Here is a 56,499-nt window from a genome sequence, read left to right as displayed (position 1 = left end):
GCGTCAAAATCCGGAAGCAGCACGGGGGCGTGCTCGGCGATGGCCGCGCGCAACGCCTTCGGTGTCCGCTCCGGCATCGGCGGGATGACCTGGTCGTTCTCCGTGGCGTGAGCGGTCATGACCGATGCCTTCCTTCGACGCTTCAGGTCTACGACCATCGTCGCCCCGCACTCCGTGGATCAGTCGTTCGTGTCGTGGTCACGGGATCCAGCGTGTGGGCGGCAACGCCTCGAACATCAGGGCCTCGGGCATATGTCACCCGAATGTGCGCAGGCCGGCCTCTCCCTTGACTCCGGCCACGAACCCGGACCAGACCACGGCCGAGAAGACGAGGGAGCCGGCGGCCGGGAGCTTGCTGTCCCGGACGGGGACTATGCCGGGGTGGCCGTCGGCGACCTCGACGCAGTTGTTGTCTCCCCCGTCGCTGTAACTCGACTTGCGCCACACGGCGGTACTGAGGTCGGGGGTGCGGCTCATGATCCGTGCTCCTCCAGTAGGCCCCTGATGAAGGCGAGCGAGTCCGGCGGGGACAGTGCCAGGTCGCGGAGCCGATCGTAGGACAGTCGTTCCCGCAGGATGTCGTCCGGATCTTCGAACAGCCAACCCTTGCTGTTGCCTTCCGTGTAGGCGACAGCGCTTCCGTCCCGCTGCCAGAGCAGCGTCAGCGACCCGCTCATATGGTGGTGCGCGCCCGCGGAGAAGGGGAGTACCTGGAGCGTCACGTTGGGCCACTGCGCGGCAACCTCAAGATGACGCAGCTGGTCCTGCCAGGTCTGGCCTTGCGCGGCGGGGCGGCGGAAGGCGAACTCGTCCACGATGACGCGTACTTCGGGCTGCGGCTTCTGGCTCAGGAGGTACTGCCTGCCCAGGCGTGCCGCCACCTGCTCCTCGATCGACTCGTCTCCGTCCGTCGTTGCCAGCGCCCCGGACAACACCTCACGGGCGAAGTCCTCGGTCTGGAGCAGTCCGGGAATGCCCGGCGAGAACTTCCACATGACCCGGGCCGTCGCCTCCAGCCCCATGAACTCCTTGTACTGGTCCTTGAACGCGTCCAGTCGCGCCACTCTCCAGTGGCTGACCAGCAGATCACCGGTGCCGTAGTACCCGTCCAGGTCCTCCATCACCGTCACCTTGGACAGCCGCTCCCCGGACTCCAGCCGGCTCAGGTAGCTCTTGTCGTACCCGGTCTCTGCGGCCAGTTGCCCCAGCGACTTCCCGGCCTTGTCCCGCAGCACCTTCAACGTCTGCCCCAGCACGGCCCGCCCGGAAACCGGTCCCGCGTCCGCCTGTTCGCCCACGTCACCCCTCCCGTTGCCGGGAGCCGTCGTCAACTCCGGCCCCCTTCCGCAGCGTACGACCCATCAGTGACGATCAGGGCACGAACAGTGATCCCCCCACCCCAAAGGACCCCGGCATGCGCCTCCTCCCCTGGACCAACCTCGACGGCCACCCCTGCTACCTCAGCGCCGACGACCACCGAAGCAGCCTCTCCCTCCTCGCGGACAGTGTCGAGGTGGCTCAACTCGCCTCGGGCAAGGACGTACTGGCCGGGGCCCGGGCCGTTCTCGCCGACGAGAAGGCGGGTGAGTTTGCCGTACGGTCCGCCCTGACACGGGCGACCGAGTCCTTGGAGGACGTGATCCGTATCGCGGTCAGCCGGGGCGGGCGCCTGCTGGAGCACGACTGACGCCCCAAGAGCGATCACACCGGGTTTCTCCGGGCGCGCATCTTCTCAGCTGCCACCGCGTAGAGGTTGGCCAGCACATCCGACCTCTGATCGAACTCCTCGTCGGTCAAAGAGCAAGCCATCCGCTCCCGTAGGACCTTGCGGGTGGCCGCCACTCGCTCGGCGATCTGATCAGTGGTGAGCTGTTGTGCCGCCAGGTCCTCAACGAGCTGTCCCACGGTCACACCTCGTTCCTCGGCGAGCTGGGCGAGGTGGTCCCGGACCTGTCGGGACACTTGGATGGTCGTGTCGTCTGCCATAAGCACACCGTGGTCCCGTCGTGGGGCCGTCCGGCCCGCCATCAGGGGTCTCCACTCGTTCGTGGCATTTACGACCTTACTGGCCTTCCACGCCTGCCGTAGGACCTCGTCCAGGTCGGGTCGGTTCGAGAACTCTGGCGCGACAGCAGTCAAGGTGACACCTTCTGCGCAAGGGTTGGCTGATCACGGTAGGTAAAACGCCACGGTGACCAGGGCAATCAGCCCCAGATCACCCGTTCGAGCGATGACGGAACGGTCCGCCGGCCCCCAGCCCGAACCGCTTCCAGAGATCACAGAGGGCCGCCTTATCCTCTCCCCAGTCGCGCACCCGTTCGGTGCGTATGGGGAGGGGTTCGGATCGTGGGCGAGGGTGGAGTCGAGCGGGAGTACCGGAAGCGGCGGAAGCAGCCCCGGACGCAGCTTCTGCTTCTGGGGCTGCTGCTGGTGAACGCGTTCGTCCAGACCAACCGGGTCTCCGCCGACGGGGGCAGCGGTAGGGACTGGTGGGGGCCGCCGGTCTTCGCGCTGGTGATAGTCCTGGCGATCACGCGGATCGCACTGGAGCAGTTCCGGGCGCGCACCAGGGTCACGGCCGCCGGCATCACCGCGCAGGGACCGGTGCGTGCGCGGACCTGGGCCTGGTCGGAGGTGTACGACATCCGGGTCGAGCAGGCGCCGCGCGGTTCCGGGCGGGCGGCCCCCCAGTGGCTCACCTACCTGTACGACTTCCGGGGCCGCCGCTTCCTGCTGTGGCACCTCAACGACTGGCAGGTGGACGACCCCTACGCCGAGGTCGCGGAGCTGTGCCTGGCCGCCGCCCCGCTGCGCAGCCTCACCTGGGAGCGCCGCCCGGACGTCGAGGAGCGGATCCTGCGCGGGGCCGTGCGGCGCAAGGCGGGGACGTGGGGGACGTACGGCGCGCTCGCGGTCTTCTTCCTCTCGTTCATGGTCGACATCTGGTGGGTCGCCACGGGGCGCCCGGACCACCCCTTCCTGCTCATGGTGTGCGTCCCCCTGGCCTCGGGCGTCGCCCTGGCCGCCGTACTCGACCGGTACTGGAGCACCCGGCCGCCGCGCTCCCCGGCCCGGCAGCCGTAGCCCATCCACATCCCACCCCCAGCCCCGCCACAGCCGCTCGTCACACTTTTGTCAGATGGCTGAGATGGCTCAGATGGCGAGGAAGATCCTGCTGGCCGACGACGACGCGGCCGTACGGGACGGGATCGGGCGGCTGCTCAGGTTCGAGGGGTACGAGACGGTCCTCGCCGGGGACGGCAGAGTGGCCCTCGATCTGGTCGGGGCTCCGGAGAGCGAGCCCGACCTGGTGCTGATGGACGTCGAGATGCCGGGTCTTGACGGGCTGGCGGCCACCCGGCGGATCCGGGCGTCCGGGTCCACCGTGCCGATTCTCATGATCACCGGGCGGAACGCCGTCGGGGATCGCATCGTCGCCCTCGACAACGGGGCCGACGGGTATCTGGCCAAGCCGTTCGCCGCCGAGGAACTCCTCGCCCGGGTGCGGGCGTTGCTGCGGCGCAGTCCGCGGCGAGAGGGGGCGACGGGGACGGGTCCGGGCGGGGACCGGTTCCTCGGGTTCGACGACGTCTCGATGGATCTGCGCGCCCGGACCGTGCACCGCGGGGAGCAGGCCATCGACCTGACCAAGACGGAGTACGCGCTGCTGGAGTTCCTGCTGCGTCATCCGGGGCGGGTGCTCAGCCGGGAGCGGATCCTGCGGGACGTGTGGGGCTTCGAGTTCGCGCCGGCCTCCAACACGCTGGACGTCTACATCATGTACCTGCGGCGGAAACTGGAGAGCCGCGGCGAACCGCGGCTCATCCACACCGTGCGCGGACTGGGGTACACGCTCCGGAGCGTCGCTACCACCTGAGGATCATCGTCTCGTCCGGGACCGGCGCCGCCGACTCCGCCGCGATCGCCTCGGGGAGCGGGTGGGCCAGGGTGGCGTAGGCGCCGCCCAGGGCGAGGAGTTCGGCGTGGGTGCCCGACTCCACCAGGCGGCCGCGGTCGACGACCAGGATGCGGTCGGCGTCGGGGGCGAGGGTGAGGTCGTGCGTGATCATGATGGTCGTACGGCCTGCCATGAGCTTGCGCAGGGGGGCCACGACCTGGCGGGCGGCGATCGCGTCCAGGCCCGCCGTCGGCTCGTCGAGGACGAGGACCGGGGCGGCGCGGAGCATCGCGCGGGCGATGGCGATGCGCTGCAGCTGGCCCCCGGAGAGGGCGGCCGTGCCGGGGGCGATGTGGGTGTCGTAGCCCTCGGGGAGGGCGGCGACGAAGTCGTGGGCGGCGGCGTCGCGAGCCGCCTGTTCGATCTCGGAGTCCGTCGCGCCGGGGCGGCCGCATCCGATGTTCTCGCGGACCGTGCCGTTGAGGATCAGGGTCTGCTGCGGGAGCAGGGCGACGTTCTCGCGGAGGAACTCCAGGGGTACGTCGGTGAGCGGGACGCCGTCCAGGCAGATCACGCCGGCCGAGGGGTCGTAGAAGCGGGTGAGGAGCTTGGAGAGGGTGGACTTGCCGGCGCCGCTCTTGCCCGTGACCAGGACCAGTTCGCCGGGTCCTGCCGCGAAGTCGACGTCGCGGAGGGAGGCGCGGGGGGACTCGGGGTAGCGGAAGGAGACGTTGTGGAAGCTGACCCAGCCGCGGACCGGCCAGGAGCCGACGGGCCGGGCGGGGTCGGTGACGGCGGGCTCGGCGTCCAGGATCTCGCCGATGCGCTCGGCGCCCGCGGTGGCCGCGGTGAGGGTGAGGCCGAGCTGGCCGAGGTTGCGGATCGGCGGGTAGAGGTAGCCGAGGAAGGCGGCGAACGCGAGGAGCTGGCCGAGGGTCATGCGGTCGGCGGAGATCTCCCAGACGCCCAGGCCGATGACGGCGAGCACGCAGAGGGTCTCGACGACCTCGACGAACTGGGCGTACATCTCGCTGAGCCGGGCGCCGCGCACGCTCGCCCGCATCCAGGCGCGGGCCTCGACGTCGAGGCGCTTCTCCTCGTCCCGGCGGCGGTTGTACGCCTGGGTGAGGACGACGTTGCCGAGGGACTCCTCGACCACGGAGGTGATCGCGCCGTCGGCGACCCGCTCGTCCTGGGAGGCCGTCCTGATCCGGCCGGAGAAGCGGCGGGCGGCGAACAGGAAGAGGGGCGCGAGGACGAAGGTGGCCAGGGCCAGGTCCCAGCGCAGCCAGAAGGCGGCGGTGGCGTAGAAGACGGCGGAGAAGGCGGCGGCGACGGTGCCGACCACGCCGGAGACGACCATCTGTTCGATGGCTTCGACGTCACCGGTGAGGCGTTCCACCAGGTCGCCCTGGCGGTGCTTCTGGAAGAAGTGCGGGGGGAGGTCCTGGACGTGCCGGAACACCTTGGCGCGCAGCCGCAGGACGAATCTCTCGGCGGTCCAGGTGGCCAGCGAGTTGCCGAGGTAGCCGACGAACGCGCCCACCGCGGCGACCAGCAGCCAGGCACCGGCCGGGCCCCAGAAGGCGGAGAGCGAGCCGGCCTGCAGGGCGTTGTCGGTGAGGTCGGCGAAGAGCAGGATCGCGGCGGTCTCGGCGAGTGCGGACACCACGACACACGCGATGATCATCCACAGCCATCTGCGGTCGCCACGGGTCAGCGGCCAGAAGCGGCGGAAGGCCTTGCGGGCTTCTCTCATGGTCGGCAACTCCCTTCAGGGGTCGGTCGGGGGGCGGACATGGCCGAGGCGGGGCCACCGGTGCGACCACGCGTAACCGGTGACCCCGCCTCGCTGCGTACGTCAGTGCTGGTCGCCGACGGGGCGCTTCGGAGCCGGCTTCTTCGGCGCGGGCTTCTTCGGGGCCGGGGCCGGCTTGCGGTGCTTCTTGACGGGGACGATCTTGTGGAAGCTCATGGTGCTGTTCCTCTCTCTGACGACTTGTGTCGTGGTTCTGCAACAGTTTTTCTACTGACCCGTCGCAACAACCTGTGAATTGATTTGAATTACTTCTGTAAATGCTTTGTCAGCGCTCGTCGCCGACGGGGCGGCGCTTCGGAGCCGGCTTCTTCGGCGCGGGCTTCTTCGGGGCCGGAGCGGGCTTGTGGCTCTTCTTGACGGGGACGATCTTGTGGAAGCTCATGGAAATTCCCTCCTCTGGGCCGGCGAGTTAGCGGTTGCCCACAGGGCGCTTGGGCTGGGACTTCTTGCAGTCCTTCTTCTTCGGAGCCGGCTTCGGGGCGGGCTTCTCGGCCTTCTTCACCGGGACGATCTTGTGGAAGCTCATGATCTTCTCCTTCGTTCTGTCGTCCGCGCCGTTCGCTTTCGACATGGAAAACATTACGCGGTCCGAGAGCCCAAGAAAGCCATTTTCAGTTAGACCTCGATGAATTGCGGCTGAGATGAATTTTCAGGAGCAACCGGGAACCGTTCACTGCCTCACATAGGTTTTATCCAGCAGATCCGGCAGGTCCGACGGAAAGGGCCCGGTACGCACGGGTGTGCGTACCGGGCCGGGGGTGGGGCGGAGGGGGTGGCTACTGGACGATCGTGATCCGGTCCGTGGCCGGGTGGTGAGGCCCGCACACCTTGTCGGAGTGCGCGTTGGCGGGCAGCACGGCGGCAGACACGAGCAGTGTGTACGTACGACGTTCGGACGGACGGTACGGTCACGGTCTGGGCTTCGCTTGCGTGACTCCACCCGCGACTGAAGTCGCGGGCTTCCTGCGTCGGCGGCTAAGCGCTGTCGCAGAGGGCCAGCCCGGCCCTGTGCAGGACGTTCAGCGCGCCCACGCGGTCGGCGTTCTCCACCAGGCCGCACTTGACGCATTCGAACTTCGCTTGGCTGACGCGGTTCTCCTTGGCGACGTGCCCGCATCCGCCGATTGCGGGCGGGCACGTGCGGGAGGTGTTGCGGGCGTCCACCGGGATCACACAGCGAGTGGCACTCTCAGCCTTCTGCGCCAGGATTCCGAGGAACTGTCCCCAACCCGCATCCAGGATGCTCTTGTTCAGCCCAGCCTTCGCGGCGGCGCCGTTCGGGAGGAACGCGCCGGCCTGCTCGGGGTCGGGCTTGGGAACGGGCGCTTTGGTCATGCCCGCCGTGTTCAGGACCTCGTGCCCGATGACGTCGTGTTCGCGAACCAGAGCGAGGGCCTGCTTGTGGTGGTGGTCGAGCCGCTGACGCCGGATCTTCGCATGCAGCTTCGCGACCTTCCGGGCTGCGGCCCCGTGCTTCTTCGTGCGCTTCTCGGCGCGCTTGGGGAATGTCGAAAGGTGCTGCTGGGCGGCGGTCAGTTTGTCGGCCATCGTGTCGAGGAACTTCGGGTTCTCGACATGCATGCCGCCCGAGTCGGTGAAGAAGTGCACGGTGCCCATGTCGATGCCGACGACGCTGCCGGTCGCGGGCAGGGGCTCGGCTGGTACCTCGTCGCAGGCGAGGACGACGTACCAGCGACGGCCTTCCCGCTTCACCGAGATCGTCTTGACCCGGCCGCGCACGGGCCGGTGCTGGTGCACACGGATATGTCCGACGCCTTGGAGGCGTACGCGGGTCTGCCGGTCGTGCGGGGTGGAGTCCCAGCGGCAGCCGTCGCCGTCCTTGGGGAAGGTCACGGTGTCGAAGTGCCCGATGCCCTTGAAGCGAGGGTATCCGGGTGTGAGACCGGCCTTCACGCGCTTGAAGAACGCGGCGAACGCATTGTCAAGGCGGCGCAGCGTGGCCTGCTGTGAGCTGAACGACCAGCGCCCTTGACGCTCAGGGTCGAAGGCGCGGACCGCCTTGAGCTGCGCGGACTGATCGCCGTACATGATGCTCGTCTTCGAGCTATGCCGGTAGGCTTCCCGGCGCTCCTGGAGCGCGCCGTTGTAGAGCGAGCAGTGGTCAGCCAGCATCGCCCGCAACGCGGCTTCCTGACTGATCGTGGGGCGAAGGAGGAACTTGTACGTCCGTTTCATGACGCGTCCCCCTTCCTCTTCCTCCACGGGCACCCCCGCTCCCCACCCCGTCCGCGGTTCGGCGTCAGGGAAATCCGTCATCATGCCCAACGACCGCCACCGACGAAGGCCACGCATTCGAGACGAGAACTTTCGTTTCGTTCCTTGTTCGGGCTCGCCCCGACCCGGCCTAGGGTCAACGCGCGTAGCTCAACAGGGGTTTCATGACTAAATCTCGATTACCCCTTGACCTCTTCTTTGCCGTATCCCATGCCCCCACTCTGTCCGTCCGGCCCCGTACCCTCGTACGCATGACCAGCGACGACACCGCAGGGCCGCCCATGTACTCCCGCTCCATCGACACCTACTCCGCGCTCACCCCGGATCAGGCCGAGGCCGTACGGGAACTGCTGGCGGCGGCCGCTCAGGCCGACGGCCAGCAGCCGGTGTCCGAGCAGGGCCGGCTCCAGCTGAGCGGCGGCGCCCGGACGGGCGTCTCCCACCTGCTCCTCTCCGTCGGCGACGAACTCGTCGGCTACGCCCAGCTGGAGGACACCGACCCGGTGGAGGCACCGGCCGCGGAGCTGGTCGTCCACCCGGCCCACCGGGGCCACGGCCACGGCCGCGCGCTGGGCTCCGCCCTGCTGGCCGCGTCCGGCAAGCGGCTGCGCATCTGGGCGCACGGCGGCCACTCGGCGGCCCGCCACCTCGCGCAGGTCCTCGGCCTCACGCTGTTCCGCGAACTGCGCCAGATGCGCCGCCCGTTGACCGACCTGGACCTGCCGGACCCGAAGCTGCCCGAGGGCGTCACCGTCCGCACCTTCGTCCCCGGCCAGGACGACACGGCCTGGCTCGCCCTCAACGCGGCCGCCTTCGCCCACCACCCGGAACAGGGCTCGCTCACCCAGCGCGACCTCGACGACCGCAGGGCCCAGCCCTGGTTCGACCCGGCCGGCTTCTTCCTCGCCGAGCGCGGTGGCGAACTCCTCGGCTTCCACTGGACGAAGGTCCACGACGCGGAACGCCTCGGCGAGGTCTACGTCCTCGGCGTCTCCCCCACCGCCCAGGGCGGCGGCCTCGGCAAGTCCCTCACGACCATCGGGCTGCGGTACCTGGCGGAACGGGGCCTGCCGACGGCGATGCTGTACGTCGACGCCGACAACACGGCGGCGGTCGCGGTCTACGAGCGGCTGGGCTTCGTGACCCACGAGACGGACCTGATGTACCGGACGGAGACCTGAGGGTCCCTCACCGGTTCGGTGGCCGCCTGCGGTTGACCAGGTAGGCGGACCTGCCGAGCACGGCGACCGCGACCGCCGCGGCGAGCGCCTTGACCAGGGGCCCGGCACCGCCGGCCAGGGTGGCCGCGGCGAGGACGAGGACGACGAGGGCCGAGAGCCAGGGCATCGCCCGTTCGGCCGGTCCTCCGTCCCGGAAGGGGTTGTCCACGTCCGTCTCCTCGTCCGCCCGGCACCGGCCGTCTGACACCGGTCGCCCGTCGCCTGACACCGGTCGCCCGTCGCCCGTCGCCCGTCGCCCGTCGCCTCCATCATGCCCGGATCAGGCCGCCGGGCGGTCGCCGTCAGCCCGTCTGGCAGTCGTCCGGGCCCTTCGGTACCCGTACGCCGAGCAGGCGGGCCGCCTCGGCGGTCGTCGTGTGCGGTGAGACCAGCTGCTGCCAGTGGGACCTCACCCGGGCCGCCACCGTGTCGTGCGGCTCGCGGAACAGTTCCCGTACGACCTGCGTCTGCTGGGCCGAGACGGACATGCTGCCGCCGTCCGGGGTGAGGACCGAGGCCGAGCCCGCGAGGCTGTCGTCGATGCGGAGGTGGCGGAAGGTGTCCTCGGGGGCGGGGCCGGTGGCCAGGGCCAGCCACATCGTGGTGACCGGGCGGGCGTCGCACATCTCGACGGACGCCAGCTCGTTGCCCGCGACCAGGACCCGGGCGACCCCGACCGCGAACTCGGGGACCCGGTTGCCGCCCCACTGGGTGCCGACGGTGACCGTGCCCGGGGTGGAGCTGGTCGGGAGGGTGGCGTCCGTGGTCAGGTCGGTGATCTCCTGGATGCGCTGGCGGACGGTGAGACGGGTCGTGGCCTGCTCGCCGCCCGCCTCGGACTGGACGCGACGGACGACCGAGGCCCAGTCGACGGTCCAGCCCTTCCAGTCCGGGTACGCGCAGTACCGGGAGCCGGCCCGCTCGACGCACGTCTGGAACTTCGCAGGGTGGTCCGCCTCGGCCTTCCGCTCGGCCTGCAGGCCCGGGGAGTCCCCCGGCGTCTGCCCGGCCACGCCGGCCACCGCCGCCGCCAGGGCCACGGCCGCCGCCGCCTTCAGGAGACGCGCCCGGCCGCCGGCCACCAGCATCGCCGCGCACACCGCCAGCACCGTGAGGCCCAGCAGGTACAGCGCGTGCCAGCCCGCCGGGCGGCCCAGCAGTTCGCCCGGGACCGGGGTGCCGCCGTTCTGCAGCACCGCCGGCCACAGCCAGTCCACACCGTGCGTGCCCGAACCGGCGGGCAGCAGGCTGGTGACGAACCCGATCACGAGCAGGAAGAGCAGCGGGGCCGCCGGATGGGGCAGGACCCGGGCCAGCAGGACGCCGACCGCACCGGCGAGCAGGACGGCCAGCGGGGCCACCGCCAGTTCGAAGACCGAGCCGTGGCCGACCGCGCCCGGCCGCAGCGACGCCCAGGCGAACTGGACGTCGACCACCGCGGCCACGCCCACCGCGAAGGGCACGACGGACAGGGCGTGGGCGAGCGTACGGCGGGCGGGCGCCATCGCCAGCACCCCGAACTGCTCCTCCAGGCCGCGCCGCCGGTCGAGCAGCGCCGCCCGGTGCACGCACACCAGCAGGGCCACGGCGAACAACTCGGGGCCGCCCTGGGTGGCGCGGTCCACGTCGTGCAGGACGGGATACGCGTCCATGCCCTCGTCCCGCCCGAACAGGCCGTACCCGACGTAGGCGAGATACAGCAGGCCGAAGAAGATCAGCGGGATCTGGAGGAGGAGCTGGCGGGCCTCGAACACGGCCAGGGCGACGACGGACGCGGACGCGGTGCCGCGCTCCTCGTGCTCGCGCCCGGCGGCCGGCGGCTCCTTCACGAGTACGGTCGTCATGCCGCCACTCCCGTGGTCTCGTCGTCGAGGACCAGCAGGTAGCCGTCCTCCAGGGTCGGGTCGAGCAGGTCGGCGCCGGCGGGCGGGTCGCCGACGTTGCGGAAGGCGCCGGTGCCGGTGCGCCAGCCCGCCCGCGCGCCCGGGGCGCGTTCCGTGCTGCTCCACACGCGTCCGGCCGCGCGGCCCGTCAGCCCGGCCGGCGTGCCGTCGAACCGGACCCGGCCGCCGGCCAGCACGATCACCCGGTTGCAGAGCATCGCCACGTCCTCGGTCTGGTGGGTGGAGAGCAGCACCGTGCGGCCCTCGCCGGCCTCCGCGATCAGCTCCCGGAACCGCATGCGCTGTTCGGGGTCGAGTCCGACCGTCGGCTCGTCCAGGACCAGGAACCGGGGCCCGCCGACGAGCGCGGCGGCCAGCGCGACCCGCTGCCGCATCCCGCCGGAGAGCCGCTTGATCCGCCGGCCGCGTACGTCGGCAAGGCCGACCAGGTCCAGGACGCGCCGGACCTCGCGGTGGCGGCCGCCGCGGTCGGTGAGCTCCTTGAGGATGGCGACGTAGTCGACGAACTCGAAGGCCGTGAAGTCCGGGTGGAAGCCGGGGGTCTGCGGGAGGTAGCCGAGCGTGCGGCGGACCGCGAGCCGGCCGGCGGGGGTGGCCGGGTCCTCGCCGTGCACCGTGAAGGTGCCGCCGTCGGGCGGCACGGCGGTGGCGAGGACCTTCAACAGGGTGGTCTTCCCGGCGCCGTTGGGTCCGAGCAGGCCGGTGACGCCGTCCGTCAGGGACAGGGTGACGCCGTCGAGCGCCGGGGTGCCGCCGTAGCGCAGGGTGAGGCCGGCGGCGGAGACGGTGGTGTTCAACTCAGGACTCCAGCGGTCAGTAGGGCTTGGCGTCGAAGCGGTCGCGCACCTGGTGGAGCAGGAGCGTCGCCAGTGCGGCGAGCGCGGCGGCCGCCGACTGCCCGGCCGTGGTGAAGGCGACCGACGTGTGCGTCGGGTGCACCGCCGCCACCGCCATCAGGGCGGTCCACGCCCCGCCGACCAGTCCGGGCCCGAGCAGCGGACCCAGCCGGACGGAGAGGGCGAGGCCGGCCGCGGTGAGCGCGAGGGCGGGCAGCAGCCAGCCGAAGGCGAGCAGGCCGTAGCCGGGCAGGGCCAGCGCGGCCAGGCAGTTGAGGCCGAGCGAGGCGGTCAGCGCGGCCACGGTGCGGATCATCAGCAGCCGGAAGCCGTGTGTCGGGGCGACCGCGGCGATCTCGTACGTCGGGTCGAGGACCGGTCCGTACGACAGGGCCACCGCGGCGAGCGGGAGCAGCGGGGCGAGGGCCAGGAACAGGGCCGGGGCGTCCACCGCGTGGACCACCAGGACCGTCGCCGCCAGCACGAACGCCACCGAGGCCAGCCAGGAGCGGCGCAGCACCGGGGTCGCGGTGAGCAGCTGTGCGGTGTGGTCGGCGACCCCGAGGCGGACCAGGAGCCGTTGGCCCGCCCCGGGCCGCGGGGCGTCCAGTTCGGCGTCCAGGCGGTCCCAGCCGGCGTCCAGCGCGACCGGGTCCGACACGGACGCCAGTACCGCCCTGCACTCGGCGCAGGAGCCGACGTGGGTGTCGGCCGACCACAGCAGCGGCGGCGCCAACTCGCCGTGCGCGTACGCCCGTAGATCTTCTTCAGCCACATGCCAGGTCATGCCAGCTCCTCCCGCAGCTGCTTGCGCGCCCGCATCGCGCGGGTCTTGACCGTCCCCGGCGGGATGCCGAGCAGGACCGCGGCCTCCCGGGTGGTCAGTCCGTCGATCACCGTCGCCTGGAGCACCGCCCGCAGTTCGGGCGAGAGCCGGACCAGGGCCCCGGCGAGGTCCCCGTGCTCCACCCCCGCGAGCACGCGTTCCTCCGCCGAGGCCTCGTCCCGGTGCCGGAGCCGGGCCAGCGCCTGCCGCAGCCGGCCGCGGGCCCCGTCGCCGCGCAGCGCGTCGACCAGCCGCCGCGACCCGATCCGCCACAGCCACCCGGCGGCGTCGGCGTTCACACCGTTCTCGGTGGTCTCGCGGTAGCGGGCGGTCCCCCGCCACACCGCGAGGAACGTCTCCTGCACGACGTCGTCGACGACGGCCGGGTCCGCGCACCGGCCGCGCAGCCGCGCGGTCAGCCACGGCGCGTACCGCCGGTACAGCTCCTCGAAGGCGCGCCGGTCCGAGTCCGCGGCTATGGCCCGCAGCAGCTCACCGTCGCTTCTCGTTCCGCTCACGTCTCCTCATCGCACGAGCCCCGGCGATCGGTTCACCGATCCCGGGTTGACTTTCCGGCAATGTTTCCACCACCCTTTCACTACTCAATTAGTGAAAGGGTGGTTGTACGGGTGGTCGAGTACCGCATCGACCGGCGCTCCGGCGTCGCCACCTACGTCCAGATCGTCCAGCAGACCAAGCAGGCCCTGCGCCTGGGTCACCTCCAGCCGGGAGACAAGCTGCCCGCCGCCCGTGAGGTGGTCGAGGCCACCGCCATCAACCCCAACACCGTCCTCAAGGCCTACCGGGAGCTGGAGCGCGAGGGCCTGGTCGAGGCCCGGCGCGGCCTCGGCACCTTCGTGAAGCGCTCGCTCGGTTCCGCCCCGGCCGCCGAGTCCCCCCTGCACGGGGAGCTGGCGGACTGGGCGGACCGGGCCCGTGCGGCCGGCCTGGACCGCGACGACGTGGCCGCACTCTTCACCGCCGTACTCGAGACCCACTTCGAGAAGCACCTCCAAGGAGAGAGTTCATGACCGACACCGCGACAGCGGCGTCCGCGCTCGGCAAGCAGTTCGGCCGGCGCGGGGGCTGGGCGCTGCGCGACTGCACCTTCCGGCTCCCCGCCGGACGGGTCTGCGCCGTCGTCGGCCCCAACGGAGCGGGCAAGTCCACGCTCCTCGCCCTCGCCGCCGGTCTGCTGGGCCCGACCGAGGGCGAACTGACCGTCCTCGGCACCACCCCGGCCGAGGCACGCGGCCGGGTCGGTTACGTCGCCCAGGACAAGCCGCTGTATCCGCAGCTGACGATCGCCGAGACGCTGGCGATGGGCGCCGACCTCAACCCCGGGCGCTGGGACGCGGCCGCCGCCCACGAGGTCGTGGCCGCCGGCGACCTGGACCCGAGGTCCCGGGTCCGCACCCTCTCCGGCGGCCAGCGCACCCGGGTCGCGCTCGCCCTCGCCCTCGGCAAGCGGCCCGAACTGCTGCTCCTCGACGAGCCGATGGCCGACCTCGACCCGCTGGCCCGGCACGAGCTGATGGGCGTGCTGATGGTGCAGGCCGCCCAGCACGGCACCACGATCGCGATGTCCTCGCACGTGGTCGCCGAACTGGAGGACTCCTGCGACCACCTGCTGCTGATCGGCGGCGGCCGGGTCCGGCTGGCCGGCGAGATCGACGACCTGCTGGCCGCCCACGCCCGGGTCGCCGCCCCCGCCGACGCCGACCTCGCCCCGCACACCGTCGTGGACTCCCGGACCACCGGACGGCAGCTCAGCGCCCTGGTCCGCCCGGCGGGCCCGCTGCCCGAGCACTGGCGCACCGGCGCCCCCTCCCTGGAAGAGCTGGTCCTCGCCCATCTCCGCAACCCCGAGGCCCCGGCCCTGACCGCGGTGGAGGCCACCGTATGACCACCCTGACCGCACCCGCGCCGGCCCCCCGGGCCCACCTCACCCGCTGGCTGCTGCGCCTGCACCGCCCCGCGCTGTACGTCTGGACGGGCCTGGTCCTGGCCCTCGCCGCCCTGCTCCTCCTCCTGCACGGCCCGCTGACCGACGCCGCGGCCGACGCCTGGCGCCAGTACGACGCCTGCACGGACTGGGAGCGGTGCAAGTACAACCAGAACGCGATCCTGCGCTACAAGGACTGGTACAACTACGCCACCCTGTCCCTGGCCGCGGTGCCCTTCCTGGTGGCCGCCTGGGCCGGTGGCGCGTTCGGCAAGGAGCTGGAGTCCGGCACCGCCCGGCTCGCCTGGACCCAGTCCAGCACCCCGGTGCGCTGGCTGACCGTCCGGCTCGCGGTACCGGCCGCGGCCGTCGCCGCCGGGACCGCCCTGCTGGTCTGGCTGCACCACCTGGCCTGGGCCGCGGGCAACGGCCGCATCGACACCGCCAAGCAGTGGTACGACGTCCCGACCTTCCACACCAACGGCCCCACCCTCGTCGCGCTGGCCCTGTGCGCAGTGGCGGCGGGCGCGCTGACGGGCCTGCTGTCCCGCCGCACCCTGCCCGCCCTGGGCCTCGGTCTGCTCCTCACCGGCGCGGTCTGGACCGCCGTCCAGCTGCTCCTGCCCCGCCTGTGGCCGACCCGCACCAGCACCGGAGATGCCCTCTTCGCCCTCCCCAACAGCTCCTGGACCTGGCGGCTGGGCAAGCTCGCCGACGACGTCCAGTACGGCGACTACCACCCGGCTTCGCACTCCTGGCCGCTCCAGCTGACCAGCACCGCCCTGCTCCTCGCCGTGACCGCCCTGCTGACCGTGGGCTGCTTCCTCGCACTGCGCCGGCTGACCGGAAGGACGACCGCCCGATGACCGCCCTGCCCGCCGCCCCCGGCTCCGGCTCAGCTCCCGGCTCCGGCTCCGGCTCCGCTCCCGGTCCCGCTCCCGCTCCCGGTCCCGCGGCCGCCTACCGCTCGCTGCACAGGCTGCACCGCCCCGCGCTGCTCGTCTGGGCCGCGTTCGTGCTGCTCGTGACGGGCTGGCTGCTCTGGGTGCACTTCGCCGAGGTACCCGCCGAGCGGGCCTGCCACGGCTTTCACTACGTGACCCCGGCCGGCGACCTCCCCAGCTGCGACTACTCGGCGTTCACCGACGCCACCAACGTCGTCAACTTCGTCGGCGAGGCCCTCACCTACTCCTGCGTCGCCGTCGCCGCCTGGGCGGGCGGGGCGCTGATCGGCCGCGAGCTGGAGTCCGGTACCGCCGGGCTCGCCTGGACCCAGTCCGTGTCCCCGGCCCGCTGGCTGGCCGGCAAACTGACCGCGGCCGCCCTGCCGGTGGCCGCCGGGGGCGGGCTGCTCGCCGCGGTCTTCGGCTGGGTGTGGGGCTCCGACCAGTCGCAGCTGGTCAGCAGTTGGACCTACGACCGGGTCTTCATCCCGCACGGCCCGCTGCTGCCGGCCCTGCTGCTGCTCGGGCTCGCCGCCGGCGCCCTAGCCGGGCTCGCGCTGCGCCGCACCCTCCCGGCGCTCGGCACGGCCGCCGCCGCGACCCTGGTGGTCAGGCTGTACCTCCGCGAGGCGTGGAAGCCGCTGCGCGGCCCGCTGCACGGCTTCTGGGCCCTGCAGCTCGCCGCCACCGCCATGGTGCTCGCCCTGGCCGCCGCGGCCACCGTCGGCGCATTCTGGCTCTTGCGCCGCCGGACCCGCTGAGAGACCGTCGGTCCCACGCGTCCCCCGGACGGGCGAAGGACGCACCGGGCCGGTGGGAAGGTCGTACAGGATCGTCACTTTCGTGATCCCGAAGGCCTCCTCAGGCTGATCACAGACGTCCGCGAGCCTCCCTCCGCTATCCCATACGCCATGTCTTCGTAACCATTGGTTCAGACGGACTTGCGACGCTCAGCCAATGAAGCCCGCCGTGCCAGAGCCTTCGCCGCCCCCCGAGGGGTTCGCGGGAAACGGGGTGGTCCAGCTCCCGCCCGCGCGCTCCGACGCGCCTGTCACGGCCCGGGCGCGGAAGAATGGGGTCATGAGTCAGCAGAACGCCCAGGCAGCCGAGGTCCACCACGCCCAGCCCTCCGTGGGCTCCATAGCAGCACACCGCCCGCACACCGTGGCCGCCGTGGTCTCCGACCTGGAACCCGACCTCGACGCCGACCTCGACACGTACGAGGACTCGCAGGTCGACGGGGTCCAGCTGCCCCAGGGGCGCTTCCTCGACCGGGAGCGCAGCTGGCTCGCGTTCAACGAGCGGGTCCTCGAACTGGCCGAGGACCCGAACACGCCCCTGCTGGAGCGGGCGAACTTCCTGGCGATCTTCGCGAGCAACCTGGACGAGTTCTTCATGGTCCGGGTGGCGGGTCTGAAGCGCCGGATCGCCACCGGGGTGGCCACCCGCTCCGCCTCCGGGCTGCAGCCCCGCGAGGTGCTGGAGATGATCTGGGCCCGCTCCCGCGAGCTCATGGCCCGGCACTCCGCCTGCTACCACGAGGACGTCGCCCCCGCGCTCGCGGAGGAGGGCATCCACCTGGTCCGCTGGGCCGAGCTGACCGAGAAGGAGCAGGCGCGGCTCTTCACGCTCTTCCGGCACCAGATCTTCCCGGTCCTGACCCCGCTGGCGGTCGACCCGGCGCACCCCTTCCCGTACATCTCGGGCCTCTCCCTGAACCTGGCCGTGGTCGTCCGCAACCCGGTCAGCGGTCACAAGCACTTCGCCCGTGTGAAGGTGCCGCCGTCGCTGTCCCGCTTCCTGGAGAGCTCCCCGGGCCGCTACGTCCCGATCGAGGACGTCATCGCCGCCCACCTGGAGGAGCTGTTCCCGGGCATGGAGGTCGTGGAGCACCACGCCTTCCGGCTCACCCGGAACGAGGACCTGGAGGTCGAGGAGGACGACGCGGAGAACCTGCTCCAGGCCCTGGAGAAGGAGCTCATGCGGCGCCGCTTCGGGCCGCCGGTGCGCCTGGAGGTCGAGGAGTCCATCGACCGCGAGGTGCTCGACCTGCTGGTGCGCGAGCTGAAGATCTCCGAGGCCGAGGTCTACCCGCTGCCAGGACCGCTCGACCTCACCGGCCTGTTCCGCTTCGCGAGCCTGGACCGGCCGGAGCTGAAGTACCGCAAGTTCATCGCGGGCACCCACCGCGACCTCGCCGAGGTCGAGTCGGCGTCCGCGCCCGACATCTTCGCGGCCCTGCGCGAGCGGGACGTGCTGCTGCACCACCCGTACGACAGCTTCTCCACCTCCGTGCAGGCCTTCGTCGAGCAGGCCGCCGAGGACCCGGACGTCCTCGCGATCAAGCAGACCCTGTACCGGACCTCCGGCGACTCCCCGATCGTCAACGCGCTCATCGACGCCGCCGAGGCCGGCAAGCAGGTCCTCGTCCTGGTCGAGATCAAGGCCCGCTTCGACGAGCACGCCAACATCAAGTGGGCGCGCAAGCTGGAGGAGGCCGGCTGTCACGTCGTCTACGGCCTGGTCGGTCTGAAGACCCACTGCAAGCTGTCCCTGGTGGTCCGCCAGGAGGGCGAGACGCTCCGCCGCTACAGCCACGTGGGCACCGGCAACTACCACCCGAAGACGGCGAGACTGTACGAGGACCTCGGGCTGCTCACCGCCGACCCGCAGGTCGGCGCGGACCTGTCCGACCTGTTCAACCGGCTCTCCGGCTACTCCCGCCGGGAGACCTACCGCCGCCTGCTGGTGGCCCCCAAGTCGCTGCGCGACGGACTGATCGCGCGCATCGAGAAGGAAATACAGCACCACCGGGCCGGCCGCCCCGCGTTCATCCGCATCAAGGTCAACTCGATGGTGGACGAGGCGATCATCGACGCCCTCTACCGCGCGTCCATGGCGGGCGTGCCAGTCGACATCTGGGTGCGCGGCATCTGCGCGATCCGCCCGGGTGTCGCGGGCCTGTCGGAGACCGTCCGGGTCCGCTCGATCCTCGGCCGCTTCCTGGAGCACTCCCGGGTCTTCACCTTCGGCAACGGCGGCGAGCCCGAGGTGTGGATAGGCAGCGCCGACATGATGCACCGCAACCTCGACCGCCGGATAGAGGCGCTGGTCCGGGTCACCGACCCGGCTCACCGGGCCGCGCTCAACCGGTTCCTCGAATCAGGCATGTCCGACTCCACCTCCTCCTGGCACCTGGGCCCGGACGGCGAGTGGACCCGGCACGCGACCGACGCGGACGGCCAACCCCTGCGCAACATCCAGGAGATGCTCATAGACGCCCGGAGGCGCCGGCGTGGCACAGCAACACCTTGAACCGACGGACCCGACGGCCCGGGTGACGACCGGGGACGCCCTCGCGGGCTACCTGCGCGCCCAGGCCACGGAGTTCCTCCGCGCGCTGCGCCTGCACCGGGAGACCGGGACGGCGAGCGCGACGACGGAGTCCGTCGACGCGGCCCGCGCCCTGCGCCGCTCGGCCCGGCGCATCAGCGGCAGCCTGCACACCTTCCGACCGCTCCTGGAGGCCAACTGGTCCGAGGAGATCCGCCCCGAACTCGCCTGGCTGTCCGGCACCTTGGGCCTTGAGCACGCCTACGAGGCCCGGCTGGAGCGCCTGTTGCTGGCGCTGCACCGCCTCTCCGGCTCGACGAGCCTGCCGAACCAGGCCACTTCGGAGGCGGTGGCCGAGCGCGGCAACCTCACGGTGGGTGCGGCCAAGGCGGGCGCCCTCCTCGACCGCCAGCTCACCCTCGCCCGCACCCGGGCCCACTCCACGGCCCTCCAGGCGCTCGGCTCCTCCCGCTTCCACGCGGTCGCCGACAAGGTCGCGGTGCTGGCCAGCGAGGTCCCGCTGACGGCCGCGGCGCCTTCGACCGACCTGCGCCCGCTGGCGTCGGCGGCCGCGGAACGGCTCACCGACGCCATCACGGCACTCCCGCTGGTCACCGCGGGCCATCCCTACAACGCGGAGGCCCTGGTCCACGGCCTGTCCCCGGACCCGGCCCCGCATCCCCAGGACGGCCCCTGGCACCAGGTCCGCCTCCTGCTGCGCCTGCACCGCTACGCCCGCGAGGTGCTGTGCGGCGAGGACGCGCCCGTGGACGTACGGCTGCTCGCGGCCGGCCAGGCCCTGAACCGGCACCGGGACGCCTCGGAAGCCGCGGCCGCGGCCGCGGCGGCGGCCCGCACCCCGCGCATCGCCCCCGCGACCGCGTACGCCCTCGGTGTGCTCCACGCCGACCAGCGGCACGAGGTGGAGGCGGCCAGGTTCGAGTTCCAGCAGGCGTGGCAGAAGCAGCGGGTGGAGGCCGTGTGACCGACACCCCGGTGCTGGCGGCGGGCTGCGTCCTGTGGCGCCGCTCGCCGGTCGACGGCGGCCTGGAGGTCTGCCTCGTCCACCGCCCCAAGTACGACGACTGGTCGCACCCGAAGGGCAAGCTCAAACGCGGCGAGGACGCGGTCACGGGCGCGTTGCGCGAGGTGGCGGAGGAGACCGGCTACGCGGCCGCCCTCGGCAGCGAGCTCTCCACCGCCCACTACTACGCCAACGGCCGCCCCAAGGATGTCCGTTACTGGGCTGGCGAGGCGGGCGAGGGGCACTTCACCCCGAACCACGAGGTGGACCGCATCCTGTGGCTCCGCCCCGCGGAGGCCCGGCAGCGCCTGACCCAGCCGCGCGACGCCGAGCTGGTGGACGAACTGCTGGCTTCGCTGCACAACACCCCTTAGCGGGCGCGGCGGAACCGGGGTTCCAAACGGAAACCGGGGCCCGAATGGAAACCGGGGTCCGAGCGGAAACCGGGGTCCGACTGGGGTCCGGCCCTGGGGAGTCGGGCGGCGGCCGGTGCTTGGCTTCGGGCATGACCGAACACCTGCCCGTATCCGCGCGGGCCCTGCGCCGGGTTCCGCTCGTCGGCCGTCGCGAGGAACTGCGGCTGCTCGCCGGTCATGTGACGGGTGCTCGGGCCCGGGACGGGCAGGGCGGCGCGGTACTGCTGACCGGTGAGCCGGGCATCGGCAAGACCCGGCTGCTGGACCGGCTGGCCGGGACCTGCCCGGAGCACCGGGTCGTCGGGATCGCCGGGGTGCGCTCGGAGGCGCAGCTCGGCTTCACGGCCCTGCACCGTCTGCTCCGTCCCTTCCTGGGCGGCCTGGACACACTGCCGCCGCCCCAGCGCGAGGCACTCCGGGCCGCGTTCGGCCTGGCGCCCGGGGCCGCCGACCGCTACCTGGCCGGCCTGGCGGCCCTCACGCTGCTCACCGGCGCCGCCTCGGTCCGCCCGTTGCTGGCTCTGGTCGACGACGTGCAGTGGCTGGACCCCGAGTCGGCCGACGTCCTGGCCTTCGTCGGCCGGTGCCTGCACGGGGACGCCGTCGCCCTGGTGCTCGCCGGCCGCGACGACCACGACGCGCCGGGTCCGTTCGACGGGATTCCCGTCCTGTCCCTGACGGGACTGCCCCCGGCCGACGCCCGCGACCTGCTCGCGGCGAACAGCGCCGGACGGCTCGATCCGGCGGTGGCCGACCGGATCGCCGCCGAGACCGGCGGCAACCCGCTGGCCCTGCTCCGGCTCACCCGCACACTGACCGCCGAGCAGCTCTCCGGCACCGCGCCGCTGCCCGCGGCGCTGCCGGTCCCCGGCCCGCTCCGGGCGCACCTGCTGCGCCGGTTCCGCGCCCTGCCCGCCGAGACCCGGACGCTGCTGCTGGTCATGGCGGCGGCCGCACCGCAGGAGTCGGCGGAGCGCTGGCGGGCGGCCGGGTATCTCGGCATACCGGCGCACGCCGCGGACGCGGCGATGTCCGCGGGCATCCTCACCCGTGAGCACGCGACCGGGTTCCGGCACCCGGTGGCCCGGTCGGCCGTCTACTGGGGCGCCGAGGCAGCGGACCGCCGGCTCGTGCACGCGGCGCTCGCCGCGGTCACCGACCCGGTGCGAGCCCCCGACCGCCGGGCCTGGCATCGCGCCGAGGCGACGGTCGGACCCGACGCGGAGGTCGCCGGCGAACTCGAAGCGGCCGCACGGCACGCACGGGCCGGCGCCGGACCCGCCGCACAGGCGGCGTTCCTCTTCCGCGCGGCCGAACTGTCCCCCACCGAGAGGGTCCCGCGCTTCCTCGCCGCCGCCCGCGCCCACCTCGTGCTCGGGAACCCGGCGTCCGCACAGGCCGCCCTGGACCGGGCCGAGACCGAACTGGGCCCCGGCGACGCCCTGCTGCGCGCCCGCGTCCGGCAGACGAGGACACGGGTGGACCTGTATCTCGCACGGCTGACGGGCCTGCCGGCCCGCCTGCTGGACGCGGCCCGCTCCGTCGCCGAGTCCGACGCCCCGCTGGCCCGCCGGCTGCTGATCGAGGGGCTCGCGGCAGCAGTGGTGGGCCATGGCGGCACCGACACCACCACGCCCTACGAGTTCGCCGCCGCGGTACTGGCGTCCCCGGCGCTGCGGCCGACGGCTACCGCACCCGCCGATCTCCTGCTCCGGGGCCTCGCCGCACGACTCCACGACGACTACCCGTCGGCCGTACCGCTGCTGCGGCGGGCGCTCCAGGCGTTCGGGAACGCGGAGTTCGGAAGCGAGTCGTCCGGGACCGACACGTTCGGAAGCACGGAGTCCGAGAGCAAGGAGTCCGGGAGCGAGCCGTCCGGGACCGGCGCGTTCGGAAGCACGGAGTCCGGGGGTGAGGCGTTCGGGTGCGAGGAGGAGCCGGGCGGGGACGGGGTTCCGCTGGCGGTGCTCGCCCTGTTCGCGGCCGAGGACGTGTGGGACGACGTGGGCGGGCGGGCGGCCTGTACCCGGTTGACCGGCCACGGCCGGGACACCGGCGCGCTGGGCGCCCTCCAGACCGCTCTCATGGTCCAGGCCCTGTGGGACGTGCGGGCGGGCCGGTTCGGCGCGGCCCGAGCCGGTTTCGAGGAGGCCGCGGAGCTGGCCGCCGCCATGGACCTGCCCCCGCACGGGCCCGCCCAGCAGATCGAGCTGCTGGCCTGGAGCGGCCGGGAGGCCGAGACACGGGCGGCCGCGGCCGAGATCACGCAGGTCTGGGTGAAGCAGCACGGCAACGACGACTTCGGCGACCGGGCCCGGTCCTGTCTCGCGGTGCTGGAGACCAGCCTCGGACGCCATCCGCAGGCGTTGGCCTGCGCACGCGAGGCGATGGAGAAGGACCGCCCCGGCACGGGGACCCGGGTGCTCCACGAGGTGGTCGAGGCCGGCGTGCGCGTCGGCGACCACCGCGCCGCGAAGCAGGCCCTGGCCCGCCTGGAGGAGCGCGCGGCGGTGAGCGGCACTCCCTGGGCCAGGGGTTTGCTGGCCCGTTGCCGGGCGCTGATGGCCGACGACGACCACGCGGAGGCGTACTACGCGGAGTCCGTGGAGCTGCTGGACCGTACCGGGATCGTCACCGAGGCGGCCAGGTCCCGTCTGCTGTTCGGCGAGTGGCTGTGGCGGCGCAGGCGGCGCGGCCTCGCCCGGGACCACCTGCGCACGGCCCACCGGATGTTCGCCGGCATGGGAGCCGTGGCCTTCGCCGAGCGGGCCCGCGCCGAGCTCGCGGCCACCGGGGAACAGGCCCCCACCGGCACCGCGCAGGCCGACCGCGCGCTGACGCCCCGGGAACGGGAGGTGGCCCGTCTCGCGGCCGGCGGGGTGATGAACGCAGACATCGCGGTCCGGCTGTTCATCAGCGTCTCGACCGTCGAGTACCACCTCAGCAAGGTCTTCCGGAAGCTCGGCATCACGTCACGGCGTCAGCTGACGTCCGCGCTGGACGCCGAGGCCCGGCTGCCCTGAGCGGTGCTACTCGGTGGGCGGTGGTCCCGCGACCCGTACCCGGTACGCCTCCGCCGAGGCGATGATCGCGGCGATGTCGAAGGCGGCCGGGGCCTCGTCGACGCCGGCCACCGGCGTGCCGTTGGCCACGAACCAGTCCTCGACGCTGGCCGGCGAGAAGACGGTGGCCAGTCGGGCGGACTTGCTGCGCACGAGGTAGCTGTGCGCGACGCCGCGCGGGCCGTGCGCGGCCTGGCCGGGTTCGAGGTCGAACTTCTGGTCGCCGACGAAGAAGGTCACCTTCCCGTCCAGGACGATCCAGACCTCCTCCTCGTCGTCGTGTACGTGCAGCGGGGGTGCGTGGCCCGCGGTGTCGGTGAACTCCATGACACTGATCGACCCGCCGGTGGCCCGGCTGGGCACGAGCACGCGGGCCTGCCCGCCGAGGAACCAGAACGGCTCCGCGGCCGTGTGTGGAGCGGTCATGACCGTCCCTTCAGGAAGGTGAGCAGGATGCGGGTCATCTCCGCCGGGCGCTCCTCGTAGAGCCAGTGCCCGGAGTCGGGGACGACGACCCCGGTGACGTGGGTCGCGTACTTCTTGACCTGCTTGGGCACGGCGTCGCCGAGGCTGCCCTCGGCGCCGATCGCGAGCACGGGCATGGTGAGCTTCTTCTTCTGGTAGACGGCGTCGTTCTCGATGTCCTGCGGGAGCGTCCGGAACCAGGCGAGGCTCGCCTTGAGATGGGCCGGGTCCTTCAGGTGGCCGGCGAAGACGGAGACGTCGTCGGGGGTGACCGCGCCCTTGCGGACCTCCAGGTCGTCGATGAACCGGTCCGTCCACACCTCCTCACGGCCCTGTATGAGATCCTCCGGCAGGCCGTTGCCGAGGGCGAAGAACCCGAAGTGCCAGGCGCCGGGGCCGTCCGCCGTCAGCGACGGGAAGGTGTAGATGCCCGGGTCCGGGATCGGGGCCTCGCTGAGCACGAGCTTGCGCACGTCGGCGGGGTGCGCGGCGGCGTAGGAGTAGGCGACCATCGTGCCGATGTCGTGCCCGACGAGCCGGATGTCCTTGTCGTGGCCGATCTTGGCGAGCAGGCCGTGGATGTCCGCGGCCATGCTCTTCTTGTCGTAACCGCTCGCCGGGGCGTCGCTGCGGCCGGCGCCGGGCAGGTCGGGGGCGATGACCGTGTAGTGCTCGGCGAGCGCGGGCATGACGTACCGCCACTCGTACCAGGTCTGCGGGTAGCCGTGCAGGAGGACCAGGGTCGGGCCGTGGCCGCCGATCACGTAGTTGAGGCCGAGCGTGCCGACCTGCGTCCGGTGCTGGGTGAAGCCGGCCGGCAGGTCCTCCTGCACGGCGGCGGCCCGGGTGGCGGGTGCGGCCCTCGCGTACGGCGTGGCGCCGACGGCGGTCAGGCCGAGCGCCGCCGCCGTTGCCAGCAGGGTCAGGGCTCTCGGGGTGGAGACAGCGGACAGGTGTCGCACGGGGAACTCCAAGGAGGGAACGGTGCGGGCTTGCCTCGGCTCAGGACACCATCCGGGCCGTGCCGTTCGAATCGGGGTGGAGCCACAGTCCTGGGGACGCACGCCGGCCACTGGGGACGGGGACGGCCCGCCGCTCCGCCGCGGGCGCTGAACTGCACCTGCTTGCCGATGACTTGACGATCTTTGTGCCCTGGGCTGCCATCTCCCGGCGTTATCCTGCGGGTTGCGGCAGGCCCGGCCCCCGGAGGTTCGTGTTGGAGCGCGCTGGTTCGGAGGGGCTGTTCGTGGGCCGCCTCGGCGAGTCGGCCCGGTTGGCGGAGTGCGCCGACCGGGTGCGGGCCGGGGAGTCGTGGCTCGCGGTGGTCGAGGGAGAGGCCGGGATCGGCAAGAGCGCCCTGCTGCGCCGGTTCGCCGCCTCGCTGGACGACCACACCGTCCTGTGGGCCACCGCCGACGCCTCGGAGACGGGCTTCTCGGGCGGGGTCGTCGGCCAGCTCACCCGGCGGGTGGACCGCGAACTGCTCGCGCAGTTCCCGCTGCTGGCCGGGGAGCCGTCCGCCGGAGCGACCCCGCACGCGGTCGGCGGGCAGCTGCTGCTCCTGCTGGGGGCGCTCCAGGAGGCCGGACGGCCGGTCGCCGTGGTGGTGGACGACCTGCAGTGGGCGGACCGGCTGTCGATCCAGGTCCTGGGCTTCGTGCTGCGGCGCCTGTGGGCGGACCGGGTCCTGACCGTGGTGGCCACCCGCCCGGACGCGGAGGCCACGGCGGAGCCCCTGGACCGGCTGCTGCGGTCCCTGGACCGGACGGTCAAGCTGGAGCTGCGCGGTCTCGGCGACGGCGAGGTGGCCCAGCTGGCCCAGGGGCTGGTGGAGGGCCGGCTGGCGGCGGGTCTGATCGAGCGGCTGTACGCCTACACCCAGGGACATCCGCTGTACGTCCGCATGGTGCTGGCCGAGGTGCCCGCCGCGGCGCTCCACGACGGCGTGCTGGAGCGCTGGCCGGTGCCGCCCTCGCTGCGGGTCGGGATCCGGGCCCAGCTCAACCGTCTCCCCAAGGGCGCGCGTGACCTGCTCGCGGCGCTGGCGGTGCTGGACGCGCGGGTGCCGCTGGCGACGGCCGGCCGGCTGGCCGGGGTCGCCGATCCGGTCCGCGCCCTCGGCCCCGCCCTGGCGTCGGGGCTCGCGCAGTGGTGGCCGATGGAACACCAGAGCCCCGTCGCCCTGGTGCACGCCCTGCACCGCGACGCCGTGTACGAGACGCTCACCCCCGAACGGCGCCGGGCCCTGCACGCCGGTGCGGCCACCGTCGTCAGCACGGCCGCGGGCTGGGCACACCGGGTCGCCGCGGCCGGCGGACCCGACGCCCGGCTCGCCGACGAGCTGGAGGAGTCCGGCATGAGGGAGGCGGCGCACGGCCGCAACGCCCTGGCCGCCACCCGGCTGCTGTGGGCCGCCTCGCTGTCGGAGCACCGCGACGAGCACGAGCGACGGCTCCTGACCGCCTGCGCCCAGTCGCTGCTCACCATGCTGCCCGGCTGGTCCGCGAAGCTGCGGCCCGAGGTCGAGGAGTGCGCTCCGGGTCCGCTGCGCAGTTGCGTGCTGGGCGTGATGGACATGATGGCGGGCCAGTTCGCCGCCGCCGAGGCGCACCTCGAACGGGCCTGGCAGGACGCGTTGGCACAGCCTGCCGCCGACTGGGTCGCCGTGCTGGCGGGCACCTTCCTCGCCAACATCACCCTGTGGCACGGCCGCGGCGCCCAGACGGTGGAGGTGGCCCGCCGGACCCTTGCGATCGGCGACCTGGACCCGGCCACCACGGACTTCACCCGGGCCGCCCTGGCCACCGGACGGCTCTGGCACCAGGGTCCCCGCGCCGCCCTCAAGGACCTCACGCACCTGCCGGACGACGGCTCCGCGGTCCCCGACCACAGCCTCGACACCCTCGCCACCCGGGGAGTCCTGCGGCTCTTCCTCGGCGAACTCGCCCCCGCCCGTGCCGATCTGCAGACCGCGGCGGCGCGCGACCGGCAGGGCGCCGGGGCCAAGATGGGCCCGCTCACGCTCGCCCTGCTGTCCGTCGTCCACTACCTCGCGGGCGACTGGAACGAGAGCGAGTCGGTCGCGGACCGGGCGCTCGCGGTGGCGGCGGCCCACGACCAGCTGCTCGGCGACGCGGCGGCCCGCTTCTCGGCCGTCTGCGTGCTGGCCGGCCGGGGCGAGTGGGACGCCGCCCTGGACCACGTCGACAACCTCGAACGCCTCGCGAAGACCCTCGGCGCGTCGACGGAGATCGTCTACTGGTCGCTCGCCGGGGCCACGGTGGCGCAGGCCCGTGCCGACCACCCGGCGATGCTGCGCGCCCTCACGCCGTTGCTCGACGGCACGCCGGGCTCCGCGGGCGGCCCGGTCCGGCTCCGGTACCGGCCGTTCGGGCTCTGGCAGCAGTCGCTGCTCGTCGAGGCGCTGACCGGCTGCGGACAGCCGGAAGCCGCCGCGGCCGCGCTGGAGGAGATGCGGCAGGCGTTCGACGGCACCGGCTACCTCCGGGTGGTGGTGGCCAGACTCGCGGGCCTCGTCGCCGAGGCCCGCGGCCGCCCGCACGACGCGCTGGAGATCTACGAGCAGGCGGTCGCCGGGGCGGCCGACCCCGCCGACGCGTCCCCGCTCCACCGCGCGCTGCTGGAACAGGACTACGGCAGACTCCTGCTGGCCACCAGGGCCGCCTCACGGCGCACGGCCGCGATGTGGCTGCACACGGCGCACGGCCGGTTCAGCGCGCTGCGGGCCACCCCGTTCGTCCAGCGCTGCGAAGCCCGGCTGGCGGCCGGCGGGCTCACCGCGCCCCCGCAGGCCCCGAGCCGGCTGCTGGCCCTCACCGAGCGCGAACTGTCCGTGGCGTACGTGGTGGCCGGCGGCCGGACCAACCAGGAAGCGGCGGCCGAGCTCTACGTCAGCCAGAAGACCGTCGAGTACCACCTGTCGCACATCTACGCCAAGCTCGGCATCTCGTCGCGCCGTCAACTCGGCGAGGCGCTGCGGGCTTTGGAGAGCTGAGCGCTCCACCCGGGGGGGGTGCCGCCGCCGTCCGCCCGCGGCGCCGCCGCCGTGCCGCGCACCCCTGCGGGGCGCCTCACACCTGGGCTCTGTGCCCCTCGCCGTCCGTCCGGGCGAGGCTTCTCGCCCGTCGCGCCGGTCCCCGCCATCCGCATGTGCAGCGGGCGAAGCAGAACCGCCCCTGTTCGACCATGCTCATGTGGTGTTCCTGTCCCTGCAAGGCCCGCTCGGAACCGTCCTCCTGCGCCACACCGACAACGTTACCCACGCTCGGTAAAGCACTGGTATGCGTGACGGCCCCACCGACCCCTCGTTAAGCGGAACGACGCGGGACCCGTGACGGACGTACCGGCTGGGGGTAGGCAGGCAATGGATCGGCGGCAGCACTGGCGCGCTGGGAAGACGGCCGTCACCGTAGGGCTCGTGGTCGGCCTCGGCGCCTGCGCCACCGGCTGTGGCGGCGCCACGGCCGAGGGCGTCGGCGGCTCCCCCGGCGACAACCCGGTTGCTCTCCTGAAGCACGCGGCGGACACCCTGCGGGCCACCCGCACCTCCCGGGCCACGACCTCGATGGAGATGGCCACCGGCGGCACCCGGGTCACCATCCGCGGCAAGGGCGTCTACGACTACGACCGGCAGCTCGGCAGGCTCACGGTCGTCCTCCCGCAGGACCCCGCCGGCGCCTCCGAGCACCGTCCGATCACCGAACTCCTCGCCCCGGGCGCGCTGTTCATGAAGAACCGGGGCGCCGGGGTGCCCGCCGACAAGTGGGTCCGCGTGGAGACCGCGAGCCTCTCCGACGGCAACCTGGTCACCGGCGGCGCGACCGACCCGTTCGCGGCGGCCGAGCTGCTGCGCGGCACCCGTACCGCCACGTACGTGGGAGAGACCGAGCTCGCCGGGACCGAGGTACGGCACTACCGGGGCACCGCCGACCTCGCGGCCGCCGCCCGCTCGGCGTCGCCCGGCGGCCGGGCCGCCCTCGCCGCCGCGGCGAAAGGGTTCGCCACCCCCGAGGTCCCGTTCGACGTGTACCTCGACGACCAGGGCCGGATCCGGAAACTGCGGCAGCGGTTCAGCTTCGTCAACGACAGCGGCAAGGGCACGGTGGCGGTCGCCTCGACGACCCTGCTGTACGGTTTCGGCACTCCGGTCGACGTGAAGCTGCCACGCTCCGAGGACATCTACGCGGGCCGGATCGCCGAAAACCAGCCGACGCACTAGTCAGGGAACGGCACTGTACAACCTGTGAACTAGCCCGTCCGTGCCATGCGCGTTGTGTAGACCGCTGCCTACTCTAGAGAGCCGGTGACGGCAGAGAAGAGGTGATGCACGTGGCTCCGGTCGGCGGTACGGCAGTTCAGGACCACGTGGCCCTCGCCGAGATCGAGCTGTGCGGAGAGCTGATCATCGCGGCGTCGGCCGCCGAGGACCGGCTCAGCCTGGAGAGTATCGACGAGGTACTGCGCGTGGCCGAGGAGCGCGAGGCCTACTGATTCAGGCCAGCAGCCGGTCTGGTCCGCCCGGCTCCGCTCAGGTCCGCAGCAGGCGGGCGATGGCCTGGGTGGCCTCCTCGACCTTCGCGTCGATCTCCGACCCGCCCTTGACGGCCGCGTCGGCGACGCAGTGCCGCAGGTGCTCCTCCAGCAATTGAAGCGCGAAGGACTGCAGCGCCTTGGTGGAGGCGGAGACCTGCGTGAGTATGTCGATGCAGTAGGTGTCCTCGTCGACCATGCGCTGCAGGCCCCGGATCTGGCCCTCGATCCGGCGCAGCCGTTTGAGGTGCTCGTCCTTCTGCTTGTGGTAACCGTGCGTGGTCGCCGGCGCTCCGCTTCCGGAGGGCGTCGTGGCGCCGGCCTCGGTGGTCGTCATCGCGTCCTCCGCATCGTCGATTCATATACCCCTGATGGGTATATGGTAACGAACTTTGCTGGGTATAGGGCCCTCGGGACGCCCCCTTCATGATCACCGAGCCCGATGGGCGAAACTGGAGGGCGGCCCATTAGCCGTGGCCGGATGATGCGCTTAGCATCAGCCTGACCGAAACCCATGCATACCGAGGACCCCAAGTGCGCTTTCGTCTGACCCCCAGGGAGACGAGCTTCTACGACATGTTCGCCGCATCCGCGGACAACATCGTCACGGGCTCGAAACTCCTGATGGAACTGCTCGGGGCGGACGCGTCTGCCCGGGCCGAGATCGCAGAGCGTATGCGGGCAGCGGAACACGCAGGTGACGACGCCACGCACGCGATCTTCCACCAGCTGAACTCCTCGTTCATCACGCCCTTCGACCGCGAGGACATCTACTCCCTCGCGTCGTCCCTCGACGACATCATGGACTTCATGGAGGAGGCCGTCGACCTGGTCGTCCTCTACAACATCGAGGAACTGCCGAAGGGCGTCGAGCAGCAGATCGAGGTGCTGGCCCGGGCCGCCGACCTGACGGCCGAGGCGATGCCGCACCTGCGCACGCTGGAGAACCTCACCGAGTACTGGATCGAGGTGAACCGCCTGGAGAACCAGGCGGACCAGATCCATCGCAAGCTGCTCGCCCATCTCTTCAACGGCAAGTACGACGCGATCGAGGTGCTGAAGCTCAAGCAGATCGTGGACGTCCTGGAAGAGGCGGCGGACGCGTTCGAGCACGTGGCGAACACGGTGGAGACCATCGCCGTCAAGGAGTCCTGAGCCGTCGATGGACACCTTCGCGCTCGTCGTGACCATCCTGGTCGCGCTCTTCTTCACGTACACGAACGGCTTTCACGACTCGGCGAACGCGATCGCGACCTCGGTCTCCACCCGGGCGCTGACGCCCCGCGCGGCCCTCGCGATGGCGGCCGTGATGAACCTCGCGGGCGCCTTCCTGGGCTCCGGGGTCGCCAAGACGGTCAGCGAGGGCCTGATCGAGACGCCCAAGGGCTCCACGGGCATGGGCATCCTCTTCGCGGCGCTGGTCGGCGCGATCGTCTGGAACCTCGTCACCTGGTACTTCGGCCTGCCCTCGTCCTCCTCGCACGCGCTGTTCGGCGGCCTGGTGGGCGCGGCGCTGGCCGGCGGCACGACCGTCCTGTGGAACGGCGTCGTGGACAAGGTCATCATCCCGATGTTCCTGTCCCCGGTCGTCGGCCTGATCCTCGGCTACCTGGTCATGACGGCCATCATGTGGCTGTTCCGCCGCTCCAACCCGCACAAGGCGAAGCGGGGCTTCCGGATAGCGCAGACCGTCTCCGCGGCCGGCATGGCCCTCGGCCACGGCCTCCAGGACGCCCAGAAGACGATGGGCGTCGTCGTCATGGCACTGGTGATTTCCGGCCACGAGACGTACGGCGACCCGATCCCGGTCTGGGTCAAGATCGTCTGTGCCGTGATGCTCTCCCTGGGCACCTACGCGGGCGGCTGGCGCATCATGCGCACCCTCGGCCGCAAGATCATCGAACTCGACCCCCCGCAGGGCTTCGCCGCCGAGGCCACCGGCGCGTCGATCATGTTCACCACCGCGTTCCTCTTCAAGGCCCCCATCTCCACGACCCACGTCATCACCTCGGCCATCATGGGCGTCGGCGCGACCAAGCGCGTGAACGCGGTCCGTTGGGGCGTCGCCAAGAACATCGTCCTGGGCTGGTTCATCACCATGCCGGCAGCGGCCCTGGTAGCAGCAGCAGCCTTCGGCCTCATCGACCTGACGCTCCTGTAACTCCCCGCCCCACCCACCCACCCGACTCGGTCGGCAACAGGGCGAGGCCGAAAAGCCTTTCCCACCCACCCACCCGTCTCGGTTGACAGAGAGGGCGCGGTCGAGGGAGGAAGGCGGGGCTTTCGAGCACCGGCCGGGACAGCGCCCCGCAAGGAGCGCGAGGAACTGCGCGACCAGCCACGACGCACCCGCAGCCACCGTGCCACAGCGCCACCCACCCACTGGACCCGGTTCACCGAAAAGCGAGGTGGAAGGGCAAGGGCCGGGTGTGACCTTTCGACACACGCTCCGGCCGGCGCCCCGCAAGGAGCGCGAGGAACTGCGCGACCAGCCACGACGCACCCGCAGCCACCGTGCCACAGCGCCACCCACCCACTGCGCCCAACCGCGATCCGCAAGCCGCCGACCCGCGGTCACCCCCGCCCTCCTCCCCCGACCTCGCCCTTCTCGGAGAACCGAGTCGGGTGGGCGGGTAGGGGGAGAACGCAGGCGGGCCCGCCCCCGGGAGCCAGGGGCGGGCCCTTTTGCATCCTCGCGGTGGCACCGCCATGCAGCACCGCGAGGGGTCAGTTCCGGCTCAGCCGAACCGCCCGGAGATGTAGTCCTCGGTGGCCTGGACCGACGGGTTGGAGAAGATCCGCTCCGTGTCGTCGATCTCGATCAGCTTGCCGGGCTGGCCGACAGCGGCCAGGTTGAAGAACGCCGTGCGGTCCGAGACACGCGCCGCCTGCTGCATGTTGTGCGTCACGATGACGATCGTGAAACGCTCCTTCAGCTCCCCGATCAGGTCCTCGATGGCGAGGGTGGAGATCGGGTCGAGGGCGGAGCAGGGCTCGTCCATGAGCAGCACCTTCGGCTCGACCGCGATCGCGCGGGCGATGCACAGACGCTGCTGCTGACCACCGGAGAGCCCGGAGCCCGGCTTGTTCAGGCGGTCCTTCACCTCGTTCCAGAGGTTCGCGCCCTTGAGCGACTTCTCGACGATGTCGCCGAGCTGGCTCTTCTTGAAGTTGCCGTTCAGCTTCAGACCCGCGGCCACGTTGTCGAAGATCGACATCGTGGGGAAGGGGTTCGGACGCTGGAACACCATGCCGATCTCACGGCGCACCGCGACCGGGTCGATGTTGGCGGCGTACAGGTTCTCGTCGTCGAGGAGGACCTTGCCCTCGACGCGGCCGCCGGGGGTGACCTCGTGCATGCGGTTCAGCGTGCGCAGGAACGTCGACTTGCCGCAGCCGGAGGGGCCGATGAACGCCGTGACGGTGCGCGGCTCGATGTTCATCGAGATGTCTTCGATGGCCTTGTGGGAGCCGTAGTAGGCGGTGAGCCCGCTTACGTCGATTCGCTTGGACATTACTTCTTCACTTCCAGACAGTCGGTCGCTGTAAGGCCGCGTCAGCGACCGGTCTTGGGGGACTTCCAGCGGGCGATACCGCGGGCCACCAGGTTCAGGATCATCACGAAGGCGATCAGCGTGAGCGAGGCCGCCCAGGCACGGTCGTAGGCCGCGTTCGCACCGGCGCTGTTCGCGTACTGCTGGTAGATGAACAGCGGCAGCGACGACTGCGCACCCTCGAAGGGGTTGTTGTTGATGAACGGGTTGCCGAACACCAGCAGCAGCACCGGCGCCGTCTCACCCGCGATACGGGCGATGGCCAGCATGACACCGGTCGTGATACCGCCGATGGAGGTCGGCAGGACCACCTTCAGGATGGTGCGCCACTTGGGCACGCCGAGCGCCAGGGACGCCTCGCGCAGCTCGTTCGGGACGAGCTTGAGCATCTCCTCGGTGGAGCGCACGACCACCGGCATCATCAGGATGGCCAGGGCCAGCGATCCGGCGAAGCCGAAGGGCTGCATGTCGAAGATCAGCATGAGGCTGAGGATGAACAGACCCGCGACGATCGACGGGATACCGGTCATCACGTCCACGAAGAAGGTGACGGCCTTCGCGAGGCGGCCGCGCCCGTACTCCACGAGGTAGACCGCGGTGAGGATGCCGATCGGGGCACCGATCAGGGTGGCGAGGCCGACCTGCTCCAGCGAGCCGATGATGGCCGCGTAGGCGCCACCGCCCGGCTGGGAGTCGGCGACGACGCCCATGGAGTGGGAGAGGAAGTAGGGGTCGAGGACCTTCACGCCGCGGGAGACGGTCACCCAGATCAGGGAGACCAGCGGAACCACGGCGACGACGAAGGCGACCCAGACCAGCGAGGTCGCGACCCGGTCCTTGGCCTGTCGGCGGCCCTCGACGCGGGCGGCGATGACATAGGTGCCGAGGACGTAGAGGAGGCCGGCGATCAGACCCCACTGGACCTTGCTGTCCAGGCCGCCGACGAGGCCGATGAGCACGCCGAGGACGATGGACCCGCCGACGATGGCGTAGGGGGACCACTTGGGGAGGCTGGCACCGCGCAGGGTGCTCGCGCGCCTGTCGACTGCTGCGGTGCTCATGCGTTGGCCCCCGAGTACTCTGCGCGGCGCTGGATGATGATGCGGGCCGCGCCGTTGACCAGCAGGGTGATGACGAAGAGGACCAGACCGGAGGCGATGAGTGCGTCACGGCCGTCGGAGGTGGCCTCGCCGAACTTGCTGGCGATGTTCTGGGCGAAGGTGCCGCCGCCCGGGTTGAGCAGGCTGGCGTGGATGTCGAAGTCCGGGGAGAGCACGGTGGCGACGGCCATCGTCTCGCCGAGCGCGCGGCCGAGGCCGAGCATCGAGGCGGAGATCACGCCGGAGCGCCCGAAGGGCAGCACCGACATGCGGATGACCTCCCAGCGGGTGGCGCCGAGGGCCAGGGCGGCCTCTTCGTGCATCTGCGGGACCTGACGGAAGACCTCACGGCTCACGTTGGTGATGATCGGCAGGATCATGATCGCGAGCAGGATCGAGACGGTCAGGATCGAGCGCGGAGCACCGCCGTCCCAGGAGAAGATCCCGGTCCAGCCGAAGTAGCTGTTCAGCCAGCCGAACAGACCGGTCATGTGCGGCACGAGGATCAGCGCGCCCCACAGGCCGTACACGATGGACGGCACGGCGGCGAGCAGGTCGACCACGAACGCGACGGGGCCGGCCAGGCGGCGCGGCGCGTAGTGCGTGATGAACAGCGCGATCGCGACCGCGATCGGGACCGCGACGGCCATGGCGATGATCGAGGAGACGATCGTGCCGAAGGCGAGGACCGCGATGCCGAAGCTCGGCGGGATGAGGTTGGTGTTCCACTCGAAGGTGGTGAGGAAGTTGCTGTGGTCGCGGTTGATCGCGAGGGCGGCCCGGTAGGTGAGGAAGACCGCGATCGCGGCCATGATCACCAGGAGCAGGACGCCGGAACCGCGGGAGAGACCGAGGAAGACTCGGTCACCCACCCGGGTGGCGCCGCGCGCGTTGCGCTTCTGCTGAGCCGCGGAGGGCTGTGGGGGCGTCGGGGGAGATGCGTCTGCTGTCTGCGTAGATATGTCCATCGGGTTCTCCGGTCTGCGGAGTCGCCCTGTGGGGCGGCTCGGAGGAGCCGTACGTCCCACACGTAGGGGCGTACGGCTCCGGGCGGCGGTGCACCGGACGGTGCGGCCGGGTTCCTTCCGGAACTCGGCCGCACTCTCGGATCTTTAGCTCAGGCCCTCGATGGTGGAGCGGACCTTGGTGATGATCTCGTCGGGGACGGGAGCGTAGTCGATCGTGGAGAGCAGCTTCTGGCCGTCCTCGGAGGCGATGTAGTTCAGGAACGCCTTGGTCGCCGGGAGGGTGTCGGCCTTGTTGCCCTTGTCGCAGACGATCTCGTAGGTGACCAGGGTCATCGGGTACGCGCCCTCGGCCTTGGTCTTGTAGTCGAGCTGCAGCGCCAGGTCCTTGCCGGTGCCGACGACCTTGGCGGCCGCGATGTCGGCGGTGGCGGACTCGGTGGACGGAGCGACCGGCTTGCTGGCACCCGTGTCGATCGAGACGGCCTTGATGCCGTCCGAGACGTAGGAGAGCTCGAAGTAGCCGATGGCGCCGGAGGTCTGCTTGACCTGCTGGGCCACACCCGCGGACTGCGGAGCGGACTGGCCGCCCTTGGCCTGCCAGGCCTTACCGCCGGAGTACTTCCAGTTGGACGGGGTGGCGGCGATGAGGTACTTGGTGAAGTTGTCCGTCGTACCCGACTCGTCCGAGCGGTGGAACGCCTGGATCTTCAGGTCGGGGAGCGTGGCGGACGGGTTCAGCTTCTTGATCGCCGCGTCGTTCCACTTGGTGATCTTGCTGTCGAAGATCTTCGCGATCGTCGGCGCGTCCAGAACCAGGTTGTCGACACCCGGGACGTTGTAGCCGAGGGCGATCGGGCCGCCGACCATCGGGAGGTCGATGCCCTGGCCGCCGGAGCAGACCTTCTTGGAGGCGGTGACCTCTTCGGGCTTGAGGGCGGAGTCGGAACCGGCGAAGGCGACCTGGCCCTGCGTGAAGGCGGTCACACCGGCGCCGGAGCCGGAGCCCTTGTAGTTGATCTGCACACCACAGGCCTGGGAGAAGTTCTTCACCCAGGCGTCGATCGCGTTCTTCTGCGCGGAGGAGCCGTCGGCGAGCAGCTGGCCCTTGGCGTCGTCACACTTGATGGAGCTGGCGTTCGAGGAGGCCGAGGCGGTGCTCGAACCGCTGCCGCCACCGTTGTCGTCCGAGCCGCACGCCGTCAGGGCCAGGGCGCCGGAGACAGCGACAGCACCGAGAGACAGGGCGCGCAGCCGGTTCTTGCGCTGAAGCTTCACTTTCGGGAGTTCCTTCCAGAGGCGCCACCTTCGGCGGCGTGCGAAGTAGATGGTGAGTGAGGGCCTCCTGACTGGGCATTTACGACCGCTCACCGCACCCGGTACGGCCGAAATTAGGCAGAACAGGTGAAGCGGCCGATGGCCATAGGTGAACGGAGGGTGAACCCCTGCCGTCGACCCGGTTAGGTCACGGAATGCTTACGGTGAGGGCACGTGCCGGTTCCAACGGGCGGGTTACGCGAACATTTCTTCGCTGTTCGCCATCGCAGTCGTTACGACGTCACAGCGTTCGTTACACCGCACGGGAACCCGTGTGCGACGGACGCCGTCTCGTCCCACGACAGCCGACGCGAAAGGCACGGGCATGGAACGGCGTTCCTTCATATCGGGCGGGGCGGTCGCCCTTGCGGCGACCGCACTGACGGGGTGCAGCTCCGGCGGCGCCACGGCCTCCCACACGACCGGCGCGCCACTCGCGACCACATCCTCTCGTACGGCGCTGAAGACCACCAGCGCAGCGGCCGCGGCCAACTGGACCGCCCTCGCCCACGCCCTGGACGGCACCCTGCTCCGCCCCGGCGACGCCTCCTGGACCACCGCCCACCAGCTCTACAACACCCGCTTCGACGGCCTGAAGCCGGCGGCGGTCGCCTACGTGGCCCACGCCGACGACATCCGCACCACCCTGTCGTACGCCCAGGCCCACGCCCTGAAGGTCTCGATCCGCAACGGCGGCCACTCCTACGCGGGCTACTCCTCCGGCGACGGCCGCCTCATCCTGGACGTCTCCAAGCTGAACCGCATCCGCGTCAGCGGCGGTACGGCGGTCGTCGGCGCCGGCTCCAAGCTGATCGACGTATACCGGGCCCTCGCGGCCAAGGGCGTGACCATACCCGCGGGCTCCTGCCCCACGGTCGGCGTCTCCGGCCTGGTGCTCGGCGGCGGCCACGGGGTCGCGTCCCGCGCATACGGCCTGACCTGCGACAGCCTCACCCAGGCGACGCTGATCACGGCGGACGGCACGCAGGTGGTGGCCAACGCGACGACGAACAAGGACCTCTTCTGGGCGCTGCGCGGCGCCGGTAACGGCAACTTCGGCGTCGTCACGGAGCTGCAGTTCCGGACCCACCCGACCCCGCAGGGGGTGACGGCGTACCTGACCTGGCCGTGGGCGAAGGCGGCGCAGGTGTTCAAGGCCTGGCAGGAGTGGGGCCCGTCCCAGCCGGACGAGATCTGGTCCTCCCTCCACCTGGAGAACTCGGGCAGCAGCCCCCGCGTCTCGGTCGCCTGCTTCTCGATGGGCACCTACGGCGAACTCCAGAACGCGGTGGACGCCCTCGCCCACAAGGCAGGCGCCAACGCCTCCTCCGTCTCGCTGCGCCGCCACGGCTACGAGGAGGCGATGGAGATCTACGCCGGCTGCTCCTCCTTCGCCACCGAGCCCCAGTGCCACCTGCCCGGTTCCACGCCCGGCCGCTCCCCCCAGGGCAAGCTCGGCCGCGAGACGTACACGGCCCGCTCCGACTTCTTCGACCGCTCGCTCTCCGCGGCCGGTATCCAGACGGCCCTGCGGCAGATCTCCGGCGTGCGGGGCGGCGCGGGCAGCATCGCGTTCACGGCGCTGGGCGGGGCGGTGAACAGGGTCTCGCCGACGGCGACGGCGTTCGTGCACCGCCGGTCGCGGATGCTGGCGCAGTACATCGTGTCCTGGGGTGCGGGGGCCTCCGGCAGCACCGGCCAGTCCTGGCTGAACGCGGCGCACACCGCCATGAAGCCGTACGCCTCCGGCGCGGCCTACCAGAACTACACGGACCCGACGCTCACGGACTGGAAGAAGGCGTACTACGGCGACGCCGTGACGAAGCTGACCAAGGTCAAGAAGCAGTACGACCCGAACCGGTTCTTCTCTTCCCCGCAGGGGTTGTAGAGGGGCGTCTTCGCCTGCGGGCGCGTGGGGGTTGCTCGCGCAGTTCCCCGCGCCCCTGAAAAACCCGGCTGCGGGCAGGCGCACGGGTGGGCGCAGCGGCACCCCGCCAACGCGGGCGAGTGAAACCCCCAGCCCTCAGCCCCGCCTACGCCGCCAGGTCACGTTCCTCGGACTCCACCGCCGTACGGCCCCCGGGCACCAGCCCCACCCCCGCGGACCGCCCCCGCACGACCCACCTCACCCGCGACGACCCCTCCACCGCCTTCATCACCGGCGTCAGCAGAGCCGTGGCCAGCGGCGAAAGGAGAAGCACGACCGCCGTACCCAGCGCGAACCCCCCGACCACGTCCGTCGGGTAGTGCACCCCCATGTACACCCGGCAGAACCCCTCCACCAGCGCCAGCCCTATCCCCGCCGCCCCGAACCTCCGGTTCGCGACGAACAGCCCGACCCCCAGCGCCATCGTGATGGTCGCGTGGTCGCTCACGAAGGAGTAGTCGGTCTTGCCGGAGACGAGGACGTCGATGCCCTGGTGGGTGAGGAACGGCCGGGGCCGCTCGACGAAACCGCGGATGGGAACGTTCACGAGGACGGCGATCGCGGCGGCGAGCGGTGCCCACACCAGCGCGGCCATGGTGGACGGCACGTCCTCGTCCCCCCGGCGCCGCACGGACCACCAGCACCACCCCACCAGCAGCACCATCGCGACCAGCAGCCCGTACTCCCCGACGAACTCCATGGCCCGGTCGAACCAGTGCGGCGCGTCCTTGGCCAGGCCGTTGATGTCGTAGAGCAGGTCGACGTCAGGGTTCGACCCGGATTCGGCGATTACAGCCATCGCGCTGCGGCCCCTTCGTCGTCGTTCCGGGACGCACCTGGTGTGCGTCGCTCGCTGCCACCCCCGTGGTCGGCTACGTCAACAGGAACGCACGGCCCACACCACTACGTTCCAGGTTCCACCGAATGATCACGCAGACGTTATCGAAGAGAGACACAAAGCCCCAGCTCAGGGGGTGGGTTATACGCTCCGTTCACACCGTGGTGGGGAGTGCTTTCGCGCCGTCCTCGGTGACCCGGGTGGCCCCGAAGTAGTCGGCCGAGTCGATGGGGTCGAACCGGATCACGGCCCCGGTGTAGGGCGCGTCGATCATGTATCCGCCGCCGACGTAGATCCCCACGTGGTGGATGGCGCGGGAGTTCGAGAGGTCGGTGGAGAAGAAGACGAGGTCGCCGGGGAGCAGCTCGTTGCGGGAGGGATGCGGTCCCGCGTTGTACTGGTCGTTGGCGACCCGGGGCAGCGTGATCCCGACACTGGCGTACGCCGCCTTGGTCAGCCCGGAGCAGTCGAAGCGGCCGTTGTCCGCCGCGGTGCCGTTGCCGCCCCAGAGGTAGGGGGTGCCGAGCTTGTTCTGCGCGTAGTTGATGGCCCCTGCGGCCTGCTTGGTCGGGGAGAGCCGGCTGACCGGCGCGGCGAAGCTGTCCTCCAGGGTGGTGATGGTCTTGACGTAGTTCTGGGTCTCCTTGTACGGCGGCACGCCCTTGTACTTGATGACCGCGTACGCCCCCGCGTTGTAGGCGGCGAGCATGTTCTCGGAGATGTTGCCGGGCACGTCCTTGACGTACGAGGCGAGCTCGCAGTCGTAGGAGGCGGCCGACGGAATCGCGTCGTCCGGGTCCCAGACGTCGCGGACCCCGTCCCCGTTCCCGTCGATGCCGTGGGTGGCCCAGGTCCCCGGGATGAACTGAGCTATCCCCTGCGCGGCCGCCGCGCTCTGCGCCCTCGGGTTGAACCCGCTCTCCTGGTAGAGCTGTGCGGCGAGCAGGGCGGGGTTGATGGCGGAGCAGAGGTTGCCCCACTTCTGCACGAGGGTGGAGTACGCGGCCGGCACGGCTCCCTTGGCCAGGGTCTTGCCGGCGCCGCCGACCCCGTTGAGGAGGTTGCCGGCGACGACGTACACACCGACGACGAGCAGCATGACGAAGCTCACGCCGAGCGCCGTCACCGCGCCACCGATCACCCATACTTTCCGCACGCCCCAACCCTCCCCCATGTCAGGGCTGTTCAACGCCATTTCGGCGGAGAGTGGCGCTATTTCACAGGAAGACGGCGCACATGACGCGCCCTCAGCCGGCCGGCTCAGTCACCCGTGGCGTCCTTGTACAGCTCGGCGGACTCCCGGCCGAGCGCCACGCTGTAGGAGACGTCGGGGGTCGACCCGCCCTGCTCGTGCCCGCCCAGCACCCCGACCACCTCGTGGTCCCCGTTCACCCAGGGGCTCCCACTGGTACCGCCCGTGAACTCCGGGCAGTCGATGCGCTGTTGGGTCGCGCTGTCCGGGACGGGCTTGTTGGTGCAGCTGACGGGCACCTCACGGGAGTCGGGGTACCCGGTGACGGTGACGGCGGTGGCGCCGGTGGCCACCCCGGCGGCGAACCGGTTGCTCCCGGTCACGTCCTCGACCCGCTTCCCGTCCCGCTCCGCCACGACGGCGAAGGCGACGTCACTGTCCTCGCTCTGCCCGTGGGCCCACCCGTCGGGCAGGTACCGCTTCCCGATCTTCCACACCCCGTACGGCGCCTGCCCGTCCCGGTACCCCGGCACGAACACCAGCCCGGTGGCCTCCCCCACCCCGTCGACGCAGTGCGCGGCGGTGACGATCAGGTCCCGCTGCGGGCTGTGCACGACGGAGGCGGTGCAGAAGTGGTTGCCGGACAGGCTCCCGGCCTTGTCGGCGCCGAACAGCGCCCCGACCCGCGCACTCGCCGGCGAGGCCCCCACCACCGCGGTCACCCCGAACGGCCCCGCCGCCTCGTCGGCGGCCGCGACGGAGGCCGAGGTGGCGGCCAGCACGACGACGACGCAGAGCGCGACGCGTCGCGAGGTGGCGTAGATGCGTGAGGTGCGCTTCATCGCGCCCACTGTCTCCCACAAAGGTGAGAAACGGTTCCCGACTTCACTGAGATTTTCCTGGGAACCGCCCTTGCGGCCGACCTTCACCGGGGTGGTATGACTCCGGTACGATGCCGGTATGACCACGAAGATCACCGTGTCGCTGTCCGACGTCTCCGCGGGCTACGTTCGTGCTCATGCCCCCGAGGGCAACGTCTCCGCGTACATAGACCGGCTCATCCGGCGCGAGATCACCCTGGACGCGGCGAAGCAGCTCGCCACCGCCGGTTACCGCCCGGATCTGGACGGCCAGGGCGACGCGTGGTGAACAAGGGGGACATCTGGCAGGTCAAGGGCGCCCAAGGCGACCGTGCCGTGTGCGTGGTCAGTCTCGACGGGCTCGACGAGACGTTCGGCGCCTGTCTCGCCATCGTCCTGCATCCGCCCGGGGCCTACCCGGACACCATCATGTCCGTGCACCTGAGCGCCCCCGTGGAGGCCGTCGCCGTGGCGCTCAACCTGACCCAGCTCAACACCGCACGCTTCGACGACGGTACGTACCTGGGAAACATCGGACCCGACGCCGTCGCACGCGTCGACGGAGCCCTTCGCGCGGTCCTCGATCTCTGAGGGCGCGCGGGCCCGCTCAGAACGTCGTCGTCATCCCCCCGTCCACCGCGATCGTCTGCCCCGTGATGAACGACGCCGCGTCGCTCGCCAGGAAGACGACGATGCCCGCGATCTCGGCCGGGCGGCCCCAGCGCCCCAGTGCGGTGCGGGTCCGCAGCCACCTGCCCCACTCCGGGTCCTCGGCCGGCTCCGCGTTGACGTCCGTGGCGAAGGTGCCCGGGGCCACCGAGTTGACCGTGGTGCCGCTGGGGCCCAGGTCGGCGGCGAGGGCCCGGGTCAGGCCGTCGAGGCCCGCCTTCGCCGTGGCGTAGGCGACGTCGCCGATGCGGCCGAGCTGGCCGACGACGGACGAGACGTTGATGATGCGGCCCGCGGTGCCCCGGGCGGCGAGCCCCCGGGCGACCGTCTGGCTCAGCGCGTACGCCGACGTCAGGTGGACGTCCAGCAGCGCGGACAGCTCGTCCGGCGCCATCTCCTCGACGCCCCTGCGGTCCCGGTGGCCCACGTTGTTGACAAGGATGTCGATCGCGCCGAGGGCGGTCACCGCCTCCTCGGCCGCCTCGCGGTCGGTGACGTCGAAGGCGGCGCCGGTGACGTCCAGGCCGCCGTCCTCGCGCAGGCCCGCCGCCACCTCCTCCAGCGTGGCCGCGTCCCGGCCGTTGAGGACCACCCGCGCACCGGCGCCCGCCAGTCCCCGCGCCATCTCCAGGCCCAGCCCCCGCACGGAGCCGGTCACCAGGGCCGTCCGCCCGCCGAGCGAGAAGTCCACGGCGCCGCCGCTCATCCGGCCACCTCCCGGAGAACCGTCGTACCCGTCGTATCCGTCGTGTCCGCTCACCGTATCCGGGTGCCGTGGCGGGCCGGCCGGGTGTCCGGCAACTGGGCGGTCACCGGGCCGGACCGGCGGTCACGCGGCCTCGACGCCGAGCGGCCACCGCACCCCCGTGAGCTCCTCCGACAGCGTCCACAGCCTGCGGGCCGCCGCCGGATCGCTCGCCGCCGCGCTGCGGGCGACCAGGGCCGGCGCGCCCCGCATCTCGCCCAGGCCGTCGGGGCCGACGTAACTGGCGCCCGGCAGGTCCTGGGTCGCCGCGTACAGCGTGGGGAGGGTGCCCGCGCGGTCGTCCTGGGCGAAGACGCGGTTGCCGAGCCGCATGCCCAGGCGGGCCAGCGGGCTGGCGTGGTGGCTCTGGAGGTTGGTGGCCGCGTAGCCGGGGTGGGCCGCGAGGGCGCGGACGTGCGAGCCGGCCTCCGTCAGGCGGCGCTGGAGTTCCAGCACGAACAACAGGTTCGCCAGCTTGGACTGGGCGTAGGCGCGGGTCGGGCTGTACGCGCCCTCCAGGTTCACGTTCTCGAAGTGGATCACTCCGTCGCCGCCCCGGTGCAGGCCCGAGGAGACGGTGACCACGCGGTCCGTGACGTGCGGCAGCAGCAGGTTCGTCAGCGCGAAGTGGCCCAGGTGGTTGGTGCCGAACTGCATCTCGAAGCCGTCCTTGGTGCGCAACTCCGGGAGCATCATCACGCCCGCGTTGTTGACCAGGAGGTCCAGCGACCGGTCCCAGCCCGCGGCGAACTCGCGTACCGAGGACAGGTCGGCCAGGTCCAGGCGGCGGACCTCGGTGCTGCCGTTCATCCGCGCCGCGGCCGCCCGCCCGCGCTCCGGGTCCCGTACCGCCAGCACCACATGCGCACCCGCCCGGGCCAGCGCGTCGGCGGCCGTGAAGCCGAGGCCGCTGTTGGCACCGGTGACCACGGCCGTACGGCCGGCGAGTCCGGGAAGGTCGGAAGCGTTCCATTTGTGATTCTTCTCAGCCATGGCCGTCAATGTAGGCGACGACAACAATGATGTCAACGTCAACAAAGATGGCGCCGACAACAAAGATGTCACCGCCTACAAAGCTGGCAACGACTACATCGGGTTACGATGGCGCTCATGCCGCCAAGCCGCCCCTACCACCACGGAGACCTGCGCGCCGCCCTGCTCACGAGCGCCGAGCGCACCCTGCGCGAGAAGGGCACCGCCGCACTGTCCCTGCGCGAACTGGCCCGCGACATCGGGGTGAGCCACGCCGCCCCCGGCCGGCACTTCAGGGACAAGCAGGCCCTGCTGGACGCGCTCACCCTCAACGGGTACGAGCGGCTGAACCAGACCCTGGCCGCGGCGGACCTCCCGGACGCCGCCCTCGAACCGCGCATGACCGCGCTCGCCCGCGCCTACGTGGACTTCGCCGTCGGCCACCCCGAGCTGCTGGAGCTGATGTACTCCCGCAAGCACGCCCCGGACGTCGGCACCGACCTGGCGGCCGCCGCGGAGCTCTCCCTGGGCTCCTTCGTCGCGCTGGTGGCCGACGCCCAGCGGCGCGGCGAGATCGTCGAGGGCGACCCGGAGACCGTCACCCTCACGGCCGCGGCCTGCATCCACGGCCTGGCCGCACTGGCCACCAACGGCACCCTCGCGCCGGACGCGGTGCTGGCCGGCCTGGACCAGCACGTGCACCTCATCCTGCACGGCCTCAAGCCCCGCTGATCCCGGGCCACTTGAGAGCTTCCGACGGCTCGGTACGCCCCGATCAACGCGCATTGAGCCCCGCCCGGAACAGGCTTCAGGTCAACCGAACCCCAACTTCCGGCCATCCGGGCCCCAATGATCAGTAAGTCCTTCCCGCGCTTCAGTAACGCGGAAGTCAGGATTCCGAAACCCATCTTGTTGTCGCGTACTCAACAAGGGGATGGTTCGTCGCGGGCCGCCGCCCCCACCGGCAACCACGCCGGTGGTCCCCCACCCGCAGGCCTCTGTCCCACCTCTCCCAGGAGGCTGTACGTTGCGTACGCCCACCCCCAACTCCCCCCACATACGCGGTAGATGGCGCCAGTTCGGTTCGGCAGCCGCCGCCACCGCCGCGCTCCTCGTGGCCGGCTTCGGCACCGCGGCCCACGCCAGCGCCGCCACCGCGACCGCCACCGCCACCGCGACCCACAAGGCCAGCGCCAAGGCCGTCGCCGCCCAGGTCGCCAAGGCCCACGTCCAGTACGAGAAGGCCGGCTGCGGCGCCACCCCGAAGACGGGCTTCGCCGCCTGCAACGCCCTCCGGGTCACCGGCGGCACCACCGCCTTCATGGAGAAGCAGGCCGCCCTCAAGGGCGTCACGCCGAAGACCGTCAAGCCGCACGCCGCCTCCGACTCCCCCACCGGATACGGCCCGAGCGACATCCAGTCCGCCTACGGCCTGACGGACGCCGCCGCCTCCAACGGCTCGGGCGAGACCGTCGCCATCGTCGACGCCTACGACGACCCGAACGCCGAGGAGGACCTCGCGACCTACCGGTCGTACTACGGCCTGTCGGACTGCACCACCGACAACGGCTGCTTCAAGAAGGTCTCCCAGACCGGCTCCACCACCTCCCTGCCCTCCGCCGACAGCGGCTGGGCCGGTGAGGAGTCGCTCGACCTCGACATGGTCAGCGCGACCTGCCCGAACTGCAACATCCTGCTCGTCGAGGCGAAGTCGGCCTCCGACGCCAACCTGGGCACCGCGGTGAACGAGGCCGTCAAGCTGGGCGCCAAGTTCGTGTCGAACAGCTACGGCGGCTCCGAGTCGTCCTCGGACACGTCGTACGACACCTCGTACTACAAGCACGCGGGCGTGGCCATCACCGCGAGCGCGGGTGACGAGGGCTACGGCGCCGAGTACCCGGCCGCCTCCCGGTACGTGACCGCCGTCGGCGGCACCGCCCTGAAGACCTCCTCCAACAGCCGCGGCTGGACCGAGTCGGTCTGGAAGACGTCGAGCACCGAGGGCACCGGTTCCGGCTGCTCCGCCTACGACGCCAAGCCCACCTGGCAGACCGACGCGAGCTGCTCCAAGCGCATGATCGCCGACGTCTCCGCGGTCGCCGACCCGGCCACCGGCGTCTCCGTCTACGACAGCTACGGCTCCGACGGCACCGGCTGGAACACCTACGGCGGCACCAGCGCCTCCTCGCCGCTGATCGCCTCGGTCTACGCCCTGGCCGGCACCCCGGGCAGCAGCGACTACCCGGCCGAGTACCCCTACGCCGCGGCCGGCACCTCCGCCCTCAACGACGTGACGAGCGGCAACAACGGCACCTGCTCCACCTCGTACTTCTGCACCGCCAAGTCGGGCTACGACGGCCCGACCGGCTGGGGCACCCCCGAGGGGACCGACGCCTTCACCGGCTGAGCCCTTCACCGCTTGACCTCCCCGTCGGGTCACGGGGAGCCGCCACCGTGAGGGGGACGTGGGGTCCCCTCGGCGGCAGGGAAAGAGAGACGGGCCACGGCATCCGGCCGTGGCCCGTTTTTCATGTCCCCGACGACCCCGGTTTCACGCCCTTTGCAACTCCCGTGTATCTCCTGTGCGTTGAGTCAAGCACCCGTCACCCGCAATCCAACGGGCAGCCATCGAAGGGTCACGCGAAGGCCCCGTTCGGCAATGCGGAAGTCAGGATTCCAGCAGCCTCTTGTTGTCGCGTACTCAACAAAGGATTCTCGTCGCGGGCCGCCGCCCTGCCGCCGGGGAACCCGTACCGACGGCAAACGCACCAGATCGCACCCGCACCGCCCCTGTTCCCACCCCAGTTCCGGAACTCAGGAGGCTGCACGTATGCGTTCCACTCCCCCCAACAGACCGTCCACCCGCGGTAACTTGCGCCGGATCGGCGCCGCAGCAACGGCCACGGCCGCGCTGGTCTTCACCGGCCTCGGCACCGCCGTCCAGGCCGACGCGGCACCCACCGCGTCCAGCACGGTGACCTACGTCTCGACCCCCTGTGCCACCCCCAAGCACACGGGCGACCTCACCTGCAAGTCCTACCGCGTCACCGGAGGCCTCACCGCCTTCCAGAAGCAGCAGGCCGCAAGGACCGGCATCACCCCCAAGGCCGCCGACGCCTCCACCCCCTCCGGCTACAGCCCGACCAACCTCCGGTCGGCCTACGGCCTGACCTCCGCCGCCGCCTCCAACGGCTCCGGCGAGACCATCGCGATCGTCGACGCGTACAACGACCCGAACGCCGAGTCCGACCTCGCCACCTACCGCTCGTACTACGGCCTCTCGGCCTGCACGACGGCCAACGGCTGCTTCAAGAAGGTCAGCCAGACCGGCTCGACGACCTCGCTGCCCTCCTCCGACGCCGGCTGGTCCGAGGAGATCTCCCTCGACCTCGACATGGCCTCCGCGATCTGCCCGCTGTGCAACATCACCCTCGTCGAGGCCACCAGCGCCAGCTACGCCAACCTCGGCACCGCGGAGAACGAGGCCGTCGCCCTCGGCGCCAAGTTCGTCTCCAACAGCTACGGCGGCTCCGAGTCCTCCTCCCAGACCACGTACGACACCTCGTACTACAACCACGCCGGTGTCGCCATCACCGTCTCCTCCGGTGACAGCGCCTACGGCGCCGAGTACCCGGCGACCTCCCGGTACGTCACCGCGGTCGGCGGCACCAAGCTGTCCACCTCCTCCACCACCCGCGGCTGGACCGAGACCGTCTGGAAGACGTCCAGCACCGAGGGCACCGGCTCCGGCTGCTCCTCCTACGACGCCAAGCCCAGCTGGCAGACCGACACCGGCTGCACCAAGCGCATGGAGTCCGACGTCTCCGCCGTCGCCGACCCCGCCACCGGCGTCTCCGTCTACGACTCCTACGGCGTCACCGCCGGCTGGTACACCTTCGGCGGCACCAGCGTCTCCGCGCCGATCATCGCCGGCGTCTACGCCCTCGCCGGCACCCCGGCCAGCGGCACCTACCCCGCGCAGTACCCGTACGACTACGCGGGCACCTCGTCCCTCAACGACGTGACGAGCGGCAACAACGGCTCCTGCTCCACCTCGTACTTCTGCACCGCGGGCACCGGTTACGACGGCCCGACCGGCTGGGGCACCCCCGAGGGCATCAGCGCCTTCGCCAACTAGTACCGGCTACTCCCCCGACGGGTCGCGGCAACCAGCCGCGGCCCGTTCGTCATGAGAACATCGGGACGGTGACGTTCACCCGACTGGCCGTCAAAAACCCCGCCAGGTCGTAAAAGGGCACAACGACGGAACTACACCACAGGTTCCGCCCAGGCCTCATTGCCCGGCGTGACCTGCCGTGATACACAGAGTGACCGTACGATCCCTTCGTACGAAACCCGCCAATCAATGACGTCAAGTCGACATACTCCGGCGGCGTTGTCGGCGAGAATGATGCGTGACCTCTGCACCGGGCAGGGGCGGACAGAACTACCCACCAGGGGCGGTGACTTACATGTTCCTTGCAGCCGACAAGGGTGACATCAACACCATCATCGGCGGAATCGCTCCGGACTGGGGCCCCTTCGGCAGCCTGGGCAACGAAGCGAAGACGATGATCCAGGTGGTCATGGCCGTCGCCATCCTGCTCTGCCTCGGCATCGCCGTCTGGGGTGCCGCCAAACAGCGCATCGGCGCCACGGCCCTCCGCGACACCTTCAGTGCCGAACAGGGCAAGGGCCTCATCATCGCCGGACTGACCGGAGTCTTCATCATCGGCTCACTCGGCACCCTGTTCACCATCGTGTACGGCATGGCCGTCTAGCCGACCTGAGCCTCCCTTTCCCCCGCTCCGAGGTTGCGTTTCCCTGATGTCGAGTCACCACACCGCGCCCGCGCGGGAACCAGCACGGCTACCGTCGTACTGCTACGCGTTCCGGTACGACGTGGAGGGGGAGTACCCGGCATGAGCCTCGGAGACGAGCCCGGTTACCCGGAGACCGGCCACACCCGCACCCGCCTGCCCGAGGGCGACCCGTACGGCGGCGCCTCCCGCCGCGGCGGCCGGTCCTCCTCCCGGAGCCTGGTCACGGTCGTCGGCGTGGTCGTCCTCCTCATCGCGGCGATCGCCTTCGCGAACAGAGGCGACGGCAACGGCTCCTCGAACAGCGCCGGCACCGGCGGAAGCAGCAGCGGAAACCAGCCTGCGGCTTCGTCGACGTCGGCCAGCGGCACGAAACCCGTGGAGACGAAGAGCGGGGGCATCCCGAGCGGGTTCGCCCACGACACGCAGGGCGCCCAGAGCGCGGCGGCCAACTATGCCGTGACGCTGGGCTCGACGGGCATGTACAACAAAGAAGACCGGCACCGCATCGTCGACAGCCTCTACACCTCCACTGCGGCGACCAGACTCCAGAGCGCCATGGACGCGGCCTACTCGACGGACTTCCTCGGCAAACTGGGCCTCGACGCCAACGGCAACCCGCCGAAGGGCAGCACCTTCGTGTCCCGCACGGTCCCGGTAGGCACCGAGGTCACCTCGTCGAGCGACGGCGCGACCGTCGTCGCCGTCTGGTGCAACAGCCTGTCCGGCATCGCGGGCAACAGCTCCACCACCCCCGTGACCAGCAACTGGTTCACCGTCACCATGACGCTGAACTGGAGCGGTGGCGACTGGAAGATCCTCCAATCCAGCCAGACGTCCGGACCGGCCCCGGTCACCGGCGACGGCACTGTGTCCGGATCCGACGAGATCAGCAAGGCGGTCGAGGAGTTCGGAGGGTTCACCTATGCCCGATAGTCAGCACCGCGTACTCAAACTCACCGGCCTGGTGGTCACGGTACAGACGGCCGCCGTGCTGCTGGCCACGAACGCCTTCGCCGCGCCCTCACCCTCGCCGTCCCCCTCCAGCAGCGTGGACTGCTCCCTGATCGCTCCCCCGTCCCGGGGCATGTGCGACGGCAGCAAGAGCGGCGGTGGCAGTTCCACCACCAACCCCCTCACCTCCACCCTCGACCCCCTCTCCTCCCTCGGCCAGGGCTGCGCCAAGGCCGCCTCCTGGACCGTCGACAAGCTCAGCGGCGCCGTCAAGGAGACCGCGAACGTCGACTTCACCAACGAGAAGTTCCTCCAGCAGTACGCCGTCGTCTTCGCCGCGTCGACGGTCCTCACCCTGCTCCTGTGGCTGCTGGCCGTGGCCAAGCGCGCGGTACGAGGCGTCCCCCTCTCCACCGCCATCTCCGAGGCCATCGGCTTCCTCTGGCTCACCGTCCTGGCCTCCGCCTTCACCCCCCTGATCCTCTACACGGTCGTCTCCGCCACCGACGGCGTCACCGACGTCCTCGCCAGGACCACCGGCGACCAGACCGACACGTTCTTCGGCACCTTCTCCGGCGCCCTCAGCAAGGGCACCGACATAGGGGGCGGCCCGATCATGCTGATCGTCGTCTCCCTCGTCAGCATCCTCGCCGCCGGCGTCCTCTGGCTGGAGCTCGTCATCAGGGCCGCCCTGCTCTACGTCGGCGCCCTCCTCGGCACCGTCGTCTACGCCGGCCTCGTCGACAAGAACCTCTGGGGCCACGTCCGCCGCTGGGCCGGCATCATGATCGCCGTCATCCTCGTCAAGCCGGTCATCGTGATAGTGCTCGGCCTCGCCGGTGCCCTGTCCTCCGACGGCGGCCCGGACTCCTTCTCCGCGGTCGTCTCCGGCCTCGCCATCATCCTGCTCGCCATCTTCGCCAGCGCGATGATCTACCGCTTCGTCCCCGGCTTCGGCGACGAGATCGCGGCCGGCCGCAGCAACCGCATCATGCAGGGCGCCGAGGGCAAGGCTGCCGCCGTCATCAGCAGCCCCGCCAACCTGGTCGCCCAGGGCATCAGAACGCACAGCGCCCGCGCCGACAACAACGGCGGCGGGGGCGGCGGTTCCGGTGCCTCCGGTGCCCGCCCGGCCAACCCCGTCTCGGGCGGCGTCGCCGCGCACAGCACACGCACCCCGAACGGTGGTGGCGGCGGAACTGTCCCCTCCGCCGCACCCGCACCCCGGGCGCCCAGCCCGGCGAACACCCCGCACGCCAGCAACACCCGCAACAACAGCTCGGGAGGTGAAGGGCGTTGACGACAGAGTCCCACCTGTCCCATCCGATCACGCCCCGCCGTACGTATCTCATCGGCCGGGCCCGGCCGAACGCGATCATCGGCAGGAACCGTGAGTCCGGCGAGATCGTGCTCATCATCGCGGGCGCGTTCCTCGGCATGATGTGCGGGCTCCTCGTCCCGGTGCTCTCCCTGCGGATCGTGCTCCTGATGGGCTTCCCTCTGATCGCGCTGGCCGCGGTCTACGTGCCGTACAAGCGCCGCACCTTCTACAAGTGGTTCGAGATCAACCGCAGTTTCAAGCGGACCCTGCGCAACGGCACCGTCTACCGCTCCACCGCGTCCGAGGCCGGCACCCGCCTCGACGGCCGTGAGGTCGAGGTCGGCCCGCCGCCCGGCATCGGCCGCATCACCTGGCTCGCCGCGCCCTTCGGCCCCGACGAGATCGCCGTACTCCTGCACGCGGACCGCAAGACGGTGACCGCGGCCATCGAGATCGAGGGCCCCGGCGTCGGCCTGCGCGACTCCGAGGACCAGGAAGCCCTCGTCGACCGCTTCGGCACCCTCCTCAAGCACGTGGCCAACGGCGACGGCTTCGTCACCCGCCTGCAGATGCTGGCCCGCACCCTGCCCGCCGACCCCGACGCGCACGCCAAGGACGTCGCCCAGCGCGGCGACGACAAGTCGCCGGAGTGGCTGTCCCGCTCCTACGACCAGCTCCAGTCCATGGTCTCCACCAGCAGCGAGCAGCACCGCGCCTACCTCGTCGCGTGCATGCACTACTCCCGCGAACTGGCCGCCGAGGCCCAGGCGATGGCCCGCGCGACCCGCCCCCAGGCCGGCCGCAAGCTGGACCGCGACGCCGGACTCGCGGTCGTCATGGCCCGTGAACTGACGGACATCTGCTCCCGCCTCCAGGAGGCGGACATCCGCGTCCGCCAGCCCCTCGGCCAGGGCCGCCTCGCCTCGCTCATCCACTCCATGTACGACCCGGACCACCCCATCGACCACCTCCAGGCCATGACCCAGCGCAACGCCTGGCCGGCCGAACTGGACGCGATGGAGCCCACGTTCCTCCAGGCGAAGACCCGCGAGTCCAGCACCCGCGAGCCCTGGTGCCACGCCACGGCCTGGGTGAAGGAGTGGCCGATGACCCCCGTCGGCGTCAACTTCCTGGCCCCGCTGCTGGTCCACACCCCGGACGTCATCCGCACGGTCGCCGTCACCATGGACCTCGAACCCACCGAGGTCGCCATCGAGCGCATGCTCACCGAGAAGACCAACGACGAGGCGGAGGCGTCCCGCGCCGCCAAGATGAACCGCACCGTCGACCCCCGCGACATCGCCGCCCACAACCGCCTCGACCAGCGCGGCGAGGACCTGGCCAGCGGCGCGGCCGGCGTCAACCTGGTCGGCTACATCACGGTCTCCTCCCGTACCCCGGAGGCCCTCAACCGCGACAAGCGCACGATAAGGGCGTCCGCCGGAAAGTCGTACCTGAAACTGGAGTGGTGCGACCGCGAGCACCACCGCGCCTTCGTGAACACACTGCCCTTCGCCACCGGAATCCGAAGGTAGAGGCTGATGCGCTGATGAGGGACCCGCTGTCCGTCCTCACCGAAGCCTTCACGTCCTTCCTGTTCGGGAAGGTCGAGACGACCCGCTCCCCGGTCCGCACCTCCACCGGCCAGGCCCAGGCGGTCTACCTCCCCACGGCCGCCCCCGGCCTCGGCGACTCCGGCGTGATCATCGGCCGCGAGGTGTACTCCGGCAAGGGCTACATCTACGACCCCTTCCAGCTCTACGGCCAGCAGCTCCCCGCCCCGCACTGGCTGGTCCTCGGCGAGTCCGGCAACGGCAAGTCGGCCCTGGAGAAGACCTACGTCCTGCGCCAGCTCCGCTTCCGCGACCGCCAGGTCGTCGTCCTGGACGCGCAGGGCGAGGACGGCGTCGGCGAGTGGAACCTCATCGCGGAAGAGCTGGGGATAACGCCGATCCGGCTCGACCCGATGGCCGCCCTGGACCACGGCATCCGCCTCAACCCCCTGGACCCGGCGATCACCACCACCGGCCAGCTGGCGCTGCTGCGCACCATCATCGAGGTCGCGATGGGCCACGGCCTCGACGAACGCTCCGGCTTCGCCCTCAAGGTCGCCCACTCCTACGTCAACGAGTCGATCCTCGACCGCCAACCCGTCCTGACGGACATCGTCGAGCAGCTACGGCACCCCGAACCGGAGTCGGCCGAGGCGATGAACGTCGCCATAGACGACGTACGGGCCTGGGGCCTGGACGTCGCCCTGGTCCTGGACCGCCTGGTCGACGGTGACCTGCGCGGCATGTTCGACGGCCCGACCACGGTCGGCATCGACCTGGACGCCCCGCTGATCGTCTTCGACCTCTCCCACATCGACCGCAACTCCATCGCCATGCCCATCCTGATGGCGATCGTCGGCGTGTGGCTGGAGCACACCTGGATCCGCCCCGACCGCAAGAAGCGCATCTTCCTGGTCGAGGAGGCCTGGCACATCATCGCCAGCCCGTTCGTGGCCCAGCTGTTCCAACGCCTCCTGAAGTTCGGCCGCCGCCTCGGCCTGTCCTTCGTGGCGGTCGTCCACCACCTGTCCGACGTCGTGGACGGCGCGGCGGCCAAGGAGGCGGCGGCGATCCTGAAGATGGCGTCGACAAGGACGGTCTACGCCCAGAAGGCCGACGAGGCACGGTCGACGGGCCGGGTGCTGGGCCTGCCGAGGTGGGCCGTGGAGATCATCCCCACCCTCACCCCGGGCATCGCGGTCTGGGACGTCAACGGCAACGTCCAGGTCGTCAAACACCTGGTCACCGAGACGGAACGCCCGCTCGTCTTCACGGACCGCGCGATGACCGAGTCCTCCAGCGACGTACTGAACCCGGACGACGCCCTCATCGCCGCCGAACTGGAAGCGGAACAACGGGCCGCGGCCTTCGTGGAGCAGCACCTCGGCGACTCCGAGTCGACGGTGGCGTAGGGAGGCCGCTCGTGAGACCGGACCCTCGGCAGGAACGCGACCAGCAGGGCGGCGGGATCCCCGACGGCCTGCTGGTCGGCATACTCGGGTTCCTGCTCGGCATCACGATCATGGTGTGGACGGCGACGGGACTGGCGGCCTGGTTCGCCCACGGCAGCTGGCCGTCGACCGTCAACCTGTCCCACACCCCGCTCGCGATGCGCCACCTCATCGGCTCCCCGCACGACGTCCCGGGCGCCTGGCCGGACACACCGGCGGCCCAGCTGGCCGGCTGGGGACTGTTCTGGGGCCTGTTCATCGGCCAGTTGATGGTCCTGGTCGTCCTCACCGTGTTCGTACTGGGGACGGTCGCCCGATGGCGGGCCGGCCGGAGAAGACGCGCGGCGACGGCGAGGACCGGACGCGCCACCGCGGTCCCGGATCCCCGCACCGAACCGGAAGGAGTCCAGGAGGCCCACCAGCCGGCCTTCCAGGAAGCCCTCCCCGCGCCGGTGGTCCCTGCGCCCCCCGCAGCGCCGGAACGCCCCCTGGCGGACATCGGCCCCGCCCCCGCCAACGGTGACCGGCCGGGCACCTGGACCAGGCTCCACGTCGCACCGCGGGAGAGCCGGCAGACGACCGCGACCCAGGCGATCCGGGACGCGCTCGGCCCCGCCCTCGTCGTCACCTCGAACCCCGCCCTCTGGTCGGAGACGAAGGACGCCAGAGCCAAACTCGGTCCCGTACTCCTCTACGACCCGAACCACCTCTGCGACACCCCCGCCCGCTTCCACTGGTCCCCCACGGCCCACTGCGAGGACAAGCCCACCGCGATCCGGCGCGCCCAGGCCCTCCTCGCCCCGGTCCGGCCCACCGCGAAGATCGACCAGACCGTCACCGACACGGCCGAGACCCTCCTGCGCAGCTACCTGCACGCCGCCGCCCTGGAGAACCGCACGGTCCGGCACGTCCACCGCTGGGCCCAGGGCACCGGCGTCCAGGACGCCGTACGAACCCTCCGCACCCACCCGAAGGCCGCCCCGGGCGCCGCGGGCGAGCTGGAGGCCGCCCTCACCTCCCACCCCGAACGCCGGGACATCGCACAGGAGTTGACGGCCAGGGCGCTCGCCGCCCTCTTCACGGTCAACATCCGCGAGGCCTGCACACCCAACCGAACCGATGCCCTCGCCCTGGATTCCTTCGTCGCCGAAGGGGGCACGCTTTATGTGGTCGGTGAATCCATCGAGGACCCCAGGACCAACCCCGGCGCGATGCCCCTCCTGACGGCCCTCGTCTCCAGCGTGGTCGAGCACGGCCGGCGCATGGCCGAACGGTCATCCTCCGGTCGGCTCGACCCACCACTGACCCTGGTCCTGGACGACGTGGCGGCCGTGGCCCCGCTCCCCCAGCTCCCCGACCTCCTGGCCACCGGCACCGACCAGGGCCTGCCGGCCCTCGCCCTGCTCCGCTCCCACGAACAGGCCCGCTCCCGCTGGCCGCACCGGGAACTGCCGGTCTAGGCCGGCCACAGCAGAACGAACTCGAACTCCCGCTTGCCGCCGTCGGACTCCAGCTGCACGGTCACACCGCTCGGCACGAACCCGGCCTTCCGGTAGGCGCCCTGGGCCCGGGGATTGTCCTCGTGCACCAGCAGCCGCACCCGTTCGGCCCCTCGCTCCCTCGCCCACGTCACACCCGCGTCGAACAGCGCCTTGACCAGCCCGCTCCCCCGGTGTTCGGGCCGGACGAACACCCCCACCACATGCCCTTGCCGCCGCTCGACCGGGAGCCCGGCCCAGTCCACGGACCCGGCCTCCTCGATCAGCACGGTCACGGTCCCGGCCCACTCCCCGTCCGCCGCCTCGGCGACGAACTGCCGCGCACCACTCGGTTCCTCGGCCGAACGCGCCGCCCGCTCCCGGTAGAAGGAGTCCGGCCGTCCCAGGGCGTCGTCATAGGTCTCGAGAAACGCGATGTCCGCAACCGGATCCCGCAACGCGACAAGACGCAGCCGCTTAACGGCCTCCCACTCGTCGGCCCGTATCGCGCGAACCACGTAATCACCGCTGGTCGTAGCACTCATACGGCCACGCTAACGCCCATCGTCCAGCGCACTCACCTGGTTTGTCAGTGCCACGGTCTACGGTGGTCGCCATGACGACTCTCCCGAACCGCCCGAACACCGCCCTGCTGATCGTGGACGTGCAGAACGGGGTGGTGGACAGCTCCCACAACCGCGACGAAGTCGTCGCCAACATCAACATCCTGCTCGCCAGGGCCCGTTCCGAGGCCGTGCCGGTGGTCTGGATCCAGCACTCCAGCGACGAGCTGAAACCGGACAGCGCTCCGTGGCAGTACGTCCCGGAGCTGATCCGTGAAGCAGCCGAGCCCCTCGTCCACAAGCGCTACGGAGACTCCTTCGAGGACACCGAGCTGGAGTCCCTCCTCGCCGAGCGCGGCGTGGGCCGCGTGGTCGTCACCGGCGCCCAGACCGACGCCTGCATCCGCTCCACCCTGCACGGCGCGATGGTCCGCGGCTACGACGCGACACTGGTCGCCGACGCCCACACCACGGAGGACCTCACCGCGTACGGCGCGCCGGCCCCGGAGCAGGTCATCTCGCACACGAACCTCTACTGGAGCTGGCAGGAGGCCCCGGGCCGAAAAGGCGGCACGGTCGAGACGGCGGACGTCGCTTTCTGAGCCTCCCGGAAACGCAAAAGAGCCCCACACCGTGAGGTGTGGGGCTCTTTCCTAATATTTGTTCGGCGGTGTCCTACTCTCCCACAGGGTCCCCCCTGCAGTACCATCGGCGCTGTAAGGCTTAGCTTCCGGGTTCGGAAT

The 56,499-nt window shown here is 71.1% G+C and carries 54 protein-coding genes and 1 rRNA gene (1 of these 55 only partly in view); 30 read left to right on the top strand and 25 right to left on the bottom strand.

Annotated features, from left to right (window positions below):
* The 3 genes from ACIQVL_RS25500 to ACIQVL_RS25490 form a co-directional block, all read right to left on the bottom strand.
* Positions 1-119, bottom strand: the start of a protein-coding gene (locus tag ACIQVL_RS25500) for a hypothetical protein (RefSeq protein WP_403426372.1). The gene continues 232 nt to the left of window position 1, outside the view; the window shows 119 of its 351 coding nt (coding positions 1-119); its start codon is at positions 117-119; its stop codon lies beyond the left edge, outside the window.
* 136 nt (positions 120-255) lie between these two features.
* Entirely contained in the window at positions 256-477 is a 222-nt protein-coding gene (locus tag ACIQVL_RS25495; RefSeq protein ID WP_403476431.1) for a DUF397 domain-containing protein, read from the bottom strand.
* On the bottom strand, positions 474-1,298 hold the full coding sequence (locus ACIQVL_RS25490; RefSeq protein ID WP_403476430.1) for a helix-turn-helix domain-containing protein: 825 nt from the start codon (positions 1,296-1,298) through the stop codon (positions 474-476). Before ACIQVL_RS25490 ends, ACIQVL_RS25495 begins: the two co-directional genes overlap by 4 nt.
* Positions 1,299-1,414: 116 nt before the next feature.
* Here ACIQVL_RS25490 and ACIQVL_RS25485 point away from each other — a divergent pair, with 116 nt between their 5' ends.
* Positions 1,415-1,687: a hypothetical protein gene (locus ACIQVL_RS25485; protein WP_403426368.1), complete on the top strand. Its 273-nt coding sequence runs from the start codon at positions 1,415-1,417 to the stop codon at positions 1,685-1,687.
* A 14-nt stretch (positions 1,688-1,701) separates the two neighbouring features.
* Here ACIQVL_RS25485 and ACIQVL_RS25480 read toward each other — a convergent pair whose 3' ends face one another.
* Positions 1,702-1,986 (bottom strand): hypothetical protein, encoded by a 285-nt coding sequence (locus ACIQVL_RS25480; protein ID WP_403476429.1) that lies wholly within the window; start codon positions 1,984-1,986, stop codon positions 1,702-1,704.
* A gap of 360 nt (positions 1,987-2,346) precedes the next feature.
* Here ACIQVL_RS25480 and ACIQVL_RS25475 point away from each other — a divergent pair, with 360 nt between their 5' ends.
* Together ACIQVL_RS25475 and ACIQVL_RS25470 are read left to right on the top strand one after the other, a co-directional pair.
* A complete protein-coding gene (locus ACIQVL_RS25475; protein WP_403426364.1) occupies positions 2,347-3,084 on the top strand; it encodes a PH domain-containing protein in 738 nt (245 codons plus the stop codon).
* 55 nt (positions 3,085-3,139) lie between these two features.
* Complete coding sequence (locus ACIQVL_RS25470; protein ID WP_403476428.1) at positions 3,140-3,877, top strand: response regulator transcription factor; 738 nt, start codon at positions 3,140-3,142, stop codon at positions 3,875-3,877.
* Here the strand turns inward: ACIQVL_RS25470 and ACIQVL_RS25465 are convergent.
* Positions 3,867-5,657 (bottom strand): ABC transporter ATP-binding protein, encoded by a 1,791-nt coding sequence (locus ACIQVL_RS25465; protein WP_403426360.1) that lies wholly within the window; start codon positions 5,655-5,657, stop codon positions 3,867-3,869. The two genes, ACIQVL_RS25470 and ACIQVL_RS25465, sit on opposite strands and share 11 nt — an antisense overlap.
* A 1,035-nt stretch (positions 5,658-6,692) precedes the next feature.
* Positions 6,693-7,913 carry an RNA-guided endonuclease InsQ/TnpB family protein gene (locus tag ACIQVL_RS25460; RefSeq protein ID WP_403426358.1) on the bottom strand — a complete coding sequence of 407 codons (1,221 nt, stop codon included), beginning with the start codon at positions 7,911-7,913 and terminating at the stop codon, positions 6,693-6,695.
* Positions 7,914-8,203: 290 nt separating this feature from the next.
* On the opposite strand from ACIQVL_RS25460, the gene mshD reads away from it, so the two are divergent.
* Positions 8,204-9,133: a mycothiol synthase gene (mshD, locus tag ACIQVL_RS25455; RefSeq protein ID WP_403476427.1), complete on the top strand. Its 930-nt coding sequence runs from the start codon at positions 8,204-8,206 to the stop codon at positions 9,131-9,133.
* Positions 9,134-9,140: 7 nt separating this feature from the next.
* On the opposite strand, the gene ACIQVL_RS25450 is transcribed toward mshD, so the two are convergent.
* From ACIQVL_RS25450 to ACIQVL_RS25430, 5 genes are all read right to left on the bottom strand, one after another.
* Positions 9,141-9,341 carry a hypothetical protein gene (locus ACIQVL_RS25450; RefSeq protein ID WP_403426354.1) on the bottom strand — a complete coding sequence of 67 codons (201 nt, stop codon included), beginning with the start codon at positions 9,339-9,341 and terminating at the stop codon, positions 9,141-9,143.
* Positions 9,342-9,474: 133 nt separating this feature from the next.
* The gene (locus tag ACIQVL_RS25445) at positions 9,475-11,016 is read right to left on the bottom strand and encodes an ABC transporter permease (protein ID WP_403476426.1); all 1,542 of its coding nucleotides are present in this window, start codon (positions 11,014-11,016) and stop codon (positions 9,475-9,477) included.
* On the bottom strand, positions 11,013-11,873 hold the full coding sequence (locus tag ACIQVL_RS25440) for an ABC transporter ATP-binding protein (protein ID WP_403426350.1): 861 nt from the start codon (positions 11,871-11,873) through the stop codon (positions 11,013-11,015). The genes ACIQVL_RS25445 and ACIQVL_RS25440 overlap by 4 nt, the downstream gene beginning before the upstream one ends.
* A 16-nt stretch (positions 11,874-11,889) precedes the next feature.
* Positions 11,890-12,699 carry a zf-HC2 domain-containing protein gene (locus ACIQVL_RS25435; RefSeq protein WP_403426348.1) on the bottom strand — a complete coding sequence of 270 codons (810 nt, stop codon included), beginning with the start codon at positions 12,697-12,699 and terminating at the stop codon, positions 11,890-11,892.
* The gene (locus tag ACIQVL_RS25430) at positions 12,696-13,256 is read right to left on the bottom strand and encodes an RNA polymerase sigma factor (RefSeq protein WP_403426346.1); all 561 of its coding nucleotides are present in this window, start codon (positions 13,254-13,256) and stop codon (positions 12,696-12,698) included. Before ACIQVL_RS25430 ends, ACIQVL_RS25435 begins: the two co-directional genes overlap by 4 nt.
* A 111-nt stretch (positions 13,257-13,367) precedes the next feature.
* On the opposite strand from ACIQVL_RS25430, the gene ACIQVL_RS25425 reads away from it, so the two are divergent.
* The 8 genes from ACIQVL_RS25425 to ACIQVL_RS25390 all read left to right on the top strand — a co-directional run bounded on the left by ACIQVL_RS25425 (position 13,368) and on the right by ACIQVL_RS25390 (position 23,423).
* On the top strand, positions 13,368-13,769 hold the full coding sequence (locus ACIQVL_RS25425) for a GntR family transcriptional regulator (protein ID WP_351961596.1): 402 nt from the start codon (positions 13,368-13,370) through the stop codon (positions 13,767-13,769).
* Positions 13,766-14,644, top strand: a complete 879-nt coding sequence (locus ACIQVL_RS25420; protein WP_403476425.1) for an ABC transporter ATP-binding protein — start codon at positions 13,766-13,768, stop codon at positions 14,642-14,644. The genes ACIQVL_RS25425 and ACIQVL_RS25420 overlap by 4 nt, the downstream gene beginning before the upstream one ends.
* On the top strand, positions 14,641-15,549 hold the full coding sequence (locus ACIQVL_RS25415) for an ABC transporter permease (protein ID WP_403426342.1): 909 nt from the start codon (positions 14,641-14,643) through the stop codon (positions 15,547-15,549). Before ACIQVL_RS25420 ends, ACIQVL_RS25415 begins: the two co-directional genes overlap by 4 nt.
* Entirely contained in the window at positions 15,546-16,388 is an 843-nt protein-coding gene (locus tag ACIQVL_RS25410) for a hypothetical protein (protein WP_403476424.1), read from the top strand. The genes ACIQVL_RS25415 and ACIQVL_RS25410 overlap by 4 nt, the downstream gene beginning before the upstream one ends.
* Before the next feature lie 196 nt (positions 16,389-16,584).
* A complete protein-coding gene (locus tag ACIQVL_RS25405) occupies positions 16,585-18,942 on the top strand; it encodes an RNA degradosome polyphosphate kinase (protein WP_403426339.1) in 2,358 nt (785 codons plus the stop codon).
* Entirely contained in the window at positions 18,923-19,945 is a 1,023-nt protein-coding gene (locus tag ACIQVL_RS25400) for a CHAD domain-containing protein (protein WP_403426337.1), read from the top strand. The genes ACIQVL_RS25405 and ACIQVL_RS25400 overlap by 20 nt, the downstream gene beginning before the upstream one ends.
* Positions 19,942-20,358 carry an NUDIX hydrolase gene (locus tag ACIQVL_RS25395; protein ID WP_403426335.1) on the top strand — a complete coding sequence of 139 codons (417 nt, stop codon included), beginning with the start codon at positions 19,942-19,944 and terminating at the stop codon, positions 20,356-20,358. Before ACIQVL_RS25400 ends, ACIQVL_RS25395 begins: the two co-directional genes overlap by 4 nt.
* A 131-nt stretch (positions 20,359-20,489) precedes the next feature.
* Positions 20,490-23,423, top strand: a complete 2,934-nt coding sequence (locus ACIQVL_RS25390) for an AAA family ATPase (protein ID WP_403476423.1) — start codon at positions 20,490-20,492, stop codon at positions 23,421-23,423.
* Positions 23,424-23,429: 6 nt separating this feature from the next.
* Here the strand turns inward: ACIQVL_RS25390 and ACIQVL_RS25385 are convergent, their stop codons facing one another.
* Positions 23,430-23,888: a cupin domain-containing protein gene (locus ACIQVL_RS25385; protein WP_403426331.1), complete on the bottom strand. Its 459-nt coding sequence runs from the start codon at positions 23,886-23,888 to the stop codon at positions 23,430-23,432.
* On the bottom strand, positions 23,885-24,889 hold the full coding sequence (locus tag ACIQVL_RS25380) for an alpha/beta fold hydrolase (protein WP_403476422.1): 1,005 nt from the start codon (positions 24,887-24,889) through the stop codon (positions 23,885-23,887). Before ACIQVL_RS25380 ends, ACIQVL_RS25385 begins: the two co-directional genes overlap by 4 nt.
* Before the next feature lie 251 nt (positions 24,890-25,140).
* On the opposite strand from ACIQVL_RS25380, the gene ACIQVL_RS25375 reads away from it, so the two are divergent.
* From ACIQVL_RS25375 to ACIQVL_RS25365, 3 genes are all read left to right on the top strand, one after another.
* Positions 25,141-27,942 carry an AAA family ATPase gene (locus tag ACIQVL_RS25375; RefSeq protein ID WP_403476421.1) on the top strand — a complete coding sequence of 934 codons (2,802 nt, stop codon included), beginning with the start codon at positions 25,141-25,143 and terminating at the stop codon, positions 27,940-27,942.
* Between the two features lie 369 nt (positions 27,943-28,311).
* On the top strand, positions 28,312-29,166 hold the full coding sequence (locus tag ACIQVL_RS25370; RefSeq protein WP_403426325.1) for a hypothetical protein: 855 nt from the start codon (positions 28,312-28,314) through the stop codon (positions 29,164-29,166).
* 104 nt (positions 29,167-29,270) lie between these two features.
* Positions 29,271-29,438, top strand: coding sequence for a hypothetical protein (locus ACIQVL_RS25365; protein WP_294008537.1), 168 nt, complete (start codon positions 29,271-29,273; stop codon positions 29,436-29,438).
* 37 nt (positions 29,439-29,475) lie between these two features.
* Here ACIQVL_RS25365 and ACIQVL_RS25360 read toward each other — a convergent pair whose 3' ends face one another.
* Entirely contained in the window at positions 29,476-29,814 is a 339-nt protein-coding gene (locus ACIQVL_RS25360) for a metal-sensitive transcriptional regulator (RefSeq protein WP_352089325.1), read from the bottom strand.
* Positions 29,815-30,011: 197 nt separating this feature from the next.
* Between ACIQVL_RS25360 and ACIQVL_RS25355 the strand changes: the two genes are divergently transcribed.
* A complete protein-coding gene (locus tag ACIQVL_RS25355) occupies positions 30,012-30,632 on the top strand; it encodes a DUF47 family protein (protein WP_351703506.1) in 621 nt (206 codons plus the stop codon).
* Positions 30,633-30,639: 7 nt separating this feature from the next.
* Entirely contained in the window at positions 30,640-31,638 is a 999-nt protein-coding gene (locus ACIQVL_RS25350) for an anion permease (RefSeq protein WP_403426323.1), read from the top strand.
* A gap of 577 nt (positions 31,639-32,215) precedes the next feature.
* Here ACIQVL_RS25350 and pstB read toward each other — a convergent pair.
* The 4 genes from pstB to pstS form a co-directional block, all read right to left on the bottom strand.
* Entirely contained in the window at positions 32,216-32,992 is a 777-nt protein-coding gene (gene pstB, locus ACIQVL_RS25345) for a phosphate ABC transporter ATP-binding protein PstB (protein WP_403426321.1), read from the bottom strand.
* Between the two features lie 41 nt (positions 32,993-33,033).
* Positions 33,034-34,092 (bottom strand): phosphate ABC transporter permease PstA, encoded by a 1,059-nt coding sequence (pstA, locus tag ACIQVL_RS25340; protein ID WP_403476420.1) that lies wholly within the window; start codon positions 34,090-34,092, stop codon positions 33,034-33,036.
* Positions 34,089-35,099 carry a phosphate ABC transporter permease subunit PstC gene (gene pstC / locus ACIQVL_RS25335; RefSeq protein ID WP_403476419.1) on the bottom strand — a complete coding sequence of 337 codons (1,011 nt, stop codon included), beginning with the start codon at positions 35,097-35,099 and terminating at the stop codon, positions 34,089-34,091. The genes pstA and pstC overlap by 4 nt, the downstream gene beginning before the upstream one ends.
* A 144-nt stretch (positions 35,100-35,243) precedes the next feature.
* Positions 35,244-36,374, bottom strand: coding sequence for a phosphate ABC transporter substrate-binding protein PstS (gene pstS, locus ACIQVL_RS25330; RefSeq protein ID WP_403476418.1), 1,131 nt, complete (start codon positions 36,372-36,374; stop codon positions 35,244-35,246).
* 364 nt (positions 36,375-36,738) lie between these two features.
* Here pstS and ACIQVL_RS25325 point away from each other — a divergent pair, with 364 nt between their 5' ends.
* The gene (locus ACIQVL_RS25325; RefSeq protein ID WP_403476417.1) at positions 36,739-38,301 is read left to right on the top strand and encodes an FAD-dependent oxidoreductase; all 1,563 of its coding nucleotides are present in this window, start codon (positions 36,739-36,741) and stop codon (positions 38,299-38,301) included.
* A gap of 145 nt (positions 38,302-38,446) precedes the next feature.
* Here the strand turns inward: ACIQVL_RS25325 and ACIQVL_RS25320 are convergent, their stop codons facing one another.
* From ACIQVL_RS25320 to ACIQVL_RS25310, 3 genes are all read right to left on the bottom strand, one after another.
* On the bottom strand, positions 38,447-39,139 hold the full coding sequence (locus ACIQVL_RS25320) for a phosphatase PAP2 family protein (RefSeq protein WP_403426312.1): 693 nt from the start codon (positions 39,137-39,139) through the stop codon (positions 38,447-38,449).
* Positions 39,140-39,332: 193 nt separating this feature from the next.
* Positions 39,333-40,352 carry an NlpC/P60 family protein gene (locus tag ACIQVL_RS25315; protein WP_403476619.1) on the bottom strand — a complete coding sequence of 340 codons (1,020 nt, stop codon included), beginning with the start codon at positions 40,350-40,352 and terminating at the stop codon, positions 39,333-39,335.
* An 86-nt stretch (positions 40,353-40,438) separates the two neighbouring features.
* Complete coding sequence (locus ACIQVL_RS25310) at positions 40,439-41,212, bottom strand: trypsin-like serine peptidase (RefSeq protein ID WP_403476416.1); 774 nt, start codon at positions 41,210-41,212, stop codon at positions 40,439-40,441.
* Between the two features lie 118 nt (positions 41,213-41,330).
* Here ACIQVL_RS25310 and ACIQVL_RS25305 point away from each other — a divergent pair, with 118 nt between their 5' ends.
* Entirely contained in the window at positions 41,331-41,519 is a 189-nt protein-coding gene (locus tag ACIQVL_RS25305; protein ID WP_403426307.1) for a toxin-antitoxin system HicB family antitoxin, read from the top strand.
* Positions 41,516-41,821: a hypothetical protein gene (locus tag ACIQVL_RS25300; RefSeq protein ID WP_403426306.1), complete on the top strand. Its 306-nt coding sequence runs from the start codon at positions 41,516-41,518 to the stop codon at positions 41,819-41,821. Before ACIQVL_RS25305 ends, ACIQVL_RS25300 begins: the two co-directional genes overlap by 4 nt.
* A 16-nt stretch (positions 41,822-41,837) precedes the next feature.
* Here ACIQVL_RS25300 and ACIQVL_RS25295 read toward each other — a convergent pair whose 3' ends face one another.
* Together ACIQVL_RS25295 and ACIQVL_RS25290 are read right to left on the bottom strand one after the other, a co-directional pair.
* Positions 41,838-42,605, bottom strand: a complete 768-nt coding sequence (locus ACIQVL_RS25295; protein ID WP_403476415.1) for an SDR family oxidoreductase — start codon at positions 42,603-42,605, stop codon at positions 41,838-41,840.
* 123 nt (positions 42,606-42,728) lie between these two features.
* On the bottom strand, positions 42,729-43,637 hold the full coding sequence (locus tag ACIQVL_RS25290) for an oxidoreductase (protein WP_403476414.1): 909 nt from the start codon (positions 43,635-43,637) through the stop codon (positions 42,729-42,731).
* A gap of 108 nt (positions 43,638-43,745) precedes the next feature.
* On the opposite strand from ACIQVL_RS25290, the gene ACIQVL_RS25285 reads away from it, so the two are divergent.
* From ACIQVL_RS25285 to ACIQVL_RS25245, 9 genes are all read left to right on the top strand, one after another.
* Entirely contained in the window at positions 43,746-44,348 is a 603-nt protein-coding gene (locus ACIQVL_RS25285; protein ID WP_403476413.1) for a TetR/AcrR family transcriptional regulator, read from the top strand.
* Between the two features lie 295 nt (positions 44,349-44,643).
* Entirely contained in the window at positions 44,644-46,023 is a 1,380-nt protein-coding gene (locus ACIQVL_RS25280; protein ID WP_403476412.1) for a peptidase S8, read from the top strand.
* A gap of 423 nt (positions 46,024-46,446) precedes the next feature.
* The gene (locus ACIQVL_RS25275) at positions 46,447-47,754 is read left to right on the top strand and encodes a peptidase S8 (protein ID WP_403476411.1); all 1,308 of its coding nucleotides are present in this window, start codon (positions 46,447-46,449) and stop codon (positions 47,752-47,754) included.
* 334 nt (positions 47,755-48,088) lie between these two features.
* Positions 48,089-48,397: a hypothetical protein gene (locus ACIQVL_RS25270; RefSeq protein WP_089101683.1), complete on the top strand. Its 309-nt coding sequence runs from the start codon at positions 48,089-48,091 to the stop codon at positions 48,395-48,397.
* Between the two features lie 141 nt (positions 48,398-48,538).
* On the top strand, positions 48,539-49,372 hold the full coding sequence (locus tag ACIQVL_RS25265) for a hypothetical protein (RefSeq protein ID WP_403476410.1): 834 nt from the start codon (positions 48,539-48,541) through the stop codon (positions 49,370-49,372).
* Positions 49,362-50,690, top strand: coding sequence for a hypothetical protein (locus ACIQVL_RS25260; protein WP_403426294.1), 1,329 nt, complete (start codon positions 49,362-49,364; stop codon positions 50,688-50,690). Before ACIQVL_RS25265 ends, ACIQVL_RS25260 begins: the two co-directional genes overlap by 11 nt.
* Positions 50,687-52,246: an SCO6880 family protein gene (locus ACIQVL_RS25255; RefSeq protein WP_403426292.1), complete on the top strand. Its 1,560-nt coding sequence runs from the start codon at positions 50,687-50,689 to the stop codon at positions 52,244-52,246. Before ACIQVL_RS25260 ends, ACIQVL_RS25255 begins: the two co-directional genes overlap by 4 nt.
* A 14-nt stretch (positions 52,247-52,260) precedes the next feature.
* Positions 52,261-53,676 (top strand): ATP-binding protein, encoded by a 1,416-nt coding sequence (locus ACIQVL_RS25250; RefSeq protein ID WP_403426291.1) that lies wholly within the window; start codon positions 52,261-52,263, stop codon positions 53,674-53,676.
* Between the two features lie 11 nt (positions 53,677-53,687).
* Positions 53,688-55,175, top strand: a complete 1,488-nt coding sequence (locus tag ACIQVL_RS25245; RefSeq protein ID WP_403476409.1) for a type VI secretion protein — start codon at positions 53,688-53,690, stop codon at positions 55,173-55,175.
* Here ACIQVL_RS25245 and ACIQVL_RS25240 read toward each other — a convergent pair.
* On the bottom strand, positions 55,172-55,738 hold the full coding sequence (locus ACIQVL_RS25240) for a GNAT family N-acetyltransferase (protein ID WP_403476408.1): 567 nt from the start codon (positions 55,736-55,738) through the stop codon (positions 55,172-55,174). The genes ACIQVL_RS25245 and ACIQVL_RS25240 overlap by 4 nt on opposite strands.
* A 71-nt stretch (positions 55,739-55,809) precedes the next feature.
* Between ACIQVL_RS25240 and ACIQVL_RS25235 the strand changes: the two genes are divergently transcribed.
* Positions 55,810-56,358, top strand: coding sequence for an isochorismatase family protein (locus ACIQVL_RS25235; RefSeq protein WP_403426283.1), 549 nt, complete (start codon positions 55,810-55,812; stop codon positions 56,356-56,358).
* Positions 56,359-56,418: 60 nt separating this feature from the next.
* Here the strand turns inward: ACIQVL_RS25235 and rrf are convergent.
* Positions 56,419-56,499: ribosomal RNA gene (gene rrf, locus ACIQVL_RS25230) — 5S ribosomal RNA — on the bottom strand; the annotation flags it as partial.

The organism is Streptomyces sp. NPDC090499 (assembly GCF_044769305.1).
Classification (GTDB): Bacteria; Actinomycetota; Actinomycetes; order Streptomycetales; family Streptomycetaceae; genus Streptomyces.
The sequence above is the reverse complement of the archived record's forward strand: the minus strand, read 5'-3'. Positions and strand labels throughout refer to the sequence as shown.

Bases quoted from the DNA above. Each gene is read 5' to 3' on its own strand.
- ACIQVL_RS25385 (WP_403426331.1), bottom strand. From the start codon at position 23,888: ATGACCGCTCCACACACGGCCGCGGAGCCGTTCTGGTTCCTCGGCGGG.
- ACIQVL_RS25275 (WP_403476411.1), top strand. From the start codon at position 46,447: ATGCGTTCCACTCCCCCCAACAGACCGTCCACCCGCGGTAACTTGCGC.
- ACIQVL_RS25350 (WP_403426323.1), top strand. From the start codon at position 30,640: ATGGACACCTTCGCGCTCGTCGTGACCATCCTGGTCGCGCTCTTCTTC.
- ACIQVL_RS25420 (WP_403476425.1), top strand. From the start codon at position 13,766: ATGACCGACACCGCGACAGCGGCGTCCGCGCTCGGCAAGCAGTTCGGC.
- mshD (WP_403476427.1), top strand. From the start codon at position 8,204: ATGACCAGCGACGACACCGCAGGGCCGCCCATGTACTCCCGCTCCATC.
- ACIQVL_RS25265 (WP_403476410.1), top strand. From the start codon at position 48,539: ATGAGCCTCGGAGACGAGCCCGGTTACCCGGAGACCGGCCACACCCGC.
- ACIQVL_RS25435 (WP_403426348.1), bottom strand. From the start codon at position 12,699: ATGACCTGGCATGTGGCTGAAGAAGATCTACGGGCGTACGCGCACGGC.
- ACIQVL_RS25325 (WP_403476417.1), top strand. From the start codon at position 36,739: ATGGAACGGCGTTCCTTCATATCGGGCGGGGCGGTCGCCCTTGCGGCG.
- ACIQVL_RS25290 (WP_403476414.1), bottom strand. From the start codon at position 43,637: ATGGCTGAGAAGAATCACAAATGGAACGCTTCCGACCTTCCCGGACTC.
- ACIQVL_RS25445 (WP_403476426.1), bottom strand. From the start codon at position 11,016: ATGACGACCGTACTCGTGAAGGAGCCGCCGGCCGCCGGGCGCGAGCAC.
- ACIQVL_RS25460 (WP_403426358.1), bottom strand. From the start codon at position 7,913: ATGAAACGGACGTACAAGTTCCTCCTTCGCCCCACGATCAGTCAGGAA.
- ACIQVL_RS25250 (WP_403426291.1), top strand. From the start codon at position 52,261: ATGAGGGACCCGCTGTCCGTCCTCACCGAAGCCTTCACGTCCTTCCTG.
- pstB (WP_403426321.1), bottom strand. From the start codon at position 32,992: ATGTCCAAGCGAATCGACGTAAGCGGGCTCACCGCCTACTACGGCTCC.
- ACIQVL_RS25470 (WP_403476428.1), top strand. From the start codon at position 3,140: ATGGCTGAGATGGCTCAGATGGCGAGGAAGATCCTGCTGGCCGACGAC.
- ACIQVL_RS25260 (WP_403426294.1), top strand. From the start codon at position 49,362: ATGCCCGATAGTCAGCACCGCGTACTCAAACTCACCGGCCTGGTGGTC.
- ACIQVL_RS25365 (WP_294008537.1), top strand. From the start codon at position 29,271: ATGCACGTGGCTCCGGTCGGCGGTACGGCAGTTCAGGACCACGTGGCC.
- ACIQVL_RS25295 (WP_403476415.1), bottom strand. From the start codon at position 42,605: ATGAGCGGCGGCGCCGTGGACTTCTCGCTCGGCGGGCGGACGGCCCTG.
- ACIQVL_RS25320 (WP_403426312.1), bottom strand. From the start codon at position 39,139: ATGGCTGTAATCGCCGAATCCGGGTCGAACCCTGACGTCGACCTGCTC.
- ACIQVL_RS25465 (WP_403426360.1), bottom strand. From the start codon at position 5,657: ATGAGAGAAGCCCGCAAGGCCTTCCGCCGCTTCTGGCCGCTGACCCGT.
- ACIQVL_RS25285 (WP_403476413.1), top strand. From the start codon at position 43,746: ATGGCGCTCATGCCGCCAAGCCGCCCCTACCACCACGGAGACCTGCGC.
- ACIQVL_RS25360 (WP_352089325.1), bottom strand. From the start codon at position 29,814: ATGACGACCACCGAGGCCGGCGCCACGACGCCCTCCGGAAGCGGAGCG.
- ACIQVL_RS25415 (WP_403426342.1), top strand. From the start codon at position 14,641: ATGACCACCCTGACCGCACCCGCGCCGGCCCCCCGGGCCCACCTCACC.
- ACIQVL_RS25310 (WP_403476416.1), bottom strand. From the start codon at position 41,212: ATGAAGCGCACCTCACGCATCTACGCCACCTCGCGACGCGTCGCGCTC.
- ACIQVL_RS25410 (WP_403476424.1), top strand. From the start codon at position 15,546: ATGACCGCCCTGCCCGCCGCCCCCGGCTCCGGCTCAGCTCCCGGCTCC.
- ACIQVL_RS25270 (WP_089101683.1), top strand. From the start codon at position 48,089: ATGTTCCTTGCAGCCGACAAGGGTGACATCAACACCATCATCGGCGGA.
- ACIQVL_RS25305 (WP_403426307.1), top strand. From the start codon at position 41,331: ATGACCACGAAGATCACCGTGTCGCTGTCCGACGTCTCCGCGGGCTAC.
- ACIQVL_RS25315 (WP_403476619.1), bottom strand. From the start codon at position 40,352: ATGGGGGAGGGTTGGGGCGTGCGGAAAGTATGGGTGATCGGTGGCGCG.
- ACIQVL_RS25405 (WP_403426339.1), top strand. From the start codon at position 16,585: ATGAAGCCCGCCGTGCCAGAGCCTTCGCCGCCCCCCGAGGGGTTCGCG.
- ACIQVL_RS25240 (WP_403476408.1), bottom strand. From the start codon at position 55,738: ATGAGTGCTACGACCAGCGGTGATTACGTGGTTCGCGCGATACGGGCC.
- pstC (WP_403476419.1), bottom strand. From the start codon at position 35,099: ATGGACATATCTACGCAGACAGCAGACGCATCTCCCCCGACGCCCCCA.
- ACIQVL_RS25495 (WP_403476431.1), bottom strand. From the start codon at position 477: ATGAGCCGCACCCCCGACCTCAGTACCGCCGTGTGGCGCAAGTCGAGT.
- ACIQVL_RS25485 (WP_403426368.1), top strand. From the start codon at position 1,415: ATGCGCCTCCTCCCCTGGACCAACCTCGACGGCCACCCCTGCTACCTC.
- ACIQVL_RS25390 (WP_403476423.1), top strand. From the start codon at position 20,490: ATGACCGAACACCTGCCCGTATCCGCGCGGGCCCTGCGCCGGGTTCCG.
- pstA (WP_403476420.1), bottom strand. From the start codon at position 34,092: ATGAGCACCGCAGCAGTCGACAGGCGCGCGAGCACCCTGCGCGGTGCC.
- ACIQVL_RS25370 (WP_403426325.1), top strand. From the start codon at position 28,312: ATGGATCGGCGGCAGCACTGGCGCGCTGGGAAGACGGCCGTCACCGTA.
- ACIQVL_RS25235 (WP_403426283.1), top strand. From the start codon at position 55,810: ATGACGACTCTCCCGAACCGCCCGAACACCGCCCTGCTGATCGTGGAC.
- ACIQVL_RS25480 (WP_403476429.1), bottom strand. From the start codon at position 1,986: ATGGCAGACGACACGACCATCCAAGTGTCCCGACAGGTCCGGGACCAC.